Origin of the sequence: Sinorhizobium garamanticum (genome assembly GCF_029892065.1) — a bacterium.
GTDB classification, from domain to species: domain Bacteria; phylum Pseudomonadota; class Alphaproteobacteria; order Rhizobiales; family Rhizobiaceae; genus Sinorhizobium; species Sinorhizobium garamanticum.
The window spans coordinates 56,971-114,641 of the sequence record NZ_CP120374.1 but is presented as its reverse complement, the minus strand read 5'-3'; the positions used below and the strand labels follow the sequence as shown (position 1 = coordinate 114,641).

Here is a 57,671-nt window from a genome sequence, read left to right as displayed (position 1 = left end):
GATCAGCCCTGGGGTCATCGGCTCGATCGTCGAGCCGGCGCCGAACATGACCGTGTCGTAGGCGGCGTTATCGAAGGCTTTCGTGACGACACCGAAGCCGGCGGACGACGTGACCTCCCCGCCCCTTTCCGAAAGCAGCTCTATCTCGTAGGCCGGCTCTCCCAGCGCGATATTGGCCATCTCGAAGGCGGTCACTGCGGCGAAGCCCATGAGCTGGAATCTTGGAAAGACGACAAAGCCGATACGATGCATGGCGCAATTCCCTGGCCGGAATTGCTGTATATATGGCATTTGCGACATGGTATAAACCCTGCGCTGCGAAATGCGGAATGGCTTCACTGGTCCTCGACCAGCCCATCCGCGGCCGACAGGTCGGTTCCGGCCGGTCATCCATTCATCGATTGAGGCGGTACGCGCCCTACCAGGAGCGCATACCGTGTCGCCTGCATATGGACCGCTAGCCGACCAACGCTCGATATCGGGCGGCGGGGACGCTGAGTGAAAGGTTCGGCATGAGCTTCTGGCGAGCCGCCTCGTAGGCTTCCCAATCGGCGGCGTCCGGCAGTGATGGAATGGTGACGTGCTCGCCGAGATCGAAGCCGGCAAGAGCGGCGTCCACCATGTCCTCGGCGGGCATGACGATCTCACTTGGCACATGCTCCAATGGCGTTCCGGCAATGCCCCAGAAATCGGTCGCCGTCGCGCCAGGGAGTACGGCCTGGATGCGGATATTCTTTTCGGCAAGCTCCTTTTGAAGCGACAAGGTGAAAGCGAGCACGAAGGCCTTGCTGCCGCCGTAGACGCCGTTCAGCACTTCCGGAGCGATGCCGACGATCGAAGCGATGTTGATGATCGCACCGTTCCCGCGGGCAACGAAGCCAGGGACCGCCGCATAGGTCAGCCGCGTCAACGCGCTGACGTTCAGCGTGATCATCTCTTCCATCTTCTCGATATCGGAGTCGAGCAGCGGGGCGGTCGCGCCGATGCCGGCGTTATTGACCAGCATGGTGATGCTGGCGTCGGTCTGAAGGATCTGCCCGATACGGTGGAGATCGGCCTTTTTGCCGAGATCCGCGGTGACCACTTCGACGGTGCGGCCGGTATCGTCGGCAAGGCGCCTGGCCAGTTCGTCGAGGCGGGCCTGGTTGCGGGCGACCAGGATCAAGTCATATCCCTTGCGCGCAAGGCGATCGGCATAGATCGCACCAATGCCCGAGGATGCGCCGGTGATAAGAGCGGTACCTTTCGAATGCTGGGTCATGACGGCTCCTTTCCGTTGGATTTGGAGCCTGATAGTAGGCCGAAACGGCCATGGCTCAAATGTCATATATCCGGCATTTTAGGACATCCGCTCTATGCCGGCACGTCCTTTATCGTTCGAGCGCCCCAAAGGCAGGCGTAGGCCCTTCCGGCAGCGAACCCGCGCCAGGCCAAGGCGGCGGTCCACCGAAGAGCGCCGAGATTGCTGACGGCTCCCGCGGATCGGAATCCCAGGCACAGGGTGCGGCAGCGAGTGCGAGGATGGCAACGGCCAGAACAAAAAAGCGCATTTTTGAACTCTCCTTCCGGGTTCTTGTGGTGCTCGCGAGGATCCGGGCGGCTCGGCCGAGGCGAGCGAGGGCGAGCTCGACCGGGTGCGGCCGGGAACCGACTGGGCCGCAACCCTTGCTGCCTGAGGTTGCCCGCTCATCCAAATGTGAAGACAAATGCTTCCACGCCCGGATCTAGGAAGCGGATCTCGAACGTCCGCTCCCGCACCTCTCCCGATTGGCGAACCAGTTGGTAGAGCCGCGTTTCCGAAACAGCGCCGTTGCCATCGCGATCGATATCTGCACCGTGATCCGGACCCGGTGCGACGCCATCGACTTTTACCTGAAAGCGTACCTTCCTGCCACCGGCCCCTGGTCCGAGAACGAGATGCAGGTCGCGGGCGCTGAACTTGTAGGTGATGCCGCCGCCGGCGCGATTGAGTGTCGCCTGCTCGGGCCCTACCGTCCAGTTGCCGGCGAGGCCCCACTGGTTGAGGCGTGGCTTTCCGCTCGTATAGTCGCGTGGCTCATCGGCGGCGACACCTTCGGGCGATACGAAGTTCGCGGCGCGCATGTAGCCGACATAGTCCTCTCCGGACTGGAGGTTGGCGAAATCGGGGGCCGCCTCGGCGCCTTTCACCTCCGGCCTCACAAGACCGCTGCCCGCCCGGCGGTCACCCGCCGCTTCCGCCAGCAGGTCCTGTATGACGCGCTCCGACTGCTCATAGTCGCCTTCCCCGAAGTGGTGATGCCTGATCTGACCCTTGGCATCGATGAAATAGTGCGCCGGCCAGTAGCTGTTCCCAAAGGCGCGCCAGATGGCGAAGTCGTTGTCGATCGCAACGGGATAGCCGATCTTGAAATCCCGGACCGCCCGCTTGACGTTGTCGATGCTCTTCTCGAAGGCGAATTCAGGTGCATGCACGCCGATAACCACCAGGCCCTGATCCCGGTACTTCTCCGCCCAGGCGCGAACATAGGGGATCGTGCGAATGCAGTTGATGCAGGAGTAGGTCCAAAAATCGATGAGCACGACCTTGCCGCGCAGCGCTTCCACTGTCAGCGGCTTGGAATTCAGCCACTCTACGGCGCCGTCGAGCGGAGGAAGAATACCCTCCACCGGCAAGCTGCTTCGATAGGTCTGCTGCTGGCGATCCGCGGGCGATGCGGCACGATCGACGGTCGTCGCTCCGGAGGCGTCGGCACGCAGACGGTTGAGGAGCGCTTGCTCAAGGTTCGTCGTGCCCGCATAAGACAGGCGTGCCAGAAGCCCGGTGTCGAGGCCGAGCGCAATTGCCGCGACGCCGGCGAGCACGGTGATGCCGAGCCCCTGCCTCAGACGTTCGCCGAGACCGAGCGACCGCTTCATCGCCGCGAACACCCTTCCGCCGGCGAGTACAGCGAGGGCGAGCGAGGTGGCCGCGCCCGCCGCGTAGGCCGTCAGCAGAAGAGTCGTCTCGACATTGGCGCCATGGAGCGCGGCACCGGTCAGGACCAGCCCCAGGATCGGACCGGCGCAGGGCGCCCATAGAAGCCCGGTTGCGACACCAAGGAGCAGAGATGCTCCAACGCTCGCCTTTTGCCCCACCGTCCGTTGCGAAAGGCGATTGCCGAGCGCGACTGCCGGTCGGGTGACGATCGCCGCCAGTTGCGGCGAGAGCAGCATTACGCCGAAGACCGCGAGCACCGCTATTGCCGCATATCGGCCGGCCTCATTCGCCTGGACGGCCCAGTCCCCGCCAATCGCGGCGAGCGTCGCCACGCCCGCGAAAGTGACGACCTTTCCGATGAGCATCGGAAGAATGCTCCGCGCGAATGGCTGGCCGGCTCTGGAAAACACGAAGGGCAAAACCGGGAGGATGCAGGGGCTGACAATCGTCAGCACACCTGCGAGGTAAGCTATCGTGAAAAGGATCATCATCGTCCCTCTGCAATGGACCAAGGCCTTATCCGGCGTCGGTCGCGCTTGACACGCGCAGCAAGGGACCAGAGCGAAGTATCCGGCTTGTGTCCTCTCTCAAGCGGATGTGTATCAAAATGCAGCAGGAGGTCCCGCGGAACCTCCTGCACCCGCAAAAAATGCAGCCGGCGAACAGCCCGCGCCAGAAACGGCTACTGCAGAAGCTTCAGCAGTTCCTTGGCGGCCGATGTCGACGAAGACGGGTTTTGGCCGGTAATCAGCCGCCCGTCCACGACGGTGAAATCAGCCCAATCGGCGGCCTTTTCGTAGCGCCCGCCCAGACGTTTCAGCTCGTCTTCGACAAGGAACGGCACAACGTCGGTCAGCTGCACCGCTTCCTCCTCGGAGTTGGTGAAGCCGGTGACGCGCTTTCCCTTGACGATAGGCTGTCCCTGATAGGTTACCTTGTGCAGGACAGCCGGGCCATGACAAACGGCCGCGACCGGCTTGCCGGCGTTGTAGAAATCCTCGATCAAGGTGATCGAGTTCTTGTCGTCGGCGAGATCCCACAGCGGGCCGTGGCCACCCGGATAGAAGATCGCGTCGAAGCCATCCGCTTTGACCTCGCCGAGCTTTATTGTAGTTGCCAGCGCCTTCTGCGCCGCCGGATCTTTCTTGAAGCGCTCCATCGCCTCGGTCTGGTTGCCCGGCTCGTCGCTCTTGGGATCGATCGGTGGCTGGCCGCCCTTTGGCGAAGCAAGTGTGATCTCCGCGCCGGCGTCCTTGAAAACATAATAGGGTGCCGCGAACTCCTCGAGCCAGAAACCGGTCGGCTTGCCGGTGTTCCCGAGCTGGTCATGCGAAGTCAAAACCATCAAGATTTTCATCGTCATTCTCCCTCTTTTGAGGCGCCCAAACGTGGATCGCCGGGATAATTCTCGAACTCGGGGCTTCGTACTGTCAGGGAGCTCGTCCATGACCACACGGGCACAGACATCCTAGCTACGCAGCCTATTCTTCGTACTTGGCCGGATATTGGCCGGTTGCAGCGGCTTCCTCTGCATAATATTTGCTTCTTGCCGCCTTCGCGGGAATACTTGGTGCACGACAGTCACTCTCCCGCGAAACGGCAGAATAAGATGGATCGCATCGATGCAATGAAAGTGTTCATCACCGCGATCGACGAGGGCAGTCTCGCGGGGGCCGCTCGCCGGCTGAAGCGATCGCCAACGGCGGTCAGCCGGGCGCTGAGCTTCCTGGAAGCCCATGTCGGTGTCGAGCTCTTGCATCGCACGACCCGCACGCTCAAGTTGAGCGAGGCCGGGCAACGCTACGCGGCCGCCTGTCGGCGGGTGCTCACCGACCTCGAGGAAGCCGACATGCTCGCAGGAGGAGAGCGCTCCGCGCCCCGTGGGATGTTGACGATTTCGGCGCCACCGATCCTCGGTGAAGAGATGCTTCGCCCCATTCTCGATGATTTCCTCGACCTCTACCCCGCCGTGTCGGCCCAGCTTCTTCTTCTCGATCGGCTCGTCAACCTAGTGGACGAAGGAGTCGATATCGCCTTGCGCATAGGCCATCTGCCGGATTCGTCACTCATCTCCACCCGGCTCGGCGGCGACGTCCGGCGCGTCGTGGTCGCCTCGCCTCGATACCTCGCCAATCATCCCCGCATCGATGAACCGGCGGACCTCGCCAAGCATCAGATCGTAGCATTCACCAATTTCGGTCTTGAGTCCTGGAGCTTTACGCCCGCCAAGGGCTCGTCCATTCCCCGAACGGTCCAGTTCACGCCAAGATGCATCGTCAATAGCGTGCGGGCTGCAGCCGCTTCAGCGGCCGCGGGCCACGGCCTGACCCGGCTCTATTCCTACCATGTCGCGGAGTATGTGAGAGACGGGCGCCTCAGGATCGTGCTCGCCGACGCCGAGCATCCGCCCCTGCCGGCGCATATGCTCGCACCTCAAGGCCGCATGTCCGTGCCGAAGGTCCGTGCCTTTGTCAACTTCGCCGCGCCGCGTCTGCGCTCCGAATTTGCTCGCCTGGCGGCAGAAGCGGGTACGCTCCGCTGATTATGCCGTTTTACGGATGAGTGTCCGTCAAACGCCGGCAATTCTCCCAACGAACGGACAGATCTAACTTCAATTGCACCAAAGCCGAGGGCGGAGGGCGGACGCAGGGAAGCGGCCGCTGCAATCGAAAAAGGATCATGACCATGGCTACCGAACAGAAAGTCGTCATCATCACCGGCGCGTCACAAGGCATCGGCGCGGGACTGGTTCGCGCCTACCGCGACCGGAATTACCGCGTCGTCGCCACTTCCCGGTCGATCAAGCCGAGCGCCGACCCGGATATTCACACGGTCGCCGGCGATATCAGCAAGCCGGAGACCGCGGAGCGGATCGTGCGAGAAGCGCTCGAGCGCTACGGCCGCATTGACTCGCTGGTTAACAATGCAGGCGTCTTCCTCGCCAAGCCGTTCGTCGAAATGTCCGAGGAGGACTACGAGCATAACCTCGGCGTGAACGTGGCCGGCTTCTTCCACATCACCCGGCGCGCCGCCGCAGAGATGCTGAAGCAGGGCTCGGGCCACATCGTCAGCATCACCACCAGCCTGGTCGACCAGCCGATGGTCGGCATGCCGTCCGCCCTTGCCTCCCTGACCAAGGGTGGCCTGAACGCGGTGACCCGGTCGCTGGCGATGGAGTTCTCGAAGAGCGGCATTCGCGTCAACGCGGTCTCCCCGGGGATCATCAAGACTCCCATGCATGCGCCCGAGACGCACTCGGCGCTGGCCGGACTGCACCCGGTCGGCCGCCTGGGCGATATCCGCGACATCGTCGACGCCGTTCTTTACCTGGAGACCGCGGGTTTCGTCACCGGCGAGATCCTCCACGTCGACGGCGGCCAGAACGCCGGACGCTGGTAACCAGCACAGCAAGGAGCGGCCGCGGTTCAAGACGCAAACAATTCCCGCAAAGGAGACTGCAATGCCGATAGTCACCGTACAGGTTACCCGCGAGGGAAGCGCACCAGGCCGCAATTCGGTCACCGCCGAAGAAAAGGCCGAGATCATCAAGGGCGTCAGCGAGGTGCTGCTCAACGTTCTGAACAAGCCGCTCGAATCCACCTATGTCGTGATCGAGGAAGTCGATCTCGACAATTGGGGTTGGGGCGGCCTTCCCACGGTTCAATACCGCCAACAACGGGCCGCAGAGACAAAGTCCTAAAACCGCCAACCTAGGCGTTTGCCGCCTGCCGGTGCGCCCCGCAGGCGGCAAGCCATTCTACACAGGCGAAAAAGCGACTGGCTTGGGAAGGAGGTTGAACATAGCAACGATCCTCGAGAGCAGTGCTTTTCGAAAACTCGGGCTGAAGCATCCCCTCATTGTCGCGCCTATGGCAGGCGGTTCGTCGACGAGCTTGCCCATCGCCTGTCTGGCTTGCGAACCCGATGGTCACAGGGAGGTCGTAATCCCGCCGTCGACGTAAAGCGTGTGTCCATTGACAAAGGATGATGCATTGCTGGCGAGGAAGACGGCCGCGCCGACGAGTTCATCGACATCGCCCCAGCGCGCCGCCGGTGTCCGCTTTTCCAGCCACGAAGAAAATTCCTCGCTGTCGACAAGTGCCTGGTTCAACGGCGTCTTGAAATAGCCCGGCGCAATAGCGTTCACCTGCAAGCCATGCTTCGCCCAGTCGGCACACATGCCGCGCGTCAGGTTTTTCACGGCACCCTTGGTCGCCGTATAGGGGGCGATGCCCGGGCGCGCGAGCTCGCTCTGCGCCGAGGCGATGTTAATGATCTTGCCCGCTCCGCGCTTAATCATATGCCGGGCGACCGCCTGACCGACGTAGAAGACGCTGGAGACATTTACCTTCAGCAATTGTTCCCAGCGCTCAGCCGGGAAGTCCTCGAGCGAAGTGCGAAACTGCATGCCGGCATTGTTGACCAGGATGTCGATCGGCCCGATATCCCGCTCGATCGCGTCGACGCCGTTCCTGACTGCATCGTGCTCAGTGACGTCGAAGGCCGAAACCGACACCTCATGTCCGGAGCCCCGCAGCACTGTGGCGGCGCTTTCCAGTTTCGAGCGGTCCCGGCCATTGAGCACGATCGCGGCACCATGCTCGGCGAGACCGCGCGCCAGCGCATAGCCGATGCCCTGCGACGAGCCGGTGACAAGGGCACGCCTGCCTGTGAGGTCAAAAAGCGGAAAAGCCATAGCTTTGTTCTCCTGCGCCATCGCGACTAACTGCCCCGGCTTGCGACAGCCGGTCAACGATCATGTCCGCGATCGGCAAGGCCGAGGTTGCTGCTGGCGACGGGGCATTGCAGACATGCAGCATGCGCTGGGTCTCGAGGAAGATGAAGTCCTGGGCCAAGGAGCCGTCACGCCCGACGGCTTGGGCCCTGATGCCGGGCTGCATCGGCTGCAGGTCCTCCAGGCGCAGGGAGGGGCAGTATTTCTGGCACGCGCGGAGGTAACGGGTCTTGAAGACGGAATCCATCATCTCCTGCGCGCCGGATCTCCAGTTCTTGGCGATGGTGCGCCAGAAACCGGGAAAGCTTGCATAGGAAAGCACGTCCCGCGGCGAAACAGAGCCCTTGCGGTATCCTTCACGGGCAAAGCCCAAAACCGCATTTGGGCCGACAGTCAACCTTCCGTCGATCATCGGGGTGAGGTGAATGCCCAGGAAGGGAAGTCCGGGATCTGGCACCGGGTAAATCATGGCGCGCACCAGCCCCTGTTTCTCGGGCGCCACCTGATAGTATTCGCCCCTGAATGGCACGATCTTATGCGCCGGGCGCAATCCGGCGAGGCGAGCGAGTCTGTCAGATTGCAGCCCGGCACAGGCAACAACGCGCCCCGCGGTGAGTGTGCGCCCTTTGAGGCCGATCTCGACCGCGTTGGCGCACTCCTTGAGGCGCTCGACAGAACTGCCGAGCAGCAGCGTGCCGCCCCTATTCACGAAATCATCGGCCAGCTTGCGCAGCACCAGCCCGTAGTCGACGATGGCGGCGGCGGGAACAAAGAGGGCCTTCGTTCCGGCGATATAAGGCTCGCGCTCGGAAATTTCGGCCTTTGAAAGACTTTCGGCGACAATCCCGTTGACCTTAGCGCGCTCGGCGAGCGCGTCGAGCCGCTGCTCTTCGAGAGGAGAGGTCGCGACGATCAACTTGCCGCGCTGCTCGCAGGGGATGTTTTGCTCGCTGCAAAATGCCTTCGTCCGGCGTTCTCCCTCGGCACACAGGCGCGCTTTGAGACTGCCTGGGGCATAGTAGATTCCGGAGTGGATCACGCCACTGTTGCGGCCGGTCTGATGCAGGCCGAGCGAGGCTTCCTTTTCGACAAGCACGACGCCCGCGGCGGGATAGCGCAGCAGCAGCGCCCGCGCCGTTGCGACACCAACGATTCCTCCTCCAATCACACAGTAATCGTACTGAACCGACATTGATGTCGTTGCCCCTGTTCCCACCTCAGGCGTTGCCGCCCGCTTCAGACGTGATCACATCCCCGACTGAGTATGGTCATCTGGGAAATGGACGCAATCACATGCTGGATCGGGATAATACCAGAGGCCCGGTACGGCTAGATCTGGACGAAATGATCCAGCGCGACCTGGTGATAGCGCCGCACCTCTGGAACGTAGTCGGGCGCTCGCAACGGGCTCTTCAGCTCGTCGCTCGCGACGTTTCGACGCCTATGACGACGGGCCGGATCGGCGATCGGTACGGCAGCCATAAGCTTCTTCGTATAGGGATGCTGCGGGTTCTCGAAGACCTGGGCGCGTGGGCCGATCTCGACGATCTCGCCGAGATACATGACCGCAACCCGATGGCTGACGCGTTCGACGACCGCCATGTCGTGGGAGATGAAGAGATAGGCAAGCCCAAGGCTCGCCTGCAGCTCGAGCAGAAGATTGATGACCTGTGCCTTAATCGACACGTCCAGAGCAGACACGGACTCGTCGGCGACGATGACCTTGGGATCGAGCGCCAGAGCGCGGGCGATGCAGACGCGTTGGCGCTGGCCGCCGGAAAACTCGTGTGGGTAGCGTGATGCCATGTCCGGCTGAAGCCCGACGCGCTCGAGCAGGTCGACGACCTTTTCGCGGGCCTGTTTCGGGGAGCCGAGCTTGTGTTCCAAATAGGGCTCGGCAATCGCAGCGCCGACGGTCATGCGCGGGTTGAGGCTGGCGAAGGGGTCCTGGAAAATCATCTGCATGGTCCGACGCATTTCGCGGAGCGCCTTGCGGTCCATGGCGAGCACGTCCTTGCCGTCGAGCATGACGGAACCGCTCTGCGGCTCGATCAGGCGCATGATCGCTCGCCCCGTCGTCGACTTGCCACAGCCGGATTCGCCGACGAGCGAAAGCGTCTCCCCCTGCTTAAGGCTGAAGGAAACATTCTCGATCGCATGCACCCTGCCCTGCAGCTTGCCGAGCAGGCCGGCGTGGACGTCGAAGCGCTTGACGAGGTTCGTCACCTCCAGGATTGGTCTTTGATCCGTCGCAACGGTGTTGGCGCCCTGTGTGGGCACATCCGGCAGGCCGGTGGCGCTGTCGACCATAGGAAAACGCAGTGGCTGCGCCTCGCCCTTCATCGAGCCCAGCATCGGCACGGCGGAAAGCAGCGCCCTGGTATAGGCATGTTTGGGGCGAAGGAAGATATCCTCCGTCTTGCCGGTCTCGACCGCGTCGCCGCGATACATGACGACCGTGCGGTCGGCAATCTCGGCGACGACACCCATGTCGTGGGTGATGAAGAGCACGGACGTCCCCTCCTCTTCCTGCAGCACCTTGATCAGGTCGAGGATCTGCCCCTGGATGGTCACGTCGAGGGCGGTGGTCGGCTCGTCGGCGATCAACAGCTTCGGCCGGCTCGCCAATGCCATGGCGATCATCACGCGCTGGCGCATGCCACCGGAGAGACGATGCGGATATTCGTCGAAACGCGAGGCTGCCGAGGGAATGCGCACCTTGTCGAGAAGCCGGATGGTCTCGGCCCTGCCCTCGGCTTTCGTCATCGACCGGTGACACAGGAGCGCCTCGGAGATCTGATCGCCGATCGTGAACAGCGGGTTGAGGCTGGTCATCGGCTCCTGGAAGATCATCGCGACGTCATTGCCGCGGACCTTGCGCATCGCGCTTTCGGGAAGGTCTAGGATGTTGCGCCCACCGAGGATCACACGCCCCTCGGTGCGGCTCGTGTCCGTCTGCAACAGGCGCATAATCGACAGCGACGTGACGCTCTTGCCCGAGCCCGACTCGCCGACGATGGCGACCGTCTCGCCGGGCGCCACCGAAAAGGAAATGTCGCGCACCACCGGCTTCCAGGCGCCGCCGACAAGAAACGAGGTCGTCAGGTTCTCGACAGAAAGAACGGGCGCCGTCTGGCGGACAGTCTGCGTGTCGGAGTGGGCCATGTCTAACATCCCTTAAGGTTCTGCTCGGTGGTCGCGTACGCTTCAATCGGGCCAACGCTTGAGGCTTGCGAAGCGACGTGCGTTACGCTCGGCAAGCGGCGTGGCGATGATCTCATTCGAATTCCTCGCCTTGGTGAGCTCGGCGGCGAGCCGCTCGGCGACAAGCGTCTCCTGTCCCGGATGCAGGTTGCAGGGGTCGAGGTAGAAATAGTTGTGCTCGACCTCGTGGTCGCGCACGATCACCGGTGGCGTGCCACGGGCGAGCGCATCCGCCAGATCCCAGGCGGTGATATGGGCCTCCTCAGGCGTGATGTTCACACGCAAACGGTCGAGCGGGTTGCCGGTCGGGTCAGGCTCGATCACCGGCTTGACCCCGGGGCGGCCCTCGAGCGTGTCCCGCCAGAGGTGGAGGTAGCTGGTTTCGCATGCGCGGATGCCGGCGTGGTCGCGCTTCTCCCAGGCTTCAAGCGCCGCCATGACGCCAAGCATGCTTTCCTTGCCTACCTTCATGCCGCGGCCAATGCCGAGGTTTTGCAGGAAGGCGTTGCGCACCAGTGCCTTCGAGCCGGCGATGATGCCCGAGGTCGGACCGCCCAGGAACTTGTGGCCGGAATAGAGCGCGATATCCGCGCCGGCCGCGAGGAAGCCCCTGAGATCATATTCGGAGGCCGCGTCGACGATAACCGGCACGCCCTTGGCATGGCAGACTTCCGCAAATTCGCTGAGGCCCACCAGACCGTATTGCACGACGTGGTGGGAGACGACGTAGACAGCGGCGGCGGTGCGCTCGTTGATCGCCCCTTCGATGTGGTAGCGATGGGTCGAGGTCGCCTGGCCGACGAGTATGGGCCTGGCGCCGGCGAGGCGGATCGCCTGGTCCACCGGCGCACCATAGCTGACCACGTGGCCCATCTGGATGATGACTTCGTTCTTGAGCCCTGCCGTATCCGGCAGGCGTTCGATCGCGGCGATGTCGTCGCCCGTCATTGCGCCGGCGACGGCGAGGCTGATGCCGGCAGAGCAGGACGCGGTGACGAAGCCCGCCTCACCGCCCGTCAGTCGCGCGATCACGGGACTTACCTTGCGTTGCAGGTCGTTGATCTCCACGAATTGCGGCAGTATGGCTGTCATCGCCGCGATCGCTTCCGGAACCACGATCGATGCGCCAAGGCTTGTCATTGTGCCGGATACGTTGATTACGGGACGAAGTCCGAGGGCATCGCGGATGTCGCGGTCAGGCATAGTGGTCTCCATCAGATTTTCTCGCATGCGAGGCAGTATTCCGTTTTTGCGGAATATCTACCATAATAATGCTAAGTGAGCGACGGCTCCGCCCCTGCTGCGTCGACATTCCAACGTCCTCGGCAAACGGAGCGTCCGCTTTGTGCACATCGAGGCGCATCTGGCGCAGTACGGGAGCAAAGACGTGGACAGCAACGCGATTGAAGCCGAAGTCGATGCAGGGCCGAGTGGCAAGGCGCGCCGCTCGCGCGTGAGCGGCATGGACCGGGCGCTGCAAGTGCTCGACTTCCTGTACGAAACCGGTTCGCCGAGCGGCGTCTATGCGATCGCCAAGGCTGTCGGCGCACCGCTTTCCACCATCTACGTGACCGTCGATGACATGGTGGAGAAAAACCTGCTCAGCCGCGACGCGGACGGGTCGGTCTGGCTCGGCGACCGTCTTTACCACTATGGCCTCGCCTATGCCCGTTCGCTCGATTTCCTGGGTGTCGCTACACGCGAGATGCACGATCTCGGTCGCGAGGTTTCCGAAACCATCCAGCTCTGCGGCCGCGACGGCGACTACATGCAGGTCCTCGCCATGGCCGACGGCCCGGGTCATTTCCAGGTCACGTCGCGCGTCGGCACGCGTGTGCCGCTCAACTGGACCGCATCGGGGCGGCTGTTGGTCGGGCATCTTCCGGCTGACGAGCGGCTCGAACTCTTTCGCCGCTGCGCCCGCTCCTCGCCGACCGGCCGTGCCGACATCGACCCCGCGACCCTTTCGGCACAGGCGGAAAGCGCGCTTGCGGCAAAGCTCTCCATCCAGGCGGGCGAATCCGATTATGCCGTTGCCTGCGTCGCCGCGCCGATCCTCGACGACAAGGGAAGTTGCGTCGCGACCATCTCCATTGTCCTGCCCGAACAGAAGGTCCTCGACGACCGGGATTACTACGCCCGCCGCGTCCAGGTTTCCGCCGAGCGGATCGAGAAGATGATGGGCTGGCGCAGCCATTGATCGCCTCCTTCGCTGTCAGTCGTGAAGCGCGACGATCGCTTCGATCTCGACGGTGATGTTTCCGGGCAGAGACCCGAAACCGACCGCCGAGCGCGCATGCTGGCCCGCCTCGCCGAAAACGTCGATCATCAGGTCCGAGCAGCCGTTGATCACCCGTGGGTGTTCGCGAAATTCCGGCACGGCGTTCACCATGCCGAGGATCTTGACGATGCGCTTGACCCGGCCGAGATCGCCGAGCGCATCGTGCATCACCGCAAGCAGGTTGATACCCGTCAGCCGGGCATGGTCGTAGGCGCATTCGACATCCACTTCGGCGCCGACCTTGCCGGAATGCAGGTGGCCGTTGACCTCGCGCGGGCCCTGGCCGGAAAGGTAGAGGATGTTGCCTTCCCGGACATGCGTCACGAAATTGGCGATCGGCGGCGGCGCCGGCGGAAGATCGATGCCGAGGACGGCCAGGCGCTCATAGGGTGAGGCCGGCGCATGATCCGCTTTCTTCTGGTCCAAGCTATTCACGCGAATTCCTGTCAGGTTTCTGTTCTTCTGTCTGCTTCAACGGTAGCTGAAGCCGTGGCTATGGTCGGGGCATTCGGCATGCTGCGGCTGATAGCGGTTGGCCGCGACCATGTGGCTGCCGATCACGGCAAAGCGCGGTTCGAAAAGGCGGCTGAGATGGGCCTCGGCGCCGAGCGAGTCGAAGACCTTCAGATCGGAATCGACCAGGTCGAAAATGGTGAAGTCCGCGCGGGCGCCGACCCCCAGCAGGTCGTCCATTGGCAGGCGGATGACCGAGGCCGGCGCATGGGTCACCGCCTCGACGACCTTTTCGAAGGGCATGCCGACGCTCAGGAGCTTCGACATAGTCGTGCCAAGGTCCCACACCGACTGGTTCATGCTGCGCAGATGCACGTCGGTGGAGATCGAGAAGGGCATGAGGCCGCGCGCGATTGCGACCTCGGCAACCCGGAAGGAGAACGAGGCGCCGCCGTGGCCGATGTCGAGGCGGATGCCTTCACCGGCGCAGCGTTCGGCGAGCGCAAACAGATCCTCGTCCTCGATGATGCTGCTGCCGGCCTTGCCGTTGAAGCAGTGCGTGACGATGTCACCAGGTCCGAGGATTTCGAGCACTTCGTCGTAAAGCGCCGGCGGCTCGCCGACATGCACCATCATCGGGACCTTCAGGATCTTGGCGATCTTCTTGCCGAGCTTGACCGGTGTCACGCCCCAGGAGCCGGTGATGACGTGGCTCGCGCGAACCTTGAGCCCGACGATGTGCTCGCGGTTCGCCTCGTAGCAGGTGATGATGCGGTCGATGTCGATCGAGCGGATGTCGCTGAGCTCGCTCACGCGGTTGCAGGCGACGAGACCAATGGAGCCCAGATTGAGGAACGCCTTGATGCGCTCGCGCGACGGCTCGATGATGTATTCGCGGAAGCCGTGGAAGTTCGCCTCACCCGCCGAGCCGGCATCGACGATCGTCGTGACGCCGCGCTCCAGGCCGCAGACCTCAGGGCGCACGGAAATGTCGGTGCCGCCGTGCCAGATATGGGCATGGAGGTCGATCCAGCCGGGCGAGATCCAGGCGCCCTTGCCGTCGATACGGCGCGCGCCTTCCGGGACGGAAAGGCCTTTTCCGACAGCGGCGATCTTCCCATCGGCGCCGACGAGGATGTCGATCGTTTCGGCGGGCGCCGGCGCGGCGAAGGCGATGGGTTTGACATTGCTGATGAGAATGGGCTCAGCGGTACCGTTTGGCATGGATCAGAGGTCCTTTCTGAGGCGGGGGTCGAGCAGGTCACGCAGACCATCGCCCACCATCTGGAGGGACAGGACCGAGAGCACGATGGCGATGCCGGGAAACAGCGTCACCCAGTCGGCCTGTCCGATATATTGACGGCCCGCGGCAATCATCGTGCCCCAGGTCGGGATTTCAGGGCTGACGCCGACGCCAAGGAAAGAGAGTCCGGCTTCGGCGAGCATGGCGTGGGCGAAGAGGAAAGTGCCCTGCACAAGGATCGGCGAGACAAGATTGCGCAGCACGTGCCGCGTCATGATGTGCGGCGTCGAGATGCCGAGCGCGCGAGCCGCTTCGATATAGGGCAGTTCGCGTATCACCAGCGTGGAAGCGCGCACCACACGCGCGAGCCTCGGTGCATAGACGACACTCAAGGCGACAATCACAGTCGTCAGCGACGGGCCGAGAGCGGCGACGAGCGCGATCGCGAGCAGGATGTCCGGAAAGGCCATCATGGCGTCGATCAGCCGGGCGATCGGCGTGTCGAGCCGGGGGAAAAAGCCGGCGATGAGCCCCATGACCACGCCGATCACGGCTGCAAGCGCCACCACGGCGGCGCCGACGAGAAGCGAAAGCCGACCGGCATAGATCGTGCGCGAGAACACGTCGCGGCCGAACTCGTCCGTGCCGAAGAACCACTGCAGGCTTGGCGGCGACAGTCGGTTGACGATCGAGAGCTTGCCGGGGGCATAAGGCGCGACGATCGGCGCGACGATGGCGAGCAGCACGAAGACCGTGAGAACGACAAGCCCGAAGGCGACTGTCTTGCGCCTGAAGAGGCGCCGCAGGAATTTCCGGCCTTCGCTCGGTACGGGGTTTGATACGGTGGCAGACATCAGTAGCGCACCCTTGGGTCGACGAGGAGATAGAGCATGTCGATCACAAAATTGATGAGCACGTAGAGTGCAGCGATCACCAGCAGCGCGCCCTGGATCACCGGATAGTCGCGCCGCAGCACCGCGGAGACGACGAGATTGCCGACGCCCGGCAGGCCGAAGACGGTCTCGGTGACGACGGCGCCGGAGATCAGTACCGCTGCAGTGAGCCCGACGATGGTGAGGATCGGTATCAGCGCGTTCTTCAGCGCGTGCTTCATCACCACGCGCCGTTCGCCAAGGCCCTTGGCACGGGCGGTGCGGATGAAATCGTCGCCGAGCACGTCGAGCATCGAGGCGCGGGTGAAGCGCAGAATGAGTGCCGAGGAGACGACGCCGAGCGCGATCGCCGGCAGTGTCAGGTGATACATGCGCTCCAGGAACGAGGAGCCGGGTCCGCCATAGCCCGAGACCGGGAACCAGCCGAGCCGCACGGCGAGGACCTGGATGAGGATGAGACCGAGCCAGAAGCTCGGCACGCTTGCGGCAAGCATAGCCAGCGTCGTCGCCGCCTGGTCCACGAGCGAGCCGCGCCGATAGGCGGCATAAATGCCGATCGGCAGCGCGATGGCGCTCGCGATCAGGATCGAGAACAGCGTGAGGAAGAAAGTCGGCTCGGCCCGTTGGGCGAGCGCCGACGTCACCGGCTGGTTGAGAAAGATCGACTGGCCGAGATCACCCTGGAGGAGTTGGCCTATGTAATAGACATATTGCAGGGCCAGCGACCGGTCGAGGCCGAGGCGGCTGCGCAGCGCGGCAATGTCTTCCTGGGTGGCTTCCGGCCCGAGCATCACGGCGGCCGGGTCGCCCGGCGTCACGCGCACGATGACGAACACGATCGTGACGACAAGCGCCATGACGACGATCATGCCGAAAAGGCGCTGAAGGATGTAGCGTATCATGGTGACCTCGAACTCCTCTCAGGCACGCAGCACCTTCCGGCGAGCGTGAAGCTCGCCGGAGGGCTCAGGTGCAAGCCTCACTTCTTGATCGAAGCGTTCCAGAAGTAGGGCCAGGGTGCCGGCGAGACGCCATCCAGCGTCTTCGACTTCGCAGACAAGGCATTGAAGTCGCCGATCTTGATGAAGGGCACTTCTTCGTAAATCACCTTCTGCACGTCCGCCCAGAGCGTCACACGCTTGGCCGGGTCGGATTCGGCGTTGAAGGCATCGACGGCCTTGGCGCGCGCCGGTGTGTCCCACTGGCCCGGCGCCTTAGTTGACATCATGCCGATGAGCGCCGGCTCCGGCAGGAAGGGGCTGTGGGTAATATAGATGTCCCAGAGCGTCGGATCGGCGCGGCGTTGGGTGAGCGTCGCCCAGTCGACCACCTGCAGGTCCACGGTGAAGCCGGCGAGTTTCAGATATTCCGCCGCAACCTGCGCCATCTTGTAATGGAACTCGTATTGCCGGCTTGTCAGGATCCTAAGCGGCTCACCCTGGTAGCCCGCCGCCGTCAGAAGCTCGGCTGCCTTTTCCGGGTCGGCAATATTGTAGTTGCCGTCGGTTCCCGCATCGGTGCGCCAGGAATATTGCGCCGGATAGAGTGCGGCGTCGAGTGCGTAGAAATCGGTGCTCCCGAAGGCGGCCGCCATCATGTCTTCCATGCTGAGTGCCGCGCGGATCGCCTTGCGCAACTCCTGGTTCTTCGTGATGCCGTTGCCGGAGTTCAAAACGAAGACCGGCCAGCCGAAGGGTTGCAGCATCACCGGCTCGGAAGCACTGGAGCCCTTCACGCGTTCGAGGGATTCGACCGGGAGCGAATCGACATAGTCGTACTGACCGGAAACGGCGGCCTCGATGCGCGTGTTCGGATCCGGTACGGGCACGAAGCGGATCTCGTCGGCATATTGATGACGTGCACCGCCATAACCGTTGGCTTTACCCTCGGGCGAAGCGTAGCCGTCAAAGCGTTCGAGCTGGATATATTGGTCGGCCTTGCGCTCCTTGAGCTTGTAGGGGCCGGTTCCGATGAAATCGACCATCGGCTCGGCCTGCTTCTCCGAGGGAAGCACGATCGCAGCCGAATTGTTAAAAGCGAGTAGCGAGACGAGCGGCGCATAGGGCGCGTTGAGCGAAATCTTGACGGTCAGCGGGTCGACCGCTTCGACCCCGGCGATCGTCGCTGCGGTCTGCTTGCCGCGCGATGCCGTCTTCATCCAGCGATCGAGCGAGGCGACGACGTCCTTGGAATCCAGGTCGGTGCCGTCGTGGAACTTGACACCCGAGCGCAGCTTGATCGTGTAGGTCTTGCCGTCGGCGCTGATGTCCGGCATGCCGGCGGCAAGCAGCGGCGTCGGCTTCCAGTCCTTGTCGAACGTATAGAGTGTTTCGAAGATGTGCTGCGAGACAATACCGACGAGATCGGCGGTCGAGGCCATCGGATCGAGTGTCGGCGGCTCACCAACCGTCGCAACATTGATCACTCCTCCCCCTTCCTGCTCCGCGAAGGCGAATGACCCCGACGCGACGAGCGCCGTGCCGAAAAGCAATGCAAGCTTAGCTGACTTCATGTCCGTTCCTCTCTTATTATTCCATAATTATGTTGTATGATGCTTTATATTGGAATACAGGTATGACGAGATGTCAAGGCACCCCGTACGCAGCTAACAACACCCCCGTACGCAGCCAACAAGATGAGCCCGGTATGGTGAGTCTGCTTCTCTCAATACAGCCAGGCCCGAAGACCTGGCGGTCGTAGCGGATCACGCGGAGGTCCGCGCCTTCGAAGCGACGGTGCGCGTCGACCGTATCGAGCTGGTGGGGTGCGGAGAGCCTGTTACACGGCAGGCTCGCGAGCGGGCAGGACCTCGTCTTTCGCGTCTCGGGACGAGCCGGCGTTCGGTGATGAGGTCGAAGTCGCCGCCAGCCGTAAGAATCACCATCCCGCGGGCATTTGCAGCGAGTGGGCGTTTGGCGGCGTGTCAACGAGGACCGGACGAATTGCGAGGGGAATGTCTGCAAGCGTTCGAGCGTTCAATCGTGGATTGGAAGATTTTTCGCCATCCGTGCGGCTCGAAGGCGGGTGAGGCAGCGTCTTTCGGATGTCGGCATCGACGACAGAACGCGATTCCGCACTTTTCATTGTTGCAGTGGCTTGGGGCTTAAGACCTTTCGTACTGTTCAACAGCTTGAGCAGCTCGTAGCCATGGGACCAGCGGCCGAAACCACTCGCGACGTTGATGTGGCCCGCGTGGCCGAGATCGATGAGATGGCTGCCCCATTTTTCGGAAAGCGACTTCAGGCGATCGAACGGCATGTAAGGATCGTTGAGGCTGCCGACGACAAGACTGGGGAACGGCAGCAGCCGATGTGGCATCACCCTGAAGTCGATTGCGCCGGGATGCAGCCGCTCCGTTTACTCAAGATCGCATGGCGCGACCAGGAGGGCACTTCTCACGCGTTTGGCAAGAGGCCTGTCCGCCAAGGTTGCCACGAGAACCGAGCCGAGGCTGTGCCCCACCAGATCGACCGTTTCATGTCTTGCGATTTCCGCTTCCAGCGCCGCCCGCCAGCGTGCAAACGCCGGACGGTTCCAATCCTGCTGTTCAACGATGGCGGCGGTCGGGTGATCGGCGAGCCAGTGACGTTGCCAATGCCCCTCGCCGGAGCCGAAAAGTCCTGGAACAATCAATGTCTTTCCCATCTCGTCCGCCTCTCAGCGCTCGCATCCGGTCGCCGGCTCTATGGCCACAGTTTGTGATTGTGCCCGGTGGCGAATGTCGCGGTAAGAAAAGTCGATTTAATGTCTACAATATTTATAGAATATATTGCCGAACGCAGACGGCGCGCGGCGTCGGCGTCGATAGACTGGCCTGAGCGCTTGCGAGGCGATGGCAGAGTGCGCCGCGGCCGCGCGTCCAAAGCCATTGTGTACGTTATGAAAACCAACGTGGCTCGTTAGCGCCGATGCAGAGACATACGCCCGTCATCGCCGAGGCGGGCTTCGATGTCCGCGTAGTGCGCGAGCGTGAGATGAGGCGTGTCGGCGGCCGCTACATGGGCGCCGGTGATGACCGCGACCTCCGCCCCTGCGGCCCTTCCTGCAAGAATGCCGGCCGGAGCGTCCTCGAATACGAGGCAGTCCTCTGCGCTGACGCCGAGCCTTCCGGCCGCAAGAAGGTAGCCTTGCGGGTCGGGTTTGCCGGCCGAGACGTCTTCACCGGTTACCATCAGCCGCGGTGTCGGTATCCCTGCGGCGGCAAGGCGGCGAACGGCGAGTTCGAGCGGCGCCGAGGTGACGATCGCCCATTTCTCTGGTGGCAGGGAGTTCAGAAAAGCGATCGCGCCGGGAATTTCGACGATGCCCTCGACGTCCGCGATTTCCGCGGCGGCCAGTTCGCGCGCCTCATGTTCTGCGTCGACCGCGAGGCCCAGTGTGCGGATCACATCGGCCGCGCGCACGCCATGCATGGACTTCATCAGAATTTCGCAATCGACCCCGTTGCGAATTGCCCAGGCTCCCCACACCCTTTCGATGACGGCCATCGAGTTGAGCAACGTCCCATCCATATCGAACAAAAGGGCGGCAAATCTTTTTGTGAAAAGCGATGAATTCAAATGATCCAAGCCAGTCCCCTTAAATGATGGATACGAGCGATAGGCGCACACGTATCGCCTTGCCCGCTGCAGTACAATGCTCGTTCACGTGGAAATGACTACTGCATGTTTCCTTAAATCGTACCAGATTTAGGGACAAAACATGCAGCAGTTCAAAGTGCGACAGTGACCTTTGCCCCGTCTGATAAGACGCGCGGCGCAGTGGTGCGCGCCTAGCCGTCTACGCTCTCGGCGACGAGAAAGCCGATCGGGCCGCCCGGCTTGTCATCGTCGAAGACGGCGCACGAAAGCACGCCGCCGAAAACGGCTCCGGAATCGACATTGGTCCTGTTGCCGACTGTCCTGGGATTGCTTCGGCTCGGCGTATGGCCATGGCACAGATGCTTGCCCCAGTAGTCGCCGGAATGGTTCGGCGGCGTTCTGATCCAAAGCAGGATGTCGTCTCCCTGCTGGTCCAGCGGAATGTTCTCGTCGACCCCGGCATGCGCAAAAATGCGATATTGATCAACGATGATTGACGGCCTCTCCGCCATCCAGACGAGATGGCTCAAGGGTATTGCCCCGCCATAGGATGCCATGGTCTCGTCGCCGCCGTTCATGAGCCACGTGCTCATCTCGGCATGGCCTCGTCGCGCGGCCAGCAGCATGTCCTCATGATTGCCCTTAAGGGTGAGCCATTCCCAGCCGGGCTTGGTCGGCCCCGCCATTATCCGCTCGACCACACCGCGGCTCTCTGGTCCCCGGTCGATCAGATCGCCGAGGAATATGATCCTGCCGCCCGGCACGGCGGATTCGATACTTGCCAGCAAGGCCTCGAGCTGTGCCAGGCATCCGTGAATGTCACCGACCGCGAAGGTAAGACGTCGGGCATTCATGCATTGGATCTCCTGCACTCATCCGGCGCGGCGTTCTCCGCTGGATGAGAGTCGACCGTCGCTGGTAATGGGGGCTGCCGAATGTGGTGGCGCCGGTTGTGGGGCACAAGCTCTAGCGCATATTTTTCCCGAAGAGAATCCAAATTCTGAAAAAATGCACGGAAACTCAAAATGTTACGGCAGCCTTCTCAAGTCCTGTGACGCCCTTCAACCGTGCGAGGAGCCCTTCGGGATCGCGGAACTGACGATCGACACGGGATCGCTTGCAGGAAACGTATCTTCGAGACCCTCCTCCAGTTGCTCTTCCATCGCATGCTGATCGTGCGACTGGCGCGCATTGGCAAGCGCACCTTCCGGGACCGATGGAGACCGTCTCGTCCCGATGATGCCGGGAAGAGCCTCGTCCGCTTCGATGGCCGCGGCAAGAATCTGCTTTGCCCGTGCGACGACGTTAAGTCGGTTGAGGGTACCTTCGGCGTTCTGCGGGCAGGAAACCGAAACAATCTCTCCGGTCGCGCCTACGAATTCGACCGTGAAACCCGTCTTGCCGCCGCGCTCCGCATAGACCTGAATCCCGACGAACTGCATCGATCGATCCCTCCTTCCGCGCATGTGCCGCGAAGGTCGCGATGAACTGGATCAGGCGCCCAGCGGCCAGCTACAAACGCCCGGGTGGCGTCTTTATTCGTCGAGTCTATCAGATTTGCAGGCCGGCCGACAGCTTCGCCCAGCGACTGACGTTCAACCATGCGTCAGAGCACCCCGCGAAGCCGGGTCGGCAATCGATTGGCTGTCCACGGCGTGAAATCCGGGCCTAGCTTTTCGCTTATCGGGCCGCGTACACGAAGCGAACGTGTCGAGCGCGCGGTTGTAGATCTTGGTCTCGACGTCCATCATTCCGAGCACCGTGTGGAACAGATTGTCGTGTGATCTCGGCTGATCGCTCTGCTTGGCGAGGCAGCCGGTGTCGACCCCCATCGCCGCCTGGTACGGTTTGGAGAACCAGGCGACGAAGGGCACCTGGGTCTGCTCCTTCGGCGCGATGGCATAGGGCGCGCCGTGCAGATAGATGCCGTTCTCGCCGAGTGACTCGCCGTGATCCGACATGTAGATCATCGCACCGGCAAGGCGATCCTGATGCTTTTCCAAGAGCTTTGCGACGCTTGCGAGAACGTGATCGGTGTAGAGGATGGTGTTGTCATAGGCATTGATGATCTCGGCGGTGGTGCAACGCATCAGTTCAGGCGTGCGGCAGTCGGGCGTAAAGCGGCGGAAAGCCTCGGGATAGCGTAGATAGTAGGACGGTCCGTGACTGCCGAGCTGGTGCAGGACGATGACGCTGTTTCCGGTCGTGGCGCCGAGCTTGCGATCCAATTCCTCGAGGAAGATTTCATCGAGGCACTCGCCCTTCCTGCACAGTGGGCTGTTCTTCTGTTTCGTCATGCTGGCGAAGCTGATGAGATCGGCGATGCCTTTGCTGCCGGTGTTGTTGTCCCACCAGCTCACGGATACACCGGCGTGGGTGAGGACGTTGACAAGGTTCTCGGTCGAGCGCGCCTTCCAGTCGCTGTATTCGGCACGCGGGTAGACCGAAAACATGCAGGGCAGCGAGACTGCCGTCGCCGTGCCACAGCTCGTCGTATTGGGGTAGTTGACGACGCCGAGCGCCTTGAGTTCCGGATTGGTCTCGCGGCCGTAACCGTCGAGCGAGAAGTTCATCGCCCGGGCCGTCTCCCCGGCAACAACGACAACGACCACAGGCTTTCCGACGTGTGCAATACGACCGCCTTGGTGTGCGTCAGTGCCGAGTGGTTGGACAACGAGATTGCGCTCCCGGTAGGTCGACAGGCCGTAGCGTGCCGCCGCGACAAGCGGCCCGGTGGGATTGAACCTTTTCATCAGATCCGTGTGCTCGCGCAGCACATAGGCAAACGTGGCGAAGTTGGAATAGATCAGGCCACCAGCGGCAAAGAGCGCGACGGTCACGAAAAGAAAATTGACGATAAACTTTGGCAGGAAGCGACGATGACGGATCTTGACCCACGCCACGATGAGCGAGGGGACCAGGGCATAGACCACCAGGTGTTGCGCAAGACTGCCCGTCAGGAGATGACTGGCCTCGGCCGGTGTCGTAACGGCGGCGTTGCCGATCATGTCCCTATCGATAATGACGCCGAATACGTCGGCGAAATAGGAAGTGGAAGCCGATACCACGATGAGGAAGATCAGTGCCGGCTTCATCAGATATTTGACTGACAGGGGGATCAGTATGGAGAACAGCGCCAGGAAGAGCGCCGCGCCGAATAACAGCAGGCCCGCTTTCGAAGTACCGAAATAGCACTCGGCATGGGCCCAGAAGGAATTGTTGGTCGCCAGAAGCAGATAAGCGGCGGCGATGGCGCTCAAGGCTACGCTGCCGATCTCGGGCCGGCGAATTCTTGAAAAGGTCAAAACACTCATCTCCAAAAGGACGAACAGGCCGGGGCGCTACTGAAGCGCGCACCGGCTGTCCTTGGCGGCGTGCAGCCGAATCGCCGCCACGTCTCAAGTCCTTCGGCAGTACGGCGGGCAAGCTGTCGAAGTCCTGTCGGAGATGGCCGGGATTGTACCGCGGTACGGGCCGGCATTTTTTTGAACAATCGGACAGCTATTTGACAGCCTGAGCGGTTTGTTTTGCAGGGGCATTCACCTCCCCACTTGCGTACTTCTGCCGCCCCCGTCGAACGTTGGCACCTCGAGGAAAACCGCATATGGTCGATCGCCGCCGGCCTGAGCAAGGCTTGATTTCAGGAACTCCATGCGCCTCCTTCTCGTAGAAGACAGCCCTCGTCTGATTGAACTCGTGGGAGAGACGATGCGCGATGCCGGCTGGCGACTTGATGCGGTCTCAACACTTCACGATGCCGAGGCGGCAATCGCCGCGCAGGAACACGATCTCGTGCTTCTCGACCTCGGTTTGCCGGACGGTGACGGTCTCGACCTTCTGAAGTGGATCCGGCGTGAGCATCCCGGGCTTCCGGTGTTGATCATAACCGCCCGAGGTTCGGTCGATGAACGCATCATAGGGCTCGACGCCGGCGCCGACGATTATCTCGTCAAACCCTTCCATCATCGCGAATTGCTCTCGCGCTGCCGGGCCATGCTGAGGCGCAACCCGCATGCAATACAGCCGGTATTGGAGGCCGGTGCCTTGCGCTACGATCCGGCGACGGCCGACCTTACCTGTGACGGCGCCCTCGTGCCGCTGCCTCCGCGCGAGCGCTCCCTGATGGAGATCCTGATGCGCGAGGTCGGCCGCGTCGTTCCGAAGCGCAGGCTCGAGACGGCGCTTTCGGAATACGGGCAGGAGATCAGTTCCAACGCACTGGAACTTGCGGTTTCCAGGGTGCGCAAACGGCTGCAGCCGCTCGCAACCGGAGTACAGATCGAGACCGTACGCGGAATTGGCTACCTGCTCAGGACGGGTTCATGAAAAGAAGAAGACCGTCGCTGATCGGTATCGTCGCGCGCCGCATCATCGCCTTCTCGCTTCTCGCGATGGTGCTGCAGATCGGCGTCGTCTTTGCCGACTATTGGTTCGACGACGACAAGCTCAGCGTGCTCATGCTGCAGCAGGAGACCGAGACCCTATCAAGGGGGATCGTGAACCGGGACGGCGTCCTGACCTACAAGCCCGATCATGAATTGCGCGAGCGTTATCTGGAACGCCACGGCCGAGATGGCGCGATCTATGTCCGGGTGCGCACAGCCTCCGGCTCGGCGCTCTTTTCCAATTGCACGACAGAATGCGCCGCGCACTTTCTGCCCTTGAGCGTCAATGTACCGAATTTCTGGAAACGGTTGATCGAGCCGGGCAAGCCCTTCAGCGTCGCCGGAGGCCATTCCTTCGAGCGCGAAGGCGTGCCGGTTCTTGTCGAGCTTGCAATTCTCAATGACCCGAACGGCTTCATGTACAGCGCCCTGTTTCATGAAATGTTCGATTCGATGATCGTACCGATGACGCTGATGTTCTGCCTCGTCATCGGCGCAACCATCTGGTCTATACGCAGCGCTCTGCGCCCGGTGGCGGTGGCTGCCAAGGCGGCTGATGCGATCGACCCGCGCGACAGCGGCGCGCGCCTGCCGGCAGCCCGCATGCCGCAGGAAATCGAACGTCTTGTCAGCGCCGTCAATCGACTGTTGGCCCGTGTCGCCGATCTCATCCAGTCGCAAAAGGTGTTTTCCTCCTCGATCGCCCACGAGATACGCACGCCCGTCTCGATCGCAAAGATGGAACTGAGCCGCATCGCCGACCCGCGTGCACGCAATGCCGAACGCGATCTCGACGCGCTCACGCATATCCTCGAGCAACTGACGTCGCTTGCCCGGGCCGATGCGGTCGATCCCTCCGCCTATCAGCGTGCTAATCTCTCCCAGATCGGCGCCGAGGTCACGGAGATGACGGCGCCGTTCGTGTTCGATCAGGAAAAGTCGATCGAATTCGTCGACCACGGCACGACGCCGGTCACCGTCATCCCCGCACTCGTCGAAAACATGCTGCGCAACCTGATCGAGAATGCCGTAAAGCATAATCCGCCGGGCACCCGCATCGTGGTGACCTGCGGCCCCGGCCCACTGGTCTCAGTCGAGGACAATGGCAATGGGCTGGTCAATTTGCCGGAGCATCATGAAGATCTCGGCTACGTCAAGCGCTCCGGCCAACTCGGTCTCGGCCTGAAGATCGTTCACCGGATCAGCGAGTTGCATAAGGCAAAGATCGCGATCGACACCGCGCCCGATCAGGGGACGAAGGTCACGATCGATTTCGCCGCCGCAGCTTAAGATCAGTTTCGCAAAATGGCTCGACCGTCGGACGCGACGTATCCAGTCGGCTCTGCCGGAAACCATGATCGCCAAGCTCGTGCCATCGATGGCCGAGACGGGCCTGCGTCATATGCCGGTGGTCGATGCGGGCAACCGCGTGCTCGGCATCGTGACGCTGTCCGACCTCATCGGAGCCTTGTTCCAGCGGCGGCTCGACAGCGCCGAGGCATCGCGGAACGTCGCCTGAGCCTTTGGGCAGCTTGAAGCTGGCAGTGTGCCGGCCTTCTTCTTCCCATTTCCCTTTGATCCAGATGGGATCCAGACGGCCACATCCGACCCGTGAGCCCTTCTGTTCATACCCATATATTGCGCGAATTCATTCGATTGACTTAATCACCTGAATGATCTAATTTGGGCATATGATGAAGAACAACGAACCCAATCCACAACCTCGCGCTGACCGCGGCGACGCCACGCGGGAGAAGCTCCTCAACGCCTCCATCGACGTCTTCGGACGCTATGGTTTCGATGGCGCGACGACCCGCACGCTCGCCGATAAGGCGGGCGTCAATCTGCAGGCCATTCCCTATTATTTTGGCGGCAAGGAAGGCCTCTACATCGCCGCCGCGGAGCACCTCGCCTCGATCATTGGCGGACATGTCGCCGATTTGCGCACCGCCATTCTCACGCGCTTCGCAGAACTCGATGCCCGCGCAGAGGAAATGTCTCCTGTCGAGGCACGCGCCTTTCTGACCCAGATGGTTCAGAGGATGATCGTGCTCTTCGTCAGCGAGCAATCGGAGAGCTGGGCGCGGTTCATCATCCGCGAGCAGATGGAGCCGACCGAGGCTTTTAGGCGCATCTACGGCAGCATCATGCGGCCGATGATCGAGATGGCACGACGGCTGATCGGCACCATTCTTGGCGACGACCCCGCCTCCGAACACATTCGGCTGAGGACGCTTTCCTTCGTCGGAAGCATCCTTGTCTTTCGGATGGCCCATGCCGCCGTCTATGCCCAGCTCGAATGGGAAACTGCCGGGCCGAACGAGCTCGAAGTCCTGCGCCATCACGCGGCCGAACTCGTCGCCGTGCTCGGCGCTGAAAGGAACTACACGTCATGAAGAAAGTAGCTGTTCCCGCACTCCTTCTCGCCGCCCTTGCGGCCGGGGGCTGGTGGCTCGACCTGCCGGCGCGGTTCGGCTGGGCTGAGGACAATCGCCAGGCGGTTCTTTACGGCAATGTCGATATCCGACAGGTGTCGCTCGGCTTCCGCGTCAGCGGCCGCATCGCGGAGCTGCGCGTCGACGAGGGCGACGCCGTGAAGGCCGGCGACGTGATTGCCAGGCTCGACGCCGAGCCGTTCGAGCAGGCGGTCGACGCCGCCGAGGCGGACGTCGAGGCCCTGAGCGCCACGCTCGCCAAGCTCAAGGCCGGCGCGCGCGCCACGGAAATCGCACAGGCACGCGCCGTCCATGAGGAGCGCCTCGCCGAGCTCGAAAACGCCAACCTCGCCTATGAGCGCGCGCGGCGACTGCGGCCGAACGGCGCGATCTCCCAGGCGGAGCTTGATCAGGCGAGCGCCACGCGCGCCGCCGCGGTAGCCCGCGCAACCTCGGCGCGCGAGGCCTTGGCGCTGCTCGAAGAGGGTAGCCGCGTGGAGGACATTGCCACGGCGCAAGCACAGGTAAATGCGGCCACGGCGAAGCTCGCAAGTGCCCGCACATCGCTCAAGGACGCAGAGCTTGTCGCGCCAAGCCCCGGCGTCGTCCTCTCGCGCGTCCGCGAGACCGGCGCCATCGTTTCCCCGGCCGACAATGTCTACGTGCTCTCGCTGACCGAACCTGTCTGGGTCCGCGCCTATGTCGCAGAACCCGATCTTGGCCGCATTCACCCGGGTATGAAGGTCAAGGTGACCTCGGACACCGCCCCCAACAGGGCATATGATGCGACCGTCGGCTTCATCTCGCCCGTTGCGGAATTTACACCGAAATCCGTCGAAACACCTGAACTCAGGACGGATCTCGTCTATCGGCTCAGGATTGTGGTCACCAATCCCGGTGCGGACCTGCGCCAGGGCATGCCGGTCACCATTCATCTGCCGGCGGCCGGGGAGACGATGTCATGACGGCCGCTGCCCCTGATGGCGCTGCCATCTCCGACGCCTTCGTCCAGTTGACAGGTGTCACGAAGCGGTTCGGTGCTCCGGCGCCTGCGCTCGACGCCATCGATGGTACGATCGCTGGCGGGCGGATCACCGGCCTCGTCGGCCCCGATGGCGCCGGCAAGACGACACTGATCCGCCTGATGACCGGGCTCATGCTGCCGGATGCCGGCACTGTCCAGGTGCTTGGCTACGACACGCGTACGGATCCGGCGAGCATCCAGGCGGCAATCGGCTACATGCCACAACGCTTCGGCCTCTACGAAGACCTCTCGGTTCAGGAAAATCTCGACCTCTATGCCGACCTGCGCGGCCTGCCCAGGGACCAGCGCGCTGCTACGTTCGGCGAGCTTCTCGAATTTACCGATCTCAGGCGCTTCACGGCGCGTCTTGCCGGAAAGCTCTCCGGCGGCATGAAGCAGAAGCTCGGTCTCGCTTGCGCGCTCCTGCGTAAGCCGCGCCTGCTGCTGCTCGACGAGCCAGGCGTCGGCGTCGATCCGATTTCGCGGCGCGATCTCTGGAAGATGGTCGAAAACCTGACAGCAGAAGGCATCGGTGTCGTCTGGTCGACGGCCTATCTCGAAGAGGCGGAGGCCTGCGACCACGTCTTCCTGCTCAATCAGGGCAGACTGCTTTTCGCCGGCGCGCCGCAGGACATGACGAGCCGCGTGGCGGAGCGCGTCTTTCGGGTAAGCGGCATCGACGGTCGCCGCCGCGAGAGGCTTGCGCGCCTTCTCGACGACGAAAGCGTGGTCGACGGTGTGATTCAGGGCGAGGCGATCCGCCTCGTGATGAAGGCGGGTCTCGAGCCTCCGTCGCTCGCCAGCAACGGCGCCGCGACGGCTTGGCGTGCCGACATAACGCCGCCGCGCTTCGAGGATGCCTTTGTCGACATGCTTGGCGGTGGCCCCGGCGGGCGCTCGCGGCTTGCGGAGACGCAGAGGACTTTTACCGCAGAAGAGGGCAAGGCGGTGATCGAGGCGCGCGGCCTGACGAAGCGCTTCGGCGACTTCACCGCCGCCGACAACATCACCTTCGACATCCCGCGTGGCCAGATTTTTGGCTTGCTGGGTCCGAACGGCGCCGGAAAATCCACCACCTTCAAGATGTTGTGTGGCCTGCTGAAGCCGACGGCTGGCGAAGGCAGGGTCGCCGGCTTCGATCTAAGGCGCGATGCTGCCGAAGCACGCAACCGGCTCGGCTACATGGCGCAGAAATTCTCGCTCTATGGCGATCTCAGCGTTATCCAGAACCTCAAATTCTTTGCGGGCGCCTACGGGCTTTCCGGCGCGAAACGCCGCGAGCGCATCGAGTTGATGACTGAGATCTTCGATTTCCGGCCGATCCACGACATGTCGGCCAAGGACCTGCCGCTCGGATTGAAGCAGCGCCTGGCGCTTGCCTGCGCCGTGCTGCATGAGCCGGAGGTGCTCTTTCTCGACGAGCCGACATCGGGCGTCGATCCGATCACCCGGCGCGAGTTCTGGACCCATATCAACGGCCTCGTGGAAAAAGGCGTGACCGTTCTCGTCACCACGCACTTCATGGACGAGGCGGAATATTGCGACCGCATATCGCTGATTTATCGCGGCCGGTCGATCGCGCTCGGCTCCCCGGACGAGATGAAGGCGCGCGTCGCCAACAAGGACCTCCAGGACCCGACGATGGAAGACGCCTTCATCGCGCTCGTCCGAGACTCGGAGGCGGAGGAAGCGGCATGATCCGAAAGAGTAACGGCATTCAGGAGCGTGGCGGCAGGGCAAGGCGCTTTACCGCCCTCGTACGCAAGGAAAGCTATCAGATCGTGCGCGACCCGAGCAGCATTCTGATCGCCTTCGTGCTGCCGCTGATCCTGCTCTTCCTCTTCGGCTACGGCGTTTCGCTCGACACGACGCAGACTCGCGTCGGACTGGTGGTCGAGGAAGCAACGCCGCTGACGCGCGACCTCGCCGCAAGCTTTCAGGGATCGCGCTATTTCGCCGTCGTCAACGGCCACGACCGCCGCGAATTCGAGGATGATCTCGTGCTCGGCCGCGTGCGCGGCATCCTGGTGATTCCGGCCGGCTTTGCGGCCGACCACGCCGCGGGACGCCATCCGGCGATCCAGGTCATCGTCGATGGCTCGGATCCGAACACGGCGAATTTCGTTCAGAACTACGCCCAGGGTACCGTCGCCAACTGGGAGCGCCAGCGTTTCAGCGAGGGCGTGGGCCGCTCGCCGGCGATTGCTGTCGAACAACGCTTCTGGTTCAACCCGGAACTGACAAGCCGCAATTTCCTTGTTCCCGGATCAATCGCCATCGTCATGACACTCGTCGGCACGCTGCTGACTTCGCTGGTCGTCGCGCGGGAATGGGAGCGAGGCACGATGGAGGCGATGATGGCGACACCGGTCTCCGCCGCCGAGCTCCTTGCCGGCAAGCTCCTGCCCTATTTCGTTCTCGGGCTCACCTCGATGACGCTCTGCGTGCTGCTCGCCGTCTTCCTGTTCGGCGTGCCGTTCCGCGGCTCGGTGGCGGCGCTCTACGCTCTCTCCGCCACCTTCCTCATGCCGGCGCTCGGCCAGGGGTTGCTGATCTCGGCTGCCACCAAGAACCAATTCCTCGCCTCGCAGCTCGCGTTGATAACGGCGTTCCTGCCGGCTTTCCTGCTTTCCGGCTTCCTCTTCGAGATCAATTCCATGCCGACAGTCATCCAGTGGATCACCTTCATCGTGCCGGCACGCTACCTGATCCCCAGTCTGCAGACGGTGTTTCTGGCCGGCGATATCTGGCCGATGTTCGCGCGCGCGATCGCGGTCATGCTTCTGATCGGCAGCGTCTTCTTCGCGCTTGCCGCACGCAGCACCAGAAAGAGGATCGGCTAAATGTGGTGGACACGACTGAAGGCGCTGATCATCAAGGAGCTTCTGGCGGTGCTGCGCGACCCGAAGGGCCGCGCCATCCTGATCGGTCCGCCGATCATCCAGCTGCTCGTCTTTTCCTATGCGGCAACGCTGGAGGTGAAGAACGTCGACCTGATGGTGCTCGATCGCGACACGGGCCATTGGAGCCAAGAACTCGTCCAGCGGATCGGCGGATCGCCGACCTTCCGAACGATCACGCGGGCAAACAGCCCGGCGGAAGTCCGGCTCGCCATCGATACGCAGCGTGTGCTTGCCGCACTTGAAATCGGCCCCACCTTCTCCCGCGATATCGAGGCGGGACGGCCGGCCGAAGTTCAGGTGATCCTCGACGGGCGGCGTTCCAACGCCTCGCAGATCGTTTCCGGTTATCTGAGCCAGATCGTCGGCACGCTCGCCGCGGAAACTCCCGCGGGAAAACGCGCGGCGTCCGACGTAATCCGGGTCGAGGCGCGCAACTGGTTCAATCCCAACCTCACCTACCAATGGTTCATGGTGCCGAACCTAGTGGCAAGCATCGCGCTTCTGATCGGGCTGATCGTCACCGCCCTATCGGTCGCCCGCGAGCGTGAGCTCGGGACGTTCGATCAGCTCATCGTCTCGCCGTTGCGCACCCACGAAATCCTCATAGGCAAGCTGATACCGCCGATGATGATCGGGCTCTTTCACATCACGATCTATATTCTCGCGGCCGTGTTCATCTTCGGCGTGCCGTTGCGCGGCTCGCTCTTCCTGCTTTACGGAAGCGCGATCTTCTACCTCGCTTCCGTTGTCGGGCTCGGCCTTTTCATCTCGGCACTGTCGATGACACAGCAGCAGGCGATTCTCGGAGCCTTCCTGTTCATGGTTCCGGCCATGCTCTTGTCGGGGTTTGCAACGCCGATCGAGAACATGCCGTCCTGGCTGCAACCGATCACGCTCATCAACCCGCTGCGTTATTTCCTGGTGATCGTGAAAGGGGTGTTCCTGAAGGATATCCCGCTCGCCGAGGTCATTGATCAGACCCTCCCGCTCTGCCTGATCGCCGTCGTAACACTTTCCGCCGCTGCCTGGCTGTTCCGCAGCAGGCTGGAGTGACGTGGTCAGACGAGCCGGATTGGTCCGGGATACTTGCCGACGATCTCGTCCGCGGTCAGCAACATCACGCCCTCAACGATCGACTGGGCGATCAGAATACGATCGAAGGGGTCTTTGTGGATTGGGGGGAGTTGGTCGATTTCTACCGCGTGGGCACTGCTGACGGGCAGTTCCTCATAGCCGTTGTCCAACAAGCCGCGGCGCAGCAGCCGAGGATCGGCCTCGAAATCGGCGCGCCCGAGGCCGCGCTTGATGGCGATTTCCCAAAGGCTCGCCGCACTGAAAAAGAGGGTGTTTTCCCGACTTTCGATGAGCGCTTGGGCTTCCTGCGGCAACCGGTCGGGAGCACCGGCTACCCAGAGAAGGATATGCGTATCGAGCAGAATATTCATGCGCCGGTGCCGAAGAGATTTTCAATCTCATCGCTACCCATACGATCGAAATCGTCCGGCACGACGATCTGGCCGGTCATAAAGCCGAGCCGCTGCCTTTCGGCCTCGGAAGGCTGATCGAGGGCCACCACCTTCACCAAGGGTTTTCCCGCCTTAGCGATGATGAACGGCTCCCCCCTCGCCGCCTTTTCGACCAGCCGCGACAATTGGGTCTTGGCCTCGTGAATATTGACGATTTCCACCGCTGCCTCCACCGGGTTGAACTTAGTTTAGTAGACTTAGTTCAATTCGGTGTGGCTTTCAAGGTTTTACGAACTGCTCGACCGCAGCTATCTCGTTCTGCCGGATATCATGACCACCGGGGTGCCACTCGACGGTCACCGCCGCCTTCTGGGTCTTGAAATAATCGGCGAGCGACTGCGTCAGTGGCGCCGGGCAGATCGGATCGCTCTCTCCGGCAGTGATCAGTATGCCCCGGCCCTCGAGCTTCGGATTGGTTTTCGGGTTGAACGGGATCAGCGGGTGCATCAGCACGGCCTTGTCGAAGACGCCTTCTTCGATCAGGACATTCGCAATGATATTGGCGCCGTTGGAATAGCCGAGGCCGATGATTTCCGAGGCCTGATGCTCGGCGGCAAGCGCCTTGGCGAAGCTTGCCAGCTTCGTGGTGGCGCGTGCGAGATCCGCCATATCATACACTCCCTCGCCGGTGCGCCTGAAGAAGCGGGCCGCACCATATTCCGAAACGTCGCCGCGCGGCGACACGATCGTCGCCTCCGGCAAGAGTTGCGAACCGAAGGTGAAAAACTGGTTCTCGTCGCCTCCGGTGCCGTGGAGGACAAAGAGGATCGGACTGCCGGGCTTGCCGGCTTTCAGTTTATGCACATAGCCGTGGTCGACCATTGGAATTCTCCTTGGCACGCAGCCTGCACATGCAGGCAGTGCCGCCACTATTCGTCACATCAAGCCTTCTCCGCCGCGTGAAACGGCGGAGGAAACCTCGGCCGCAGAGCTACTGGAAGTCTATGCTTCCAGCTTCTGCAGGTGGCTTTCCAGGATGGGGCGGAGGTGCTTGTGCTGCTGCGGCAGCTTCAGCGCCTCGCCGAGATGGGCAATCTCCTCGTCACGGTCAAAGCCGGGCTCGTTCGTGGCGATCTCGAAGAGCACCCCACCCGGCGTCCGGAAATAGATCGCCCAGAAGTAGTCGCGATCGATGACCGGAGTGACATGATAGCCAGTGTCCATCAGGGCTTTGCGCACTTCCAGCTGCTTTTCGCGATTGTCGACCGCGAAGGCGACATGGTGCACGGAGCCGGCGCCCTGCGCGGCGCGATTGACGTTCGGCAGCGTTTCGAGGTCGACGAGGCTTGCGCCGTTGCCGCCCGGCACGATCAGCCGGGTGACGCCATCCTTGCGGTCGAGCTCCTGGTAGCCCATGAACTTGAGCAGTTCGGAAGTGGCACCCTCATCGCGCAACCGCATGGCGACCGAATGGAAGCCACGGATCGCGTTATCGGCGGCAATGCCGCCCTCGGTCCACGGGGCGCGCGGATCATCCTTCACTTCGACCAGAGCGAAACCGTCGCCGTCCGGGCCGGCAAAGTTCAAGCGCTTCTCGCCGAAGGTTTCCTCGTCCTTGAGGCCCGTGACGCCAAGATTGCTCAAACGATCCCGCCAGAAACCGAGCGAACCGGCCGGGACAGCGAAGACCGTCGTTCCGACCTCCCCCGTGCCGGCGCGGCCGCGCGGCATCTGGGGAAACGGGAAATAGGTCATTACGGTGCCGGGTGTGCCGATCTCGTCACCATAATAGAGGTGGTAGACGTCCGGTGAATCGAAGTTCACGGTCTTCTTGACGCGGCGCAAGCCGAGCGTGTTGGTGAAGAACTGGTTGTTGGTCAGGGCGTCGTCCGCCATTGAGGTGACGTGATGCAGGCCCTTGATCTGATCGAGCATTGTCAGATTCCTTTCCGCCCGTCTCCAACCGGGCTCGTTGATGGCGTATAGATGCGCTCTTCCCTTCCTTTGCGAAAGGCTGACACGGACAAACGCATTGTCAACGCTGCGTTGACACGCCTGGCTTCTCGTTGAGAAAAATCGACTGCTATGCGTGACTTGCCACCGGTTGAGCTGCCCCCTACGATCGATTAAATCGGTCATCCGAGGGGGAACGCATGGGAGGAGGAGCCGGGCATTCCGTGAGATATCGTCTTGTGCTTGCGCTCTGCCTGCTGCCGCTCATCGCCGTGCCCGTTGCCTGGCAGGGCAATGCTGTCGCCATGCGCCGTTATATGCAGGAGGCTTCGGCGCAGGCGACCACGACACTGCGGCTTGCCGTCTCCGCCTTGAGCGGCCACCTCAATCGCTACCAGGCGCTTCCGGCCCTGATTGCCGACCACGATGACGTCAAGGAACTGGCCACGCGGCCGCAGGATCGGCGGCTCCGCGAGAGCGTCAACGCCTACCTGAAGGAAATCAACGCGCTCCTCAGGTCCTCGGACATCTATGTCATCACACCGGGTGGCGACACGATCGCGGCAAGCAACTACGACGGCCCTGCAAGCTTCGTCGGGCAGAATTTCAGCTATCGCCCCTATTTCCAGGATGCCTTGAAGGGCATGCAGTCCCGGTTCTATGCGCTCGGCACAACGTCGCTCAAGCGCGGCTATTATTTCGGCTCGCCGATCCGCATCGGCGATGAAATCCGCGGCGTCATTGTCTTCAAGGTCGATATAGAGACGATCGAGGCTTCCTGGCAGGGAGGCGAGTACAAGCTTTTCGTCTCCGATCCCGAAGGCATCATCTTCATGAGCGGCAGTCCGGAATGGCTCTATGCGAGTATTCTGCCGCTCACGCCCGACCGCCTCTCGCGCACCGAGGCCTCGCGCCGCTATGCAAATGCCGTTCTCCGTCCGCTGCCGGTGTCGCGCAGCACGCTTTTCGATCACCAATTGATGCGGATTGCGACCGGTGACGCGAGCCGTGAATACCTCGTTCTTTCGCAATATATGCCGGAAGCCGATTGGACGGTGAACGTCCTGATCGACACAGCGTCGGTCAAGACACAGGCGCTCACCGCGGTCGCCGCCGCGATGCTGCTTTGCGGGCTTGCCGGTCTTGCAGTTGCGGTCCTCTGGCAGCGCCGCGCGCGTCTCAGGGAGCGCCTGCAGATGCAGGCGCAAGCCCAAAGCGAGCTTGAGCGCCGGGTCGAAGAGCGCACTGCCGATCTCGCGCGGGTCAATGCCCAGATCGAGGAGGAGATCGCCGAGCGGAGACTGACCGAGCAGCAATTGCGCCAGACCCAGGCAGACCTCATTCAGGCGGGTAAGCTCGCCGGCCTCGGCCAGATGTCGGCAGCCCTCTCGCATGAATTCAACCAGCCGCTTGCCGCCGCCAAGACCTATGCCGACAGTGCTGCTCTCTTGATCGAGCGGGGGCGCACGACCGAGGCAAGCGACAATGTCAGGCGCATTTCCGGCCTCATCGACCGTATGGCGTCCATCAGCCGGCATCTGCGCAATTTTGCGCGCAAGCCCAATGAGAAGCTTGGTCCTGTGGCTCTTGACGAGGTGATGCGGGACACGATGGAAATCGTTGCCGCCCGTATCAAGGCGGCAGACGCCGCCGTGAACTTCGATCTCGGTGACGTGCCGCTTGTTGTCCGGGCGGGATCTGTCCGGCTTCAGCAGGTGCTCGTCAACGTTATCTCCAACGCAGTCGACGCGGTCGAGGGCCTCGATGATCGTGTGATTTCGGTCAACGCCTGCCGCGAAGGCGACAAGGTGGTGGTTACAGTCCGCGACCGCGGACCAGGTGTGGCATCTGCCATCACCGAGCGCATCTTCGATCCGTTCTTCAGCACCAAGGGTATCGGCAAGGGGCTCGGCCTCGGACTTTCTATCTCCTACAACATCGTCAAGGATTTCGGCGGCAACCTGACCGTTACGAACCACCCAGAAGGAGGTGCCGTGTTTCGCATCGAACTTGCGGCCGTCAGCCAGACCGGGCGTGAGGCCGCCGAATGACCGAGAGCCGTGTCCTGCTCGTCGACGACGAAGAGGAACTTCGCCATTCGAGCGCCCAGGCGCTCGAGCTTGCAGGTTTTCGCGTCGATACATTCGCCAGTGCCGAACACGCGCTCGAGTTCATCGGTTTCAGCTTTTCCGGCGTGGTGATCAGCGACATTCGTATGCCGGGCATGGATGGCATGACCTTTCTGCAGCGTATCCGCGAGATCGACGCCGAGGTCCCGGTGATCCTCGTGACCGGCCATGGCGACGTCCAACTCGCCGTGCGGGCGATGCGCGAAGGCGCCTACGATTTCGTCGAAAAGCCCTTCACGGCGCAAACGCTCGCCGGCACCATCCGCCGCGCGCTCGAGTGGCGCGGCCTCGTGCTTGAAAACCGGCGCCTCCGAGCGGTTGCCGGAAAGCGCGACGACATCGAGCAACGGCTGCCGGGGCGAAGCCAGGCGATGGTCGACCTGCGTTACAAGGTCCGCGCCATCGGTGCGTCCGACGCTGATACACTGATCATCGGCGAAACGGGTGTCGGCAAAGAGGTCGTGGCGCGCGCACTCCATGACTTGAGCAGTCGCGCCAACAGCCCCTTCATCGCCATCAATTGTGCCGCCCTTCCGGAGACTCTGATCGAGAGCGAGCTTTTCGGGCATGAGGCAGGCGCGTTTCCGGGCGCGTTGCGACCGCGCTACGGCAAGTTTGAGCACGGGCGCGGCGGCACCATCCTGCTCGACGAGATCGGCTCCATGCCCTTCGACCTCCAGGCAAAGTTCCTGCGCGTGCTGCAGGAACGGGTCATAACCCGGCTCGGCTCCAATGAAATCGTGCCGCTCGACGTGCGCTTCGTCGCCACCAGCAAGGTCGATCTGGAGCGGGAGGTTGCCGCCGGCCGTTTCCGCGCCGATCTGCTCTATCGGTTGAACGTCGCGACGCTGCGTGTGCCGCCGCTTGCCCAACGCCGTTCCGACATACCGCTGCTTTTCATGCAGCTGGTGCGCGAATCCGCCGCGCGCTACGGCCGCGATGACGTCGAGATTTCCCCTGCTCTGGCTTCGGAAATCGCGGAACGCGACTGGCCAGGCAACGTTCGCGAACTTCGAAACGCAGCCGAACGGTTCGTGCTCGGGCTCGAAGCCGAACAGGACGACGCTACTTCCGCGCGACCGAACGGCGCGCGTCTCGCCGACAAGGTTGCGGCCTTCGAAAAGAGCCTTATCGCCAGCGCGCTTGCGGCCCATGGCGGGGCACTGAAGCCCGTCTACGAGTCTTTCGGGATCTCGCGCAAGACGCTCTATGAGAAGATGCAGAAGTTCGGGCTCGACAAGAGGCTTCTGGGGGCAGAGGCACAACGCGACGACGACACGTGATGACCCTCACACGTTGGAACGGGATGCGGGCGCTGGGGCGCTCGGCATCTCTTCGCCGCGTTCAAGTGAATCCACGACCTCGACAGGTGTCTTCATGATGATCTCACGATGCGGGTACGGTATTGAAATACCGGCCTTCTTGAACGCATCCCACAATGCCATGAGGACCTCGCCACGGACGTTCGTCAGCCCGTTGCTCGGATCGGAAATCCAGAATCTCAGTTTGAAATCGAGCGACGATGACCCGAATGCGGTCATCCAACAGACCGGCTGGGCGTAGGCACTGGCAACCCGCGGGATTGCTTTCGCAGCCTCAACTGCAATGCGCGCAACCTCGTGCGGGTCGCTGTCGTACGACGTCCCAAAATCGACCTCGATGCGGACATACTCGCTGGAGAAGGACCAGTTCACGACCTGCTGGGAAATAAAATCTTCGTTCGGGATGAGGTATTCCTTTCCATCTCTCGTGATGACGGAGACGAAGCGGGAGCGTAGGTCGCGGATCGCGCCGAAGGTTTCTCCAAGCGTAATCGTGTCGCCCGGTTTGATCGACTTGTCGAGAAGGATGATGATTCCGGAAATGAAATTAGAGACCACCTTCTGCAGGCCGAAACCGATGCCGACGCCGACGGCACCCGAAAAGACCGTGAGGGCCGTCAGGTCAATGCCCGTTGCAGATAGGGCGATAGCGCCCGCTATTCCGATCAAGCTGATCTTGATGAGTTTGCTGATGAGGACCTTGAGCGATGGCGTGAGATCCGCGGACTTCTGTAACCAGTGGGACGACATGTTGCCGATCAGGACAGCCAGCCAGATCAGCGCGGCAGAAAGGATGATGGCTTTCAGGACCAGCAACATCGAAAGACGGGCAGCGCCGAGATTAACGGCAATGCCGTCAAGGGCTGTCAGGATCGTCCCATCCAGTCCAAGGGCGTAAAGTGCAAAGTAGAGCCAGCCGGCAACCGCCACGACCCTTGCGAGCATTTGGTTTCTGATAATGCGCGTGAGCACCGCGATCACAAACCACGCCGCCACGAGCGTAAGAGCTGTGGCCACCAGCCACCGGTAAGAAGGCCATCCAAATCGCAGCAAAACGACGTCCGCGATCCACAGCCACGCAATCAGGAAAAGCCACCGCAGCCGCCGCATGAAGGCGATGATGACGCGGAGCAGATCGGGATTTCCCTTGATGGTGCGGGCGCGGCTTTCCAATGCCGGCTCTATCCGTTTTGCCAGGAACCCGCAAACCAGGTAACCGGTTGCAATCACGACGCACTGATAGACCGTCCACTCATTGAGAACGACAGTCTGCAGCCAAGATACGGCGGCGTTGACCGCTTCTAGGAAATCCATCGCCTTTCTCGTCGAAATTTCCGCAGGGACAACCCGCGGCATCGAGTTCTCTTGAAACCGAATGCTCCGACATTATTGAAAACTCGGACAAGGCAAGGATGGTTCCTGACCCGGGCAAGCCATGGGAACCGGGGGACCGTCGGCCTTCGGGCGGAAAATTTCCGGATTGGCTCTTGGCTGCCTGCACGGCGGTCTGTTTGCCGTCGCACTTGATGAGAATGGCCTCGCGACCACCCGTCGAAATGGCGCGATAGGAGCAGAGACGCGAGTGCCGCGTCTCTGCCGTTCAAGCTGCGGATCTCAGACGTTGAAGGCGGCGCCGATCAGCGTCTTGGTATAAGGCTCCTTCGGCGCCTCGAAGATCGCGTCCGTTTCGCCCTCCTCGACGATGCGGCCGTTCTTCATAACAATCACATAATCCGACATCGCCTTCACGACGGAAAGATCGTGACTGATGAAGATGTAGGAGAGCCCATACGAACGCTGCAGGCCGCGCAGAAGCTCGATGACCTGCCCTTGCACCGAACGGTCAAGCGCCGAGGTCGGTTCGTCGAGGATCACGACCTTCGGTTTCAGGATTATGGCGCGGGCGATCGCAATACGCTGGCGCTGCCCGCCCGAGAACTCGTGCGGATAGCGGTTGCGCGACGCAGGATCGAGACCGACTTCTTTCAGTGCGGCGATCGCACGGCGGTCCCGCTCGGCCCGGTTGAGATCGGGCTCGTGCACGTAAAGGCCCTCGGTGATGATCTCACCGACCGTTCGGCGCGGCGACAACGAGCCATAGGGATCCTGGAACACGAGTTGGAGCTCGCGGCGCAGGGGCCGCATCGCGCCGCGGTCGAAAGCGGAAATATCGGTCATGCCGAAGCGATAGTGTCCCTTGCTCGGCAAGAGTCTCAGCAGCGCTCGGCCCAAGGTCGATTTGCCCGACCCGGATTCGCCGACGATGCCGATCGTCTGGCCTTGCCTCAGGCGCAGATTGACGCCGTCGACGGCCCGGAAAACCGAAGTCGAGCCCAGGAACAATCCGCCGCCGATCGAATAGTCGACCGAAACGTCGCGGCCTTCCAGTACGATCGGCGCGTTTTCCGGCGGCGGGGCCTTGCGTCCGCTCGGCTCGGCGGCAAGCAGCATCTTCGTATAATCGGCCTTCGGCCGTTCGAAGATGTCCGTCGTCCTGCCGTGCTCGACGACCTCGCCCCGGCGCATCACCGCGACGCGCTCGGCAAAGTGCTTCACGATGCCGAGGTCGTGCGTGATCAGCACGATCGCCATGCCGAAGCGCTTCTGCAGCGACTTCAGAAGATCGAGAATCTGCGCCTGGATGGTGACATCCAGCGCGGTCGTCGGTTCGTCGGCGATCAGGATGTCCGGCTCGTTGGCAAGCGCCATGGCGATCATCACGCGCTGCCGCTGACCGCCCGAGAGTTCGTGCGGATAGCTGTCGATGCGACGAGTCGGTTCGGGAATGCCCACGAGCTCCAACAGTTCAAGCACCCGCTTGCGCGCCTGCTTGAATGTTCCGCCGCGGTGATGGACGATCGGCTCGGCGATCTGTCGCCCGATCGTGTAGAGCGGATCGAGCGACGTCATCGGCTCCTGGAAGATCATCGTGATCTTCGAGCCGCGCACGTCGTTCAATGCCTTGGGCGCAAGGCCGACAAGCTCCTTGCCGCGATAGCGGGCCGAGCCGGTCACGGTGCCGTTCGTCGCCAACAGTCCCATGATGCCCATCATGGTCTGGCTCTTGCCGGAACCGGACTCGCCGACGACCGCCAGCGTCTCGCCGGCACGGATATCGAGATCTATGCTTTTGACGGCCTCGACGGTACCGTCCGGTGTCGAAAAGTCCACCTTCAGACCGCGGACGGTAAGAATGGATTCCTTCATGTCTGCCATGTCAGCGGTCCTTCGGGTCGAGCGCATCGCGCAGGCCGTCGCCGACGAAATTCAGCGAAAACAGCGTGACGACGAAGAAGATGGCCGGGAAGATGAGCAGCCACGGCGCCGACTGGATGTTGTTTGCTCCTTCAGAGATCAGCGCGCCCCAGCTCGTCAGCGGCGCCTGCACGCCGAGTCCGAGGAAGGAGAGGAAGCTTTCGAGCAGGATGACCTTCGGCACGACAACGGTGACGAAGACGATCACCGGGCCGATCGTGTTCGGAATGATGTGACGGCGAATGATCTGCCAGTCGGTAAGACCGAGCGCATGGGCTGCGCCGACGAACTCGCGCCGTTTGAGCGCAAGCGTCTGCCCCCGCACGATACGCGCCATGTCCAGCCATTCGACCGCGCCGATCACCAGGAAGATCAGGATGAAGCTGCGGCCGAAGAAGACGACGAGCACGACCACGAGGAAGACGAACGGCAGCGAATAGAGGATCTCGACCAGACGCATCATGACATTGTCGACGCGCCCGCCGATATAGCCCGAGGTCGCACCGTAGACGACGCCGATGCCGAGCGAGACGAGGCTCGCGAGCAGCCCGACGGCGATCGAAATCTGTCCACCGAGCATCACGCGAACGAGCAGGTCGCGGCCGTTCGAGTCAGTGCCAAACGGGAAATATTCACGGTCCACCTGGCCTTCGACCTTGAGCGTGCGGCCATCGTCCTCGGTTGCGACGACCTTCGTGCCCTCGAACTCGTTGGCTCTGTCGAAGTACCGCGTCGCGCGCGGGTCGATCGGCCGGTCCGAGGTGACGGTGGCGGTGAACCCCTCGCCCTCAACTGCGAATTCCTTGAGCGTCACGCGGGCGCGGGTGGCAACACCTTCCATAACGTCCTGAAGCGTCGACGCATCCGGCCTTGGCTCCAGGCTCGGAGCGATGGAGACATAGGACGGGAAGACCTGGTCGTAAGCGTGCGGCGAGAACAGCGGTCCGACGAAGGAGAAGAGCGCAATCAACACCAGCATCACACAACCGGCCATGGCGGCGCGATTGCGGCGGAAGCGGAGCGCGGCGAGCTGGAAGAGGCTGCGTCCCTTGGTTTCCGGCGTGGACGCCGGTACGTGGACGATATCAGTCATGGCGAACCCTCGGATCGAGCAGGCCGTAGAGAATATCGACCAGAAGATTGAAAACGATGACGAAGATGGCGATGAGGACCACGGTGCCCATGACCAGAGTGTAGTCGCGGTTGATTGCGCCGAGTACGAAATAGCGTCCGACGCCCGGGATGGTGAAGATCGTCTCCACCACGGCCGAACCGGTAAGGAGTGCGGCCGCACAGGGTGCGAGATAGGAAACCACCGGAAGCATCGCGCCGCGCATCGCGTGCGTCACCACGACCGCGCGTGACGGCAGGCCATAGGCCTTGGCGGTACGGATGTGGTCAGCGTGGAGCGCTTCAATCATCGAGCCGCGGGTAAGCCGGGCGAAGACGGCGAGCTGCGGCAATGCCAGCGCGATCATCGGCAGGATCAGGAAGCGGAACGACCCGTCTCCCCAGCCGCCCGCCGGCAGCCACGACAGCACGATTGCGAATACGAGCGTCAGGACCGGACCGACGACGAAGTTCGGAACGGTGACGCCAATCGTCGAGACGGCCATGATCCCGAAGTCGAGGATGCTGTTCTGCCGGAGGGCTGCAATCGTGCCGGCGATCACACCGCCGATCACGGCCAGAAGCAGAGCATAGAAACCAAGCTCCATCGAATAGGGCAGGCCCTTGCCGATCAGCTGCGCGACATTGTTGTCGTGGTAGATGTAGCTCGGACCGAAGTCGCCCGTCACCGCATTGCTGAGATAGATGAAGTATTGGCGCCAGAGCGGCTGATCGAGGTGATAGGTCCTCATCAGGTTCTCCATCGTGGAGGGAGGGAGAGGACGCTCGAGATTGAAGGGGCCGCCTGGGGCAAACCGCATCAGAAAGAAGGATATGGTGACGACGATAAATAACGTCGGCACCGCACTCGCCAATCGGCGGAGGATGAAGGGGATCATGGATGTACTCCGGAGGCGACGCGCGGCAGACCAGCCGCGCGTCGCCTCAGTTCGTTATTCGGCGACGCTCAGGAACTTGCTCAGATGCGCGTTCGGTCCGTTGTCCTGCCAGCCTTTAACGCGGCTCGAGACGAGCCACAGGTCTGCCTGGGTCAGGAACGGCGCGATCGGCTGTTCCTTCATCAGCAGGGTCTCGGCTTCGTGGAGGAGCTTCGAGCGCGCTGCCGGATCCTGTTCTTCATACGACTTCTTCATCAACGCGTCGAATTCTGCGTTTTCGAAGTGGCCATAGTTGAAGGTCTTGTTGGTGCTGAGGCTCAGCGCCAGGAAGTTTTCGGCGTCGGCATAGTCGGCAACCCAGCCGGCTCGTGCGACGTTGAACTTGCCGCCTTCCTGCAGGTAGGCGTAGTGCGACGACACGTCGAGGTTCACCAGCGAGACCTTGGCGCCGAAGGTGTTCTTCCACATGTCGGCGACAGCCGTTGCAACACGTTCATGGTTCGGGTTGGTGTTGTAGCGGATTTCGATGTTGAGCGGCTTGCCGCCTTCACCGTAGCCGGCTTCCTTCATCAACTCGATTGCCTTGTCTTCGCGATCGAGCTGCGACATGTCCGCAAAATCGGCCTTGGCGGGCTCACCGTAGCTCTCGAGGCCGGGCGGGACCATCGAGTAAGACGGAAGCTGCGAACCGCTGTAGATCTCCTTGGCGAGGAAGTCACGGTCGACCGCCATCGACAGTGCGCGGCGAACGCGGACGTCGTTATAGGGCTCCTGCCGCGTGTCGAAAGCGTAATAGTAGGTCGCAAGCGTCGGCGAGACGTGGACCTGGTCGCCATACGACTTGCGCAGGCGTTCGATCTGGTCGGCCGAGAAGTTGTAGGCGAGGTCCATTTCCTTCGCTTCGAAGCGACGCACCGAGGCAGCCTGGTCGTCGATCGGATAGAAAATCACCTTGTCGAGCTTGACGTTGGCGGCGTCCCAGTAGTTCGCGTTTTTCTCGACGGTCAGGCTGTCGTTCGGCACATGGGCGGTCAGCTTGAACGCGCCGTTCGAGACCATGACACCCGGCTTGACGAAATCGGCGCCGTTCTTCTCGACGCTTGCCTTGCTGACCGGAAGCGCGGTCTGGTGCGCGAGCAGTTCCAGGAAGAACGGAGTCGGGCGCTCAAGCGTGATTTCGAGCGTCCTTTCGTCGACCGCCTTCACACCGAGCTGGTCGACCGGAACCTCGCCCTTGTTGACCTTCTCGGCATTCTTGATCGGGAAGAGAATGTTGGCATATTCGGCCGCCGTCTTCGGGTCTTCCACACGGCGGAACGAGAAGGCGAAGTCCTCGGCCGTTACCGGCGAACCATCCGACCACTTGGCATCGGCGCGCAGCTTGAAGGTATAGACGGTGCCGTCGTCCGAAAGTTCCCAGGTTTCGGCTGCACCCGGGATGATCTTGCCCGCGGCGTCGTAAATCGTCAGGCCCTCATAGAGATCCTTCAGGATGAACTCTTCGATGTTGATCGAAGTGTGGGCCTGGTCGAGCGTCTGCGGCTCGCCGGCGTTGCCGCGGTGAAGCACCGCTTCCGCGAGCGCCGGGCTTGCGCCGATCAGCAGCGAGCCAAGCAACGCAGCGGCGCTGAGTTTGAGTTTCAGTGAGGTCATTGTTTTTTCTCCTTCCCCTCATTTTGGGTTGTGATCGCAGGAGAGAAGGGCAAATTCTCAACAAAGGCAAGGCGCTTTGTGCGGAAAATTGCATCCTTCTCTATAGGCCGTCATTTTTATAGACGCATAGGTTGTATTTCGTTTGCGGTGGTTTTCGTCCCCTTTGCGACTTTGGTCAGGCTGGACAGCAGCAGGCCGAACGGCAAACTGTAACGTTTTAGATCGGATTCAAGAATTGCCTTTTCGGCCCCCAAAACCGACCCGCAAGGGTCGATATGCAAAGTTTGTGAATTGATGTGGCACTTTACGTAATATGCAGAAAAATTTGCGGCTCCTGTCGCAATTTTTTTGCAATTCGCGCGTTCGCATCGACCGCGACACCGCGTCGTTAAGGAGCGATTTCGAGACTGGCGTGTCTCGCCGGCTACCGGCATGTGCGCCTTTAACCTCCTTCATGCGCCACCCTGCCAGCACCACCAGAAAGCGAAAGCCGCGAATTTTGACCGGGCAATTTCTCATCCACAGCAAAATCCGCTGACGCACGTCAATCAAGTGTTCGGTCCTGCCCCTGCCCCCGTTGCCAAAAGGTCTGCATGAATTATTGTGCCTTCGACTTGGTCCGGCAGCGTCTGCTCCAGGTCTGTCGGAGTGTGGTTAAAGCCTTCTTCGACAGACCTCATGAACACGACCGATCAGGGGACTGTTGAACCCGTGACCGCCTATCCACGGCGCCTGGAGTGGGGCGTCCAGCATCAGGGAGATTTCGAATGGCATTGATCACATTGCGGCAACTGCTCGACCACGCGGCGGAGAACAATTATGCGCTGCCGGCCTTCAATGTGAACAATCTCGAATATATTCAGGCCGTCATGCGAGCCGCCGATGCGACGGATTCCCCGGTGATCCTGCAGGCGAGCCGCGGAGCGCGTGCCTATGCCGGGGACGCCTTCCTCCGGCACCTGATCCTCGGCGCGGCCGAGGAGTACCCGCATATTCCGGTCTGTCTGCATCTCGACCACGGCGACCAGCCGTCGACCTGCATTTCCGCCATCACCAATGGCTTCACCTCCGTGATGATGGACGGCTCGCTCGAAAAGGACGGCAAGACCGTTGCGAGCTATGAATATAATGTCGCGGTGACCGCGGAAGTCGTGAAGATCGCCCATGCGGCCGGCGTTTCCGTCGAAGGCGAACTCGGTTGCCTTGGCAATCTTGAAACAGGTGCCGGCGACAAGGAGGACGGCCACGGTTTTGAGGGCAAGCTTTCCCGCGAAGAACTGTTGACGGATCCGGAGCAGGCCTTCGATTTCGTTTCCAAGACCGGTGTCGACGCACTTGCCGTCGCGATCGGCACCAGCCACGGCGCCTACAAGTTCACGCGCGAGCCCGACGGCGAGATCCTTTCGATCGACACGATCGCCAAGATCAACCGGCGGCTGCCGAACACCCACCTCGTCATGCATGGATCGTCATCCGTGCCGGCCGATCTTCAGGAACTCTTCAATGCCTACGGCGGCAAGATGAAGAAGACCTGGGGCGTGCCGGTCGCCGAAATCCAGAAGGCGATCCCGCTCGGCGTCCGCAAGGTCAATATCGACACTGATCTCCGGCTCGCCTTCACGGGTGAAATCCGCAAGCATCACCTCGAGCATCCGGACAATTTCGACCCGCGCAACTACCTGAAGCCAGCGATCGCGCGCATGACCGAGGTCTGCAAGGAACGCTTCGAGGCCTTCCGCACGGCCGGCCAAGCTTCAAAGATCAGGGTGCTGCGCCTGCCGGAAATGGCCAAGCATTACGCCAAGGCCGCCTGACCGCGGTGGGGGGCGCTTCGCCGTCCGCACTAAGGTTCATAGCTAGCAACAAAGACACTGCGGCGCGCCCTTCAGGCGCGCCGCGTTGCTTTTTGCTGAACTCAGACTCAACCGTGGCGCTCCACGCGTGTCTCGTGCTCGTAGAGCTGGTCCATGCTCAAAGATGCAACGTCAGCCAGCGGCGTCTGGCTTTTCACCCGGCCGCTGCCGAGAACCACCACGTCGTCGCAGAACGAAATCGTGCTGCGGTGGTGGCTGATCACGATGGTCGTGCGACGGCCAGCCCTTAACCTCAGCGTCTCGACGATCGCGGCTTCCGACAGGCCGTCCACGGCATTGGTCGCTTCATCGAGAATCAGAATTTCGGGGTCGCGCACCAACGCCCTGGCAAGGGCAATGCGCTGCCGCTGCCCCGCCGACAGGCTCGCTCCGCGATAGCCGACGATGGTCGCGTATCCCTCAGGCAGCGTGTCCACGAAGCTGTGCGCCTCGGCCAGTTTGGCCGCGCGCTCCACCTCGGCGATCGTAGCGTCCTGGCCATAGGTGATGTTTTCGAAGATGCTGCCGTCCACCAGTTCGAGGTCCTGGCTAGCAACGGCAATCTGGCGCCGCCATTGGGCCGGATCGATTTGATCGAGCGGCACACCATCGATGAGGATGCTGCCTTCGTCAGGCTCCACAAACCGGCACAGGAGATTGACGATCGTGCTCTTGCCGGCGCCCGACCGTCCGATGATCGCCGTCGAGCGGCCGCTGCGAATTTCGAAGGTGGCAGAGCGCAGTACGATGGGGCGAGCCTCAGAGCCCGGATATCGGAATGTCACGTGATCGAATTTCATGCCCTCGCGCAAGCCGGTGACGGGCTCATGACCCGCGGGAGGCTTTGGCTTGTCTGACGGATCGAGGAGCCAGCGCACCTCTTCGAGCGACCCGCTCCAACCCTGGATCTGCCCCCAGGACATTTGCAGCGCGCGCACGTGCGGCTGCAAACGATAGAGCAGCACGACGAAAGCGGCGATGACCGGAAAGCTCACGCCCATAGACCACGCACTGACAACCGCCGTCAGGAACAGGGCGGAATGCAGCACTTCGGTGAGCGGCGGCAACGAGCCCTGGCGGCTCTGCAGGACGAATCCGGCCCGGCGGACGGAGTCCGAGGCGGAATCGAATACCGCCTTCTCGCGCTCCTCCTGGCCGAATACGCGGATCAGCCGCCCGGCATGCACGAGATGAAGCATCCTCGCGGCGAGTTCGCTGTTGAAGGACGTCACTTCCCGGCTCGGGCCTCTAAGAGTGGCCGACAAGGCGGCGTGCGCGAGTTGGACGAGAACGAGGCCAAGCGCGACCAACAACGTCATCTGCCAGGAAAGCAAGAGTAGAAATGCCAGCAGGATGATGGCAGCGGAACCGTTCACCAGGGCAGAAAGCACAGTCTGTATTGCGTCGGAGGCCCGCCACGACTCGTTGGAGATGATGTTGAGCAGGCGACCGGGACTTTGCTGCAGGAAGAAAGGATAGCCGATCCGCAAGAGCTGGTCGGAAAGAGCACTTCGGATCGCGTGGCTCGCCTTTCCATAGATAAAGGTCGTCAGCAGGGTGTTCGCAAAGGCGAGGACATTCTTCAGCGTGATCAGCGCAAGAACGCCCGCTGCGATCGCCAGTAGCCTTTCGCCGTCGTCGAGCCCTGCCCCCACCTGCTGGAAGAAGGCGGAGATTCCGTCCAATCCGCCGGCATCCTGATTGCCAGCAATGATGCCAAGCATCGGGATGATCAGGCCGATGCCGGCGCCTTCGAGCGCGGCGCTGGCGAGGCCCAGAACCACGACGATGGGCAGCAGACGCAACTGCCGTCCCAGTGCGTTGTGCAGAACGTGCAAGGCAGGCAATAGGAATCGTAACATGACGGCCCTCATCTTAACTTTGCCGCTGTCTGGTGGATCTGACGCAGCTCTGCCCGCGGTGCCGGGCCGGTCACGGCAAGGCGCGCGAACCTTGCCGCGCCAAGCAGGTTCATCGTCACAATCGGCCAATGGGATAGCTGGAGTTCAGGGTCGAACCTCTCACCGCCCAAGGTTTGGCCGCAGGCGGATCTGAAAGTCCAGCAGAAGTGCTTGAGCAGCCATGGCGCCCTGAATAGATGCTTCAAGCAAAGAGCGCCGTTGCCGAGGCTGTAGTTGCGGTGCAGCTTCTCGATGGCCTCACGAGCCTTCCGGCCGTGGTGGTGATAGACGGCCATGTCGGGTACGTATTCGATCGGGATATCGAGCTGAAAGGCGCGTACGAGATAGTCGGTATCCTCCGCCGATTGCAGCGGCGCGCCAGCTCCGAAGCGCTCGTCGAAAGGGCCGACGAGCGCCGCAACGTCGCGGTGCATCGTCATGTTGCACCCGAGCACGAAGCCGCCCGGATGGACGTCGCGGGTCAATCGCGCAGAAACGCTCGATCGTTTGATCGTGAATGGCAGATCTGAAGGATCGCCAAGTTCGACGCGGCCGCCGCGGATGATGCGCCGCTCGCCATCGGCGTAATGCCGCGCGAGATCGCCGAGATAGCGGCGGTGCACCTCGCAGTCGTCGTCGACGAAAACGAGAATCCGGCCGCGTGCCCGCTCCATTCCTGCGTTGCGTGCCGCCGCCAGGCCCGGGCGCGGCTCGGCCACGAGTGCGATCGCGACAGGCGACGCCGCCGCTATTTGGATCAGCTCGTCCGGCGTCCCATCCGTCGAGCCGTTGTCGACGATCACGAGCTCGCTGGTGATCCCTGCATAGGCAAGACATGCGGTCTCGATGGACCGGATGCAGGCGGCAAGTGCCTGAACACGGTTTCGCGTGCAGACGATGAAGCTCGCGAATGGCCGCGACCCGCCGGTAATCGACGTAGCGCAAGTCGGCCGTGCGACCACTGCGTTCGGATGCTCTTGTGCGGCTGCAGAACGTTCGGACGCCATCTTAGGCCACGCCATTCTGAGGAAGAACAGTCGCGGCGGGCACCGATTGCAGGTACCGCGCCAGCCCGTCCACCCGCTTTGTAGCGGCAAGCGAAATGCGGCTGCACCACGGCGCCCGCGCACCGGCGAGCAGACCGTATCGCTCGCGGCGCCGAATTAGGCCCCATTTCCCGGTCTGAGTCAGGAAAGCATGGGTCAGCTCCGGTCGCTCTTCATCAGCTATGAGCTGATAAAGAAAGTAAAAGAAACAGAGGGCCCCGTCCTCATAGGCCCGGCGCACTTCCACTGGTCGGGACGAAATTTCCCGTTCGAGCGCCAGGATGAATTCGGAGAGATTGCGGATCGTCTCCATCGTGACCGCAATGCCGATCTCGGCAAGCGCGCTCGTGTCACCGACAAGACATTCCGCCTGAAGGTTTTCGGCCACGATCTTCAGATGGGTCTGGCGCATCCGGCGCTTGTGCTTGCTCGTGACGCTGTCGCCATGGATACGATAGGCGACCAGGGCTTCGTCGATAATCGTTACCAGGAAGCGATCGGCAATGCGCCTGAACAGATCGAAGTCCTCCGCATGCACGTAGCTCGCATCGTAAGCGAGCATTGGCTCCGGTATTACCTTCCGATTGTAGATCACGGTCGAGTGCATGAAGATCGTGAAGAACATCGACAATGTACGCAGGCTTCCGGACCGAAAGATCGGATTAGGCCTACCGCGAATGATGCGATTGCCGATCAGCGTGTCGATCCCGGTACCGCAAAGCGCCAGCCCCGGCCGTTGGTCGAACAACGCGACCTGACGCGAAAAGCGGGACGGATAGGAAATGTCGTCGGCGTCCATCCTGGCGACGAGTTCGCCCCTCGCGAGGGTGAGACCCTCGTTCAACGTGGCGATAAGGCCGCGGTTTTCGCGCGAGACGATGTGGATGCGACCGTCATCCTTCCGATATCGCTCGAGGATGTCCAGCGAACGATCCGTGGACCCGTCGTCGATCGCAATGATTTCGACACGCTCGTGGTCCTGGCGCAGGATGCTTTCGAGCGCCGCGGGAAGATAGGGTTCCGCGTTGTAGACGGGCAGCAGGACGGAGACCAATGGCGTGGACATTGTTCAGCTCGCGTAGTTATCGAAGATCCGAAGGTTGAAAGGATTTGCGGGAGCTTATCGGTTCCGGCCGATAGGCGGGTGTTCGGCGTCCCCCTCCAATCCGATCGCCCGCCTTCGGGGATAGCGGCAGAGCTCCCGATGCCCTCGGCCGGACGTATGGGAAATGCCGTTTCAATGCATTGAGCGGCTCTTCGAATGCCAGCCAGGAGATCGACGCGATCAGCAACGTCGCTGCGCCCGCCACCAGGAACCGCCCGATTCCTTGCTCGGAGACGTTGACGGGAATCCAAGGCTGAGCCTTGACCACCAGCGCGAGCACGATCGCATGATAGAGATAGACGCCATAACTGATGCGCCCGAGTGCGGTCACCGGCGGAAGCTCGGCCAGCCGACCGAGGTAGCCGTCGATTCCCCTCGAACAACTACCGACCAGCATCGTCAGCGGCAAAAGGGGAAAGACCTCCAGCCCGATCCAGCCCAGCCACTCCAGCATCGGTGTCAGCGACACGGGCCTCAGCCAAAAGAGGACGACGGATGCACTGAGGAGTGGCATCCAACTCAACCTGGCCCATTGCGGCCAGGCCGCATTCTTCGACCGGTAGGCGGCGAGCAGAGCGCCGGAGGCGAGCGCATCCATTGAGGCGGGGGGAAGCAGATCGCGAGCCAGCGACGGCGTACCCGTAAATGGCCAATAGAAGCGGTAGGCGATGGAGCAGGCGATTACGCCGAGGCAAATTGCTGCGATCGAGCGTCTCGGTGCGATCAGGACGATCAGTGGCCAGATGACGTAGAATTGCTCTTCAATGCTGAGGCTCCACGTATGACAGAGGACCCATGGCGTCCATGCGTCTTGGAGCGCGTACCAGAAATTCGACAGATAAAGCGCGTGCCACGCCAACACCGTCTTGGAACTCTCCAGATCGATAAGCCAGACGATGCCGAGGACCGCGAAATAGGGCGGAAAGATGCGCAGTGCCCGACGCGCATAAAATGATTTCAGCGCCGTCGCCGGCTCGAAGCGGGCATCTTCACGCGCGTCGAGCAGCAGCCGGGTAATCAGGAAACCGCTCAGCACGAAGAACAGCCGCACGCCGATATGGCCCCAATAGGACCCGTCGGCCGCGAAAAAATGTCCATAGAGCACCATCGTGACAGCGACGGCTCTCAACCCATCCAGCTGCCGGTCGCGTGCAATCCGCATCGAACATCCCCCTCCGAGTTCAAAATCTTTGCGGGATACTCTCCTGGTGGCACCAGCTCCCTACGCAATCATGATTTTTGCCGCCGGTTTGGTGGTTGCCCTGTGGCAAGAGCCTTGAGTTTATTCAGGTAAATGAATGGTTAAGGGGCGGTATGGGCGACTGTATGAGCGAATAGGGCTAAACTTTGGCAGGTCAGCGCCAAGGAGAATGCATCAGAAGCGGAGAAATCTTCTGTGTGTCTTTGCGGCAATATCGGACTAAAGTCTGATTAGACACCAGGGCGAGCGCAGCTGCGGCGACATTAGTTGTGTGAATTTCGGCAATACATCCGACAATCCCGCGCGATGATAAGAATATACTAATTCAACTATCCCGCGCGAGCGTCTGTAGACTAGAATGTCGGCGGCGTGTTGATCCACAGCAGAACGGTTTCGCCGTCGTGGCGATTGGACCAGGCATGCCGGCGGCGGCTCTCGAAATAGAGCGAGTCGCCCGGATGAAGATCGTAGAACTGATCGGAGTCCAATATGAATTCGACACGACCGGAGAGCACATAGACGAACTCCTCGCCGTCGTGCCGATATGCGCCCTCGCTCGAGGCTCCTGGCGCCAGCACAAAACGATGGCAGTCCATCTGGTTTCTGCCTTCCGCGAGCAACTGCACTGTCACCCCCGGTGTCGTGCGCGGCCAGTTGCGCCACTCGCCGGCCCTGACGAGCGCCCGCACCTCCGGTTCGTCCTCGCCCGAGAGGCTGGAAACAGTTGTGCCGAAATACTCCGCGAGATTATGGAGGACCGCGACGGAGACGCCCTGTGAGGTGCGTTCCAAGGTCGAGAGTACGGATGCGGCAATGCCGACATCGCTTGCCACCTGCTCGAGCGTCTTGCCCGCGGCATGCCTCAGGCTCCGCAACTTTCGGCCCACCTGGAGATCGGCATTGCTCTCCGCCATTGCAGCCGGACCGGTTTCGTCGTTCGCATCCTCCGCCTCCAAAGCCTCGCGGATGGCGGCCGGGTTCAGGCCGCGCTGGGCACGAAACCAGGATATGCGCTTCAACCGGGCGAGATCCGCATCCGTATATTGCCGATGCCCCGTTGCCGAACGCTCCGGCACTACCAGCCCCTGCGTTTCCCACAGCCTGAGCGTGGACGCCGACACGCCGGCCAGCCTTGCCGCCTCAGCCACCTTGTAGCGTATATTGCCGGCTCCGCTCATCGATCCGTTTCCTCTCTCTGACATCGGGGCTCCAGGCGTCCTAGGCTGTCGGTACTGGAAGCAATCTAGCCGCCGGGCTTGTGGATTTACAAGAAGCGCCCATCAGTGGCGGTGTTGTCTCGATCACCAAATTTGATTTGCAATCCATCGGAAAAGATGTACCACTTCCGGAAAAGAATTGCAGAAAAAATGCAACATATTCCTCCTTGTGAACAGGACTACCACGATGACCAGCCTCACCGATCGCAAGAACGCAGCCATCTCCCGTGGTGTCGGGATGACCACGCAGATCTATGCCGACCGCGCCGAAAATGCCGAGATCTGGGACAAGGAAGGCAACCGCTACATCGACTTCGCCGCGGGCATCGCGGTCGTCAACACCGGTCATCGCCACCCCAAGGTGATCGCGGCGGTCAAGGAACAGCTCGACCGCTTCACCCACACCTGCCACCAGGTCGTGCCCTACGAGAATTATGTCCATCTCGCCGAGCGCCTGAACGCGCTGGCGCCGGGCAACTTCGCGAAGAAGACGATTTTCGTCACGACCGGCGCCGAGGCCGTCGAAAACGCGGTGAAGATTGCCCGCGCTGCGACGGGTCGCCAGGCGATTGTCGCCTTCGGCGGCGGCTTCCACGGCCGCACCTTCATGGGCATGGCGCTGACGGGCAAGGTCGTGCCCTACAAGGTCGGCTTCGGCGCGATGCCGGGAGACGTCTTCCACGCCCCCTTCCCGATTGAGCTTCACGGCGTCAGCGTCGAACAGTCCCTCGCAGCACTGAAGAAACTCTTCGCCGCGGATGTCGACCCGGGCCGCGTGGCTGCGATCATTATCGAGCCGGTTCAGGGCGAAGGCGGCTTCTACCCGGCCCCGGCCGCCTTTATGAAGGCGCTTCGCGAAATCGGTGACCAGCACGGCATCCTGTTGATCGCCGATGAGGTTCAGACCGGCTTTGCCCGCACCGGCAAGCTCTTCGCGATGGAGCACCATGACGTCGCTCCCGATCTGATGACCATGGCAAAGAGCCTCGCCGGCGGTTTCCCGCTTGCCGCAGTCACCGGCCGCGCCGAAATCATGGATGCGCCCGGACCGGGTGGCCTCGGCGGCACCTATGGCGGCAATCCGCTTGGCATTGCGGCGGCCCACGCCGTCCTCGACGTCATCGAGGAGGAGAAGCTGTGCGAGCGTGCGAACCAGCTCGGCAATCGCCTGAAGCAACGCCTCGCCGCGATCCGCGAGAATGTGCCGGAGATCGTCGACATCCGTGGTCCGGGCTTCATGAATGCAGTCGAATTCAACGACGTGAAGACCAATCTGCCGAGCGCCGAATTCGCCAACAAAGTCCGCCTTATTGCGTTGGAAAAGGGTCTGATCCTGCTGACCTGCGGCGTCCATGGCAACGTCGTCCGCTTCCTGGCGCCGATCACGATCCAGGACGAAGTCTTCGCGGAAGCGCTCGATATTCTCGAAGCATCGATCCTCGAGGCCCGTGGTTGACGGCAACTCGGGCGCCCGCTATCGCGGGCGTCCGGCCAATGACGCTGGCTCGGGGTGCGCAACCGCCGCTCCGCAGGAACATGAAGCGAGGCTTGGCCCTGCCACAACAGGCCTCGCCCGAGGACGTGCCATGGGATTGACATCTGCATTGACCAAGCACCTTCGAGCAGCCGACCTGTTTGCGGCGCTTGAAAATGTAACCCGCCCTGCCGCCAAGTGGACCGGCGCGACGTTCGACATCTTCAATCCCTCGACCGGTGAATTGCTTGCAACACTTCCGGATATGGGAATCGACGAGGCGCACACCGCCATCGAGGCTGCCGGCGCGGCACAGGGCCTCTGGGCTGCAAAGCCGGCGAAAGAGCGAAGCACGATCCTGCGCCGCTGGCATGACCTGATCGTCGAGCATGGCGATGATCTTGCCGCGATACTCACCGCCGAAATGGGCAAGCCGTTGGCAGAAGCGAAGGGCGAGGTTCTTCACGCAGCGTCCTATGTCGAGTGGTATGCCGAGGAAGCCAAGCGCGTCTATGGTGAAACCTTCCCCGCGCCGGCCAACGACCGCCGCATGCTCGTCATCAAACAGCCCGTCGGCGTGGTCGGCACCATCACGCCCTGGAACTTCCCGGCATCGATGGTGGCGCGCAAGATCTCGCCCGCGCTCGCCGCCGGCTGCGCGGTCGTGCTAAAGCCGGCAGAACAGACGCCGCTCGTGGCCGGCGCGATGTTTGTGCTCGCGGAAAAGGCCGGCTTTCCGAAAGGCGTCGTCAATCTGCTTTACGCCGCTGAAGGCGCCCCGATCGGCCGCGAACTCTGCAGCCACCCCAAGGTCCGCAAGATCAGCTTCACCGGCTCCACCGAGGTCGGGCGTCTGCTGATGCGGCAATGTTCCGACCAGATCAAGAAGGTCAGCCTGGAACTCGGCGGCAATGCTCCCTTCATCGTTTTCGACGACGCCGACATCGACGAGGCGGTGGACGGCGCCGTTCAGGCCAAATTCCGCAACGCCGGCCAGACCTGCGTTTCGGCCAATCGCATCTATGTGCAATCCGCCGTACACGACGCCTTTGCTGAAAAATTCGTTGACCGGGTGCGTGAACTCACTGTCGGCGACGGATTCTCCGCCGGAGTCGCGATCGGCCCGATGATCGACAGCCATGCGATCGAGAAGATCGAGGCGCATGTCGCCGATGCCTTGGCCAAGGGCGGAGAAGTACGATGCGGCGGCAGGCGGCTCGGCACCAGGGGCACTTTCTTCGAGCCAACGGTTCTAACCGGCATTTCACATAGTATGCGCGTTGCCCAGGAAGAGACCTTCGGCCCGATCGCCCCGATCATCCGTTTCGAAACGGCCGAGCAGGTGGTGGCCGAGGCCAACGATACGATCTATGGCCTCGCCGCCTATTTCTACGCCGAGAACCTGAAGCGCGTCTGGCATGTGGCCGAAGCGCTCGAATATGGCATGGTCGGCATCAATACCGGACGGATGTCTTCCGAAGCCGCCCCCTTCGGCGGCATCAAGCAATCCGGTATCGGCCGGGAAGGCTCGCGCCATGGGCTCGAGGATTATCTCGAGATGAAATATCTCTGCATGGGCAATATCTGAGGCAACCGGCCTCGACTGCGTCGATGAGCTCGGGCCTGGTCAGGCTGCATGCGCATTGATGAGCTCAAGCGTGTGGCGCGCGATCATCAGTTCCTCGTCGGTTGGAATAACGTGCAGGGCAATGCGGCTTTTGGCCGTTGAGATCAATGCGGCGCCCGCCTCGTTCGCCGCCGGGTCGAGCTCTGCCCCGAGCCAGCCGAGGCCTTCGACGATGCGTGCGCGGATCGGGGCAGAGTTCTCGCCGACGCCAGCCGTGAAGACGAAGGCATCGACCCCTCCCAGCGCCGCCGCGAGCATCCCCGTATTGAGCACACACCGATAAACGAAATGAGCGACGGCGAGCGCGGCATTCGGGTCGCCGCTCGCCAGAAGTTCGCGCATGTCGCTCGATAGGCCGGACAACCCTTTGAGCCCGGCATCATGGTAGAGCAGATCCGACACCTTCTCGGCGCTCATGCCCTTATGGGTCATCAGGTAGAGGACGACACCCGGATCGAGCTGACCTGGCCGTGTACCCATGGGCAGTCCATCGAGCGCCGTGAAGCCCATCGTGCTCTCGATGCTGCGACCATCTCGCAACGCGCACATAGAAGCACCGCTACCGAGATGGGCGACAATGACGCGCCCGCGGGCCTTTTGCGGCGTCACCTCTCGGAGCCGCTCGGCGATGTACTCGTATGAAAGTCCATGAAAGCCGTAGCGTCGGACGCCCTCATCATAGAAACTCTGCGGGAGGGCGTAGCAATCGGTGTGCTTGGCGTGGCCGCGATGAAAGGCCGTGTCGAAGCAGGCAACCTGCGGCACATCCGGATTGATCTCCATCGCCAGACGGATCGGCGCCAGGTTGTTCGGCTGATGCAGAGGTGCAAGGTCTTGGTAGCTTGCGAGGCGGTCGAGCACGGCCGCATCGATCAGCACGGGCCGCGCGTAGTCAGGACCGCCGTGCACGACCCGGTGACCGACCGCCCGCAACTCGAAGCCCTCCAGCGTCAGGAGCCAGCGTCTAGCCTCGGTAATGGCGGCCGGAAGATCGTGAACGGCCTTCGCGTCATAGGTCTGGTCGATGAGCTGGCTGTTGTCGGCCGCGGTCGCCTGCAGACGCGGCCTCGTGCCGATACCGTCGATTTTCCCGCGGATCTGGCGTGTCAGGTCCATGCCGGCGATGCCGAAAACTTGGAACTTAAGGCTCGATGAGCCGGCGTTGACGACAAGGAGCGCGTCCATGGCGCTACACCGCTGCCACTTGCGCGGCCCGTCGCCGCGCCGCGCTAGCGATCAGGCGGTCATATTTGGAAGGCTGCGTCGCCAGCGTGATGACCTCGGACATCCGGAACTCCTTCCTGTTCGCGACGCGTTGCGGTTATGTGCAGCTTTGCGCACTTTGACGGGCACTGGCGTTGACCT

At 62.0% G+C, this 57,671-nt stretch carries 50 protein-coding genes and 1 pseudogene (1 of these 51 running past the window's edge); 17 read left to right on the top strand and 34 right to left on the bottom strand.

Features of this window, described 5'->3' with window-relative positions; translation table 11 throughout:
- The 5 genes from PZN02_RS20500 to PZN02_RS20480 form a co-directional block, all read right to left on the bottom strand.
- Positions 1–252, bottom strand: the start of a protein-coding gene (locus PZN02_RS20500; RefSeq protein WP_280662516.1) for a GlxA family transcriptional regulator. It extends 687 nt beyond the left edge of the window; the window shows 252 of its 939 coding nt (coding positions 1–252); its start codon is at positions 250–252; its stop codon lies off the left edge, out of view.
- A 205-nt stretch (positions 253–457) separates the two neighbouring features.
- Positions 458–1,261, bottom strand: coding sequence for an SDR family NAD(P)-dependent oxidoreductase (locus PZN02_RS20495; RefSeq protein ID WP_280662515.1), 804 nt, complete (start codon positions 1,259–1,261; stop codon positions 458–460).
- 109 nt (positions 1,262–1,370) lie between these two features.
- The gene (locus tag PZN02_RS20490) at positions 1,371–1,550 is read right to left on the bottom strand and encodes a hypothetical protein (RefSeq protein ID WP_280662514.1); all 180 of its coding nucleotides are present in this window, start codon (positions 1,548–1,550) and stop codon (positions 1,371–1,373) included.
- Between the two features lie 136 nt (positions 1,551–1,686).
- Positions 1,687–3,447 carry a cytochrome c biogenesis protein DipZ gene (locus tag PZN02_RS20485; protein WP_280663318.1) on the bottom strand — a complete coding sequence of 587 codons (1,761 nt, stop codon included), beginning with the start codon at positions 3,445–3,447 and terminating at the stop codon, positions 1,687–1,689.
- A gap of 194 nt (positions 3,448–3,641) precedes the next feature.
- Positions 3,642–4,316, bottom strand: a complete 675-nt coding sequence (locus tag PZN02_RS20480) for a type 1 glutamine amidotransferase domain-containing protein (protein WP_280662513.1) — start codon at positions 4,314–4,316, stop codon at positions 3,642–3,644.
- A gap of 252 nt (positions 4,317–4,568) precedes the next feature.
- Here PZN02_RS20480 and PZN02_RS20475 point away from each other — a divergent pair, with 252 nt between their 5' ends.
- The 3 genes from PZN02_RS20475 to PZN02_RS20465 all read left to right on the top strand — a co-directional run bounded on the left by PZN02_RS20475 (position 4,569) and on the right by PZN02_RS20465 (position 6,659).
- Positions 4,569–5,501, top strand: a complete 933-nt coding sequence (locus PZN02_RS20475; protein WP_280662512.1) for a LysR family transcriptional regulator — start codon at positions 4,569–4,571, stop codon at positions 5,499–5,501.
- A gap of 143 nt (positions 5,502–5,644) precedes the next feature.
- Positions 5,645–6,358 carry an SDR family NAD(P)-dependent oxidoreductase gene (locus tag PZN02_RS20470; protein WP_280662511.1) on the top strand — a complete coding sequence of 238 codons (714 nt, stop codon included), beginning with the start codon at positions 5,645–5,647 and terminating at the stop codon, positions 6,356–6,358.
- 61 nt (positions 6,359–6,419) lie between these two features.
- Positions 6,420–6,659: a tautomerase family protein gene (locus PZN02_RS20465; protein WP_280662510.1), complete on the top strand. Its 240-nt coding sequence runs from the start codon at positions 6,420–6,422 to the stop codon at positions 6,657–6,659.
- A 228-nt stretch (positions 6,660–6,887) separates the two neighbouring features.
- On the opposite strand, the gene PZN02_RS20460 is transcribed toward PZN02_RS20465, so the two are convergent.
- The 4 genes from PZN02_RS20460 to PZN02_RS20445 all read right to left on the bottom strand — a co-directional run bounded on the left by PZN02_RS20460 (position 6,888) and on the right by PZN02_RS20445 (position 12,101).
- Positions 6,888–7,655 (bottom strand): SDR family oxidoreductase, encoded by a 768-nt coding sequence (locus PZN02_RS20460; RefSeq protein ID WP_280662509.1) that lies wholly within the window; start codon positions 7,653–7,655, stop codon positions 6,888–6,890.
- Positions 7,636–8,886 (bottom strand): L-2-hydroxyglutarate oxidase, encoded by a 1,251-nt coding sequence (gene lhgO, locus PZN02_RS20455; RefSeq protein ID WP_280662508.1) that lies wholly within the window; start codon positions 8,884–8,886, stop codon positions 7,636–7,638. Before lhgO ends, PZN02_RS20460 begins: the two co-directional genes overlap by 20 nt.
- A 137-nt stretch (positions 8,887–9,023) precedes the next feature.
- Positions 9,024–10,859, bottom strand: a complete 1,836-nt coding sequence (locus PZN02_RS20450; protein ID WP_280662507.1) for an ABC transporter ATP-binding protein — start codon at positions 10,857–10,859, stop codon at positions 9,024–9,026.
- A 42-nt stretch (positions 10,860–10,901) separates the two neighbouring features.
- Positions 10,902–12,101 (bottom strand): aminotransferase class V-fold PLP-dependent enzyme, encoded by a 1,200-nt coding sequence (locus tag PZN02_RS20445; RefSeq protein ID WP_280662506.1) that lies wholly within the window; start codon positions 12,099–12,101, stop codon positions 10,902–10,904.
- 184 nt (positions 12,102–12,285) lie between these two features.
- Between PZN02_RS20445 and PZN02_RS20440 the strand changes: the two genes are divergently transcribed.
- A complete protein-coding gene (locus PZN02_RS20440) occupies positions 12,286–13,098 on the top strand; it encodes an IclR family transcriptional regulator (protein ID WP_280662505.1) in 813 nt (270 codons plus the stop codon).
- A gap of 15 nt (positions 13,099–13,113) precedes the next feature.
- Here PZN02_RS20440 and PZN02_RS20435 read toward each other — a convergent pair whose 3' ends face one another.
- The 10 genes and pseudogenes from PZN02_RS20435 to PZN02_RS20390 all read right to left on the bottom strand — a co-directional run bounded on the left by PZN02_RS20435 (position 13,114) and on the right by PZN02_RS20390 (position 23,653).
- Complete coding sequence (locus PZN02_RS20435) at positions 13,114–13,629, bottom strand: RidA family protein (protein ID WP_425336371.1); 516 nt, start codon at positions 13,627–13,629, stop codon at positions 13,114–13,116.
- Between the two features lie 21 nt (positions 13,630–13,650).
- A complete protein-coding gene (locus tag PZN02_RS20430; RefSeq protein ID WP_280662504.1) occupies positions 13,651–14,856 on the bottom strand; it encodes an amidohydrolase/deacetylase family metallohydrolase in 1,206 nt (401 codons plus the stop codon).
- Positions 14,857–14,859: 3 nt separating this feature from the next.
- Positions 14,860–15,729, bottom strand: coding sequence for an ABC transporter permease (locus PZN02_RS20425; protein WP_280662503.1), 870 nt, complete (start codon positions 15,727–15,729; stop codon positions 14,860–14,862).
- Complete coding sequence (locus PZN02_RS20420; RefSeq protein ID WP_280662502.1) at positions 15,729–16,670, bottom strand: ABC transporter permease; 942 nt, start codon at positions 16,668–16,670, stop codon at positions 15,729–15,731. Before PZN02_RS20420 ends, PZN02_RS20425 begins: the two co-directional genes overlap by 1 nt.
- A 77-nt stretch (positions 16,671–16,747) precedes the next feature.
- Positions 16,748–18,280 (bottom strand): ABC transporter substrate-binding protein, encoded by a 1,533-nt coding sequence (locus PZN02_RS20415; RefSeq protein WP_280662501.1) that lies wholly within the window; start codon positions 18,278–18,280, stop codon positions 16,748–16,750.
- A gap of 569 nt (positions 18,281–18,849) precedes the next feature.
- Positions 18,850–19,413 (bottom strand): annotated as a pseudogene (locus PZN02_RS20410) (RBBP9/YdeN family alpha/beta hydrolase); the annotation flags it as partial.
- A 254-nt stretch (positions 19,414–19,667) separates the two neighbouring features.
- Positions 19,668–20,279, bottom strand: a complete 612-nt coding sequence (locus PZN02_RS20405; RefSeq protein ID WP_425336370.1) for an HAD-IA family hydrolase — start codon at positions 20,277–20,279, stop codon at positions 19,668–19,670.
- 260 nt (positions 20,280–20,539) lie between these two features.
- Entirely contained in the window at positions 20,540–21,202 is a 663-nt protein-coding gene (locus PZN02_RS20400) for a metallophosphoesterase family protein (RefSeq protein WP_280662499.1), read from the bottom strand.
- Between the two features lie 207 nt (positions 21,203–21,409).
- Positions 21,410–21,790: a hypothetical protein gene (locus PZN02_RS20395; RefSeq protein WP_280662498.1), complete on the bottom strand. Its 381-nt coding sequence runs from the start codon at positions 21,788–21,790 to the stop codon at positions 21,410–21,412.
- A gap of 153 nt (positions 21,791–21,943) precedes the next feature.
- A complete protein-coding gene (locus PZN02_RS20390; RefSeq protein ID WP_280662497.1) occupies positions 21,944–23,653 on the bottom strand; it encodes a phosphoethanolamine transferase in 1,710 nt (569 codons plus the stop codon).
- A gap of 346 nt (positions 23,654–23,999) precedes the next feature.
- On the opposite strand from PZN02_RS20390, the gene PZN02_RS20385 reads away from it, so the two are divergent.
- The 8 genes from PZN02_RS20385 to PZN02_RS20350 all read left to right on the top strand — a co-directional run bounded on the left by PZN02_RS20385 (position 24,000) and on the right by PZN02_RS20350 (position 32,148).
- Positions 24,000–24,674: a response regulator gene (locus tag PZN02_RS20385; RefSeq protein ID WP_280662496.1), complete on the top strand. Its 675-nt coding sequence runs from the start codon at positions 24,000–24,002 to the stop codon at positions 24,672–24,674.
- Positions 24,671–26,023: a sensor histidine kinase gene (locus PZN02_RS20380; RefSeq protein ID WP_280662495.1), complete on the top strand. Its 1,353-nt coding sequence runs from the start codon at positions 24,671–24,673 to the stop codon at positions 26,021–26,023. The genes PZN02_RS20385 and PZN02_RS20380 overlap by 4 nt, the downstream gene beginning before the upstream one ends.
- Before the next feature lie 64 nt (positions 26,024–26,087).
- A complete protein-coding gene (locus PZN02_RS32250; RefSeq protein WP_425336333.1) occupies positions 26,088–26,252 on the top strand; it encodes a CBS domain-containing protein in 165 nt (54 codons plus the stop codon).
- Positions 26,253–26,424: 172 nt separating this feature from the next.
- The gene (locus tag PZN02_RS20370) at positions 26,425–27,129 is read left to right on the top strand and encodes a CerR family C-terminal domain-containing protein (RefSeq protein WP_280662494.1); all 705 of its coding nucleotides are present in this window, start codon (positions 26,425–26,427) and stop codon (positions 27,127–27,129) included.
- Positions 27,126–28,133 carry a secretion protein HlyD gene (gene hlyD, locus PZN02_RS20365; protein ID WP_280662493.1) on the top strand — a complete coding sequence of 336 codons (1,008 nt, stop codon included), beginning with the start codon at positions 27,126–27,128 and terminating at the stop codon, positions 28,131–28,133. Before PZN02_RS20370 ends, hlyD begins: the two co-directional genes overlap by 4 nt.
- Positions 28,130–29,890 (top strand): ATP-binding cassette domain-containing protein, encoded by a 1,761-nt coding sequence (locus PZN02_RS20360; RefSeq protein ID WP_280662492.1) that lies wholly within the window; start codon positions 28,130–28,132, stop codon positions 29,888–29,890. The genes hlyD and PZN02_RS20360 overlap by 4 nt, the downstream gene beginning before the upstream one ends.
- A complete protein-coding gene (locus tag PZN02_RS20355; protein ID WP_280662491.1) occupies positions 29,887–31,035 on the top strand; it encodes an ABC transporter permease in 1,149 nt (382 codons plus the stop codon). The genes PZN02_RS20360 and PZN02_RS20355 overlap by 4 nt, the downstream gene beginning before the upstream one ends.
- Positions 31,036–32,148, top strand: a complete 1,113-nt coding sequence (locus PZN02_RS20350) for an ABC transporter permease (RefSeq protein WP_280662490.1) — start codon at positions 31,036–31,038, stop codon at positions 32,146–32,148.
- A 5-nt stretch (positions 32,149–32,153) separates the two neighbouring features.
- Here PZN02_RS20350 and PZN02_RS20345 read toward each other — a convergent pair whose 3' ends face one another.
- The 4 genes from PZN02_RS20345 to PZN02_RS20330 all read right to left on the bottom strand — a co-directional run bounded on the left by PZN02_RS20345 (position 32,154) and on the right by PZN02_RS20330 (position 34,496).
- Positions 32,154–32,540, bottom strand: a complete 387-nt coding sequence (locus tag PZN02_RS20345; RefSeq protein ID WP_280662489.1) for a type II toxin-antitoxin system VapC family toxin — start codon at positions 32,538–32,540, stop codon at positions 32,154–32,156.
- Complete coding sequence (locus PZN02_RS20340) at positions 32,537–32,782, bottom strand: type II toxin-antitoxin system Phd/YefM family antitoxin (protein ID WP_280662488.1); 246 nt, start codon at positions 32,780–32,782, stop codon at positions 32,537–32,539. The genes PZN02_RS20345 and PZN02_RS20340 overlap by 4 nt, the downstream gene beginning before the upstream one ends.
- Before the next feature lie 58 nt (positions 32,783–32,840).
- The gene (locus PZN02_RS20335; protein ID WP_280662487.1) at positions 32,841–33,443 is read right to left on the bottom strand and encodes an alpha/beta hydrolase; all 603 of its coding nucleotides are present in this window, start codon (positions 33,441–33,443) and stop codon (positions 32,841–32,843) included.
- A gap of 120 nt (positions 33,444–33,563) precedes the next feature.
- Complete coding sequence (locus PZN02_RS20330; RefSeq protein WP_280662486.1) at positions 33,564–34,496, bottom strand: VOC family protein; 933 nt, start codon at positions 34,494–34,496, stop codon at positions 33,564–33,566.
- A 242-nt stretch (positions 34,497–34,738) separates the two neighbouring features.
- On the opposite strand from PZN02_RS20330, the gene PZN02_RS20325 reads away from it, so the two are divergent.
- Together PZN02_RS20325 and PZN02_RS20320 are read left to right on the top strand one after the other, a co-directional pair.
- Complete coding sequence (locus tag PZN02_RS20325) at positions 34,739–36,565, top strand: sensor histidine kinase (RefSeq protein WP_280662485.1); 1,827 nt, start codon at positions 34,739–34,741, stop codon at positions 36,563–36,565.
- Entirely contained in the window at positions 36,562–37,926 is a 1,365-nt protein-coding gene (locus PZN02_RS20320; RefSeq protein ID WP_280662484.1) for a sigma-54-dependent transcriptional regulator, read from the top strand. The genes PZN02_RS20325 and PZN02_RS20320 overlap by 4 nt, the downstream gene beginning before the upstream one ends.
- A 6-nt stretch (positions 37,927–37,932) precedes the next feature.
- On the opposite strand, the gene PZN02_RS20315 is transcribed toward PZN02_RS20320, so the two are convergent.
- From PZN02_RS20315 to PZN02_RS20295, 5 genes are all read right to left on the bottom strand, one after another.
- Complete coding sequence (locus PZN02_RS20315; RefSeq protein ID WP_280662483.1) at positions 37,933–39,279, bottom strand: mechanosensitive ion channel family protein; 1,347 nt, start codon at positions 39,277–39,279, stop codon at positions 37,933–37,935.
- Between the two features lie 300 nt (positions 39,280–39,579).
- Positions 39,580–41,181 (bottom strand): ABC transporter ATP-binding protein, encoded by a 1,602-nt coding sequence (locus PZN02_RS20310; protein WP_280662482.1) that lies wholly within the window; start codon positions 41,179–41,181, stop codon positions 39,580–39,582.
- 1 nt (position 41,182) lies between these two features.
- A complete protein-coding gene (locus PZN02_RS20305; protein ID WP_280662481.1) occupies positions 41,183–42,313 on the bottom strand; it encodes an ABC transporter permease in 1,131 nt (376 codons plus the stop codon).
- Complete coding sequence (gene oppB, locus PZN02_RS20300) at positions 42,306–43,229, bottom strand: oligopeptide ABC transporter permease OppB (protein ID WP_280662480.1); 924 nt, start codon at positions 43,227–43,229, stop codon at positions 42,306–42,308. Before oppB ends, PZN02_RS20305 begins: the two co-directional genes overlap by 8 nt.
- 54 nt (positions 43,230–43,283) lie before the next feature.
- Complete coding sequence (locus PZN02_RS20295) at positions 43,284–44,882, bottom strand: peptide ABC transporter substrate-binding protein (protein ID WP_280662479.1); 1,599 nt, start codon at positions 44,880–44,882, stop codon at positions 43,284–43,286.
- 767 nt (positions 44,883–45,649) lie between these two features.
- Between PZN02_RS20295 and fba the strand changes: the two genes are divergently transcribed.
- The gene (gene fba, locus PZN02_RS20290; RefSeq protein ID WP_280662478.1) at positions 45,650–46,696 is read left to right on the top strand and encodes a class II fructose-bisphosphate aldolase; all 1,047 of its coding nucleotides are present in this window, start codon (positions 45,650–45,652) and stop codon (positions 46,694–46,696) included.
- Between the two features lie 107 nt (positions 46,697–46,803).
- Here fba and PZN02_RS20285 read toward each other — a convergent pair whose 3' ends face one another.
- From PZN02_RS20285 to PZN02_RS20265, 5 genes are all read right to left on the bottom strand, one after another.
- Positions 46,804–48,597 carry an ABC transporter ATP-binding protein gene (locus tag PZN02_RS20285; protein WP_280662477.1) on the bottom strand — a complete coding sequence of 598 codons (1,794 nt, stop codon included), beginning with the start codon at positions 48,595–48,597 and terminating at the stop codon, positions 46,804–46,806.
- Between the two features lie 8 nt (positions 48,598–48,605).
- Positions 48,606–49,643 carry a glycosyltransferase family 2 protein gene (locus tag PZN02_RS20280; protein WP_280662476.1) on the bottom strand — a complete coding sequence of 346 codons (1,038 nt, stop codon included), beginning with the start codon at positions 49,641–49,643 and terminating at the stop codon, positions 48,606–48,608.
- Position 49,644: 1 nt separating this feature from the next.
- On the bottom strand, positions 49,645–50,748 hold the full coding sequence (locus PZN02_RS20275) for a glycosyltransferase (RefSeq protein WP_280662475.1): 1,104 nt from the start codon (positions 50,746–50,748) through the stop codon (positions 49,645–49,647).
- A gap of 16 nt (positions 50,749–50,764) precedes the next feature.
- Positions 50,765–51,949, bottom strand: a complete 1,185-nt coding sequence (locus PZN02_RS20270) for an acyltransferase family protein (RefSeq protein ID WP_280662474.1) — start codon at positions 51,947–51,949, stop codon at positions 50,765–50,767.
- Between the two features lie 392 nt (positions 51,950–52,341).
- Positions 52,342–53,166, bottom strand: coding sequence for a MerR family transcriptional regulator (locus tag PZN02_RS20265; protein ID WP_280662473.1), 825 nt, complete (start codon positions 53,164–53,166; stop codon positions 52,342–52,344).
- A 226-nt stretch (positions 53,167–53,392) separates the two neighbouring features.
- On the opposite strand from PZN02_RS20265, the gene PZN02_RS20260 reads away from it, so the two are divergent.
- Entirely contained in the window at positions 53,393–54,661 is a 1,269-nt protein-coding gene (locus PZN02_RS20260) for a 4-aminobutyrate--2-oxoglutarate transaminase (protein ID WP_280662472.1), read from the top strand.
- Between the two features lie 130 nt (positions 54,662–54,791).
- Positions 54,792–56,267, top strand: a complete 1,476-nt coding sequence (locus PZN02_RS20255) for an NAD-dependent succinate-semialdehyde dehydrogenase (protein WP_280662471.1) — start codon at positions 54,792–54,794, stop codon at positions 56,265–56,267.
- Positions 56,268–56,306: 39 nt separating this feature from the next.
- Here the strand turns inward: PZN02_RS20255 and PZN02_RS20250 are convergent, their stop codons facing one another.
- Positions 56,307–57,491 (bottom strand): acetate/propionate family kinase, encoded by a 1,185-nt coding sequence (locus PZN02_RS20250; RefSeq protein ID WP_280662470.1) that lies wholly within the window; start codon positions 57,489–57,491, stop codon positions 56,307–56,309.
- Positions 57,492–57,671: the final 180 nt, after the last annotated feature.

Coding starts and splice junctions, on each gene's coding strand:
- PZN02_RS20495 (WP_280662515.1), bottom strand. CDS start 1,261: ATGACCCAGCATTCGAAAGGTACCGCTCTTATCACCGGCGCATCCTCG.
- PZN02_RS20490 (WP_280662514.1), bottom strand. CDS start 1,550: ATGCGCTTTTTTGTTCTGGCCGTTGCCATCCTCGCACTCGCTGCCGCA.
- PZN02_RS20485 (WP_280663318.1), bottom strand. CDS start 3,447: ATGATCCTTTTCACGATAGCTTACCTCGCAGGTGTGCTGACGATTGTC.
- PZN02_RS20480 (WP_280662513.1), bottom strand. CDS start 4,316: ATGAAAATCTTGATGGTTTTGACTTCGCATGACCAGCTCGGGAACACC.
- PZN02_RS20475 (WP_280662512.1), top strand. CDS start 4,569: ATGGATCGCATCGATGCAATGAAAGTGTTCATCACCGCGATCGACGAG.
- PZN02_RS20470 (WP_280662511.1), top strand. CDS start 5,645: ATGGCTACCGAACAGAAAGTCGTCATCATCACCGGCGCGTCACAAGGC.
- PZN02_RS20465 (WP_280662510.1), top strand. CDS start 6,420: ATGCCGATAGTCACCGTACAGGTTACCCGCGAGGGAAGCGCACCAGGC.
- PZN02_RS20460 (WP_280662509.1), bottom strand. CDS start 7,655: ATGGCTTTTCCGCTTTTTGACCTCACAGGCAGGCGTGCCCTTGTCACC.
- lhgO (WP_280662508.1), bottom strand. CDS start 8,886: ATGTCGGTTCAGTACGATTACTGTGTGATTGGAGGAGGAATCGTTGGT.
- PZN02_RS20450 (WP_280662507.1), bottom strand. CDS start 10,859: ATGGCCCACTCCGACACGCAGACTGTCCGCCAGACGGCGCCCGTTCTT.
- PZN02_RS20445 (WP_280662506.1), bottom strand. CDS start 12,101: ATGCCTGACCGCGACATCCGCGATGCCCTCGGACTTCGTCCCGTAATC.
- PZN02_RS20430 (WP_280662504.1), bottom strand. CDS start 14,856: ATGCCAAACGGTACCGCTGAGCCCATTCTCATCAGCAATGTCAAACCC.
- PZN02_RS20425 (WP_280662503.1), bottom strand. CDS start 15,729: ATGTCTGCCACCGTATCAAACCCCGTACCGAGCGAAGGCCGGAAATTC.
- PZN02_RS20420 (WP_280662502.1), bottom strand. CDS start 16,670: ATGATACGCTACATCCTTCAGCGCCTTTTCGGCATGATCGTCGTCATG.
- PZN02_RS20415 (WP_280662501.1), bottom strand. CDS start 18,280: ATGAAGTCAGCTAAGCTTGCATTGCTTTTCGGCACGGCGCTCGTCGCG.
- PZN02_RS20405 (WP_425336370.1), bottom strand. CDS start 20,279: ATGGATGGGACGTTGCTCAACTCGATGGCCGTCATCGAAAGGGTGTGG.
- PZN02_RS20400 (WP_280662499.1), bottom strand. CDS start 21,202: ATGAATGCCCGACGTCTTACCTTCGCGGTCGGTGACATTCACGGATGC.
- PZN02_RS20395 (WP_280662498.1), bottom strand. CDS start 21,790: ATGCAGTTCGTCGGGATTCAGGTCTATGCGGAGCGCGGCGGCAAGACG.
- PZN02_RS20385 (WP_280662496.1), top strand. CDS start 24,000: ATGCGCCTCCTTCTCGTAGAAGACAGCCCTCGTCTGATTGAACTCGTG.
- PZN02_RS20380 (WP_280662495.1), top strand. CDS start 24,671: ATGAAAAGAAGAAGACCGTCGCTGATCGGTATCGTCGCGCGCCGCATC.
- PZN02_RS32250 (WP_425336333.1), top strand. CDS start 26,088: ATGATCGCCAAGCTCGTGCCATCGATGGCCGAGACGGGCCTGCGTCAT.
- PZN02_RS20370 (WP_280662494.1), top strand. CDS start 26,425: ATGATGAAGAACAACGAACCCAATCCACAACCTCGCGCTGACCGCGGC.
- hlyD (WP_280662493.1), top strand. CDS start 27,126: ATGAAGAAAGTAGCTGTTCCCGCACTCCTTCTCGCCGCCCTTGCGGCC.
- PZN02_RS20360 (WP_280662492.1), top strand. CDS start 28,130: ATGACGGCCGCTGCCCCTGATGGCGCTGCCATCTCCGACGCCTTCGTC.
- PZN02_RS20355 (WP_280662491.1), top strand. CDS start 29,887: ATGATCCGAAAGAGTAACGGCATTCAGGAGCGTGGCGGCAGGGCAAGG.
- PZN02_RS20350 (WP_280662490.1), top strand. CDS start 31,036: ATGTGGTGGACACGACTGAAGGCGCTGATCATCAAGGAGCTTCTGGCG.
- PZN02_RS20345 (WP_280662489.1), bottom strand. CDS start 32,540: ATGAATATTCTGCTCGATACGCATATCCTTCTCTGGGTAGCCGGTGCT.
- PZN02_RS20335 (WP_280662487.1), bottom strand. CDS start 33,443: ATGGTCGACCACGGCTATGTGCATAAACTGAAAGCCGGCAAGCCCGGC.
- PZN02_RS20330 (WP_280662486.1), bottom strand. CDS start 34,496: ATGCTCGATCAGATCAAGGGCCTGCATCACGTCACCTCAATGGCGGAC.
- PZN02_RS20320 (WP_280662484.1), top strand. CDS start 36,562: ATGACCGAGAGCCGTGTCCTGCTCGTCGACGACGAAGAGGAACTTCGC.
- PZN02_RS20315 (WP_280662483.1), bottom strand. CDS start 39,279: ATGGATTTCCTAGAAGCGGTCAACGCCGCCGTATCTTGGCTGCAGACT.
- PZN02_RS20310 (WP_280662482.1), bottom strand. CDS start 41,181: ATGGCAGACATGAAGGAATCCATTCTTACCGTCCGCGGTCTGAAGGTG.
- PZN02_RS20305 (WP_280662481.1), bottom strand. CDS start 42,313: ATGACTGATATCGTCCACGTACCGGCGTCCACGCCGGAAACCAAGGGA.
- oppB (WP_280662480.1), bottom strand. CDS start 43,229: ATGATCCCCTTCATCCTCCGCCGATTGGCGAGTGCGGTGCCGACGTTA.
- PZN02_RS20295 (WP_280662479.1), bottom strand. CDS start 44,882: ATGACCTCACTGAAACTCAAACTCAGCGCCGCTGCGTTGCTTGGCTCG.
- fba (WP_280662478.1), top strand. CDS start 45,650: ATGGCATTGATCACATTGCGGCAACTGCTCGACCACGCGGCGGAGAAC.
- PZN02_RS20285 (WP_280662477.1), bottom strand. CDS start 48,597: ATGTTACGATTCCTATTGCCTGCCTTGCACGTTCTGCACAACGCACTG.
- PZN02_RS20280 (WP_280662476.1), bottom strand. CDS start 49,643: ATGGCGTCCGAACGTTCTGCAGCCGCACAAGAGCATCCGAACGCAGTG.
- PZN02_RS20275 (WP_280662475.1), bottom strand. CDS start 50,748: ATGTCCACGCCATTGGTCTCCGTCCTGCTGCCCGTCTACAACGCGGAA.
- PZN02_RS20270 (WP_280662474.1), bottom strand. CDS start 51,949: ATGCGGATTGCACGCGACCGGCAGCTGGATGGGTTGAGAGCCGTCGCT.
- PZN02_RS20265 (WP_280662473.1), bottom strand. CDS start 53,166: ATGAGCGGAGCCGGCAATATACGCTACAAGGTGGCTGAGGCGGCAAGG.
- PZN02_RS20260 (WP_280662472.1), top strand. CDS start 53,393: ATGACCAGCCTCACCGATCGCAAGAACGCAGCCATCTCCCGTGGTGTC.
- PZN02_RS20255 (WP_280662471.1), top strand. CDS start 54,792: ATGGGATTGACATCTGCATTGACCAAGCACCTTCGAGCAGCCGACCTG.
- PZN02_RS20250 (WP_280662470.1), bottom strand. CDS start 57,491: ATGGACGCGCTCCTTGTCGTCAACGCCGGCTCATCGAGCCTTAAGTTC.